59 protein-coding genes and 1 pseudogene (1 of these 60 cut by a window edge) are annotated in these 55273 nt (G+C 62.4%); 43 read left to right on the top strand and 17 right to left on the bottom strand.

The window, feature by feature from the left end:
* From OO258_RS23970 to OO258_RS23950, 5 genes are all read left to right on the top strand, one after another.
* Positions 1–728, top strand: partial view of an NAD-dependent succinate-semialdehyde dehydrogenase gene (locus OO258_RS23970; protein WP_266033455.1) — the 3' portion only. It extends 733 nt beyond the left edge of the window; only the last 728 of its 1461 coding nucleotides appear in the window; its start codon lies off the left edge, out of view; its stop codon occupies positions 726–728.
* A 117-nt stretch (positions 729–845) separates the two neighbouring features.
* Positions 846–1928, top strand: coding sequence for an ABC transporter ATP-binding protein (locus tag OO258_RS23965; protein WP_266033454.1), 1083 nt, complete (start codon positions 846–848; stop codon positions 1926–1928).
* A 178-nt stretch (positions 1929–2106) separates the two neighbouring features.
* Positions 2107–3399 (top strand): 4-aminobutyrate--2-oxoglutarate transaminase, encoded by a 1293-nt coding sequence (gene gabT, locus OO258_RS23960; protein ID WP_266033452.1) that lies wholly within the window; start codon positions 2107–2109, stop codon positions 3397–3399.
* Positions 3400–3477: 78 nt separating this feature from the next.
* Positions 3478–4158 carry a hypothetical protein gene (locus OO258_RS23955; protein ID WP_266033450.1) on the top strand — a complete coding sequence of 227 codons (681 nt, stop codon included), beginning with the start codon at positions 3478–3480 and terminating at the stop codon, positions 4156–4158.
* A 39-nt stretch (positions 4159–4197) separates the two neighbouring features.
* Positions 4198–4689: an Lrp/AsnC family transcriptional regulator gene (locus OO258_RS23950; protein ID WP_110744305.1), complete on the top strand. Its 492-nt coding sequence runs from the start codon at positions 4198–4200 to the stop codon at positions 4687–4689.
* A gap of 78 nt (positions 4690–4767) precedes the next feature.
* Here the strand turns inward: OO258_RS23950 and OO258_RS23945 are convergent, their stop codons facing one another.
* Complete coding sequence (locus OO258_RS23945; protein ID WP_266033445.1) at positions 4768–5694, bottom strand: 2-hydroxyacid dehydrogenase; 927 nt, start codon at positions 5692–5694, stop codon at positions 4768–4770.
* Between the two features lie 183 nt (positions 5695–5877).
* Here OO258_RS23945 and OO258_RS23940 point away from each other — a divergent pair, with 183 nt between their 5' ends.
* From OO258_RS23940 to OO258_RS23930, 3 genes are read left to right on the top strand one after another with little or no spacing between them, the layout of a single operon-like run.
* Complete coding sequence (locus tag OO258_RS23940; protein WP_266033443.1) at positions 5878–6582, top strand: HAD-IA family hydrolase; 705 nt, start codon at positions 5878–5880, stop codon at positions 6580–6582.
* 56 nt (positions 6583–6638) lie between these two features.
* The gene (locus tag OO258_RS23935; protein WP_266033441.1) at positions 6639–7922 is read left to right on the top strand and encodes an NAD(P)/FAD-dependent oxidoreductase; all 1284 of its coding nucleotides are present in this window, start codon (positions 6639–6641) and stop codon (positions 7920–7922) included.
* Between the two features lie 12 nt (positions 7923–7934).
* Complete coding sequence (locus tag OO258_RS23930) at positions 7935–8588, top strand: cupin domain-containing protein (protein ID WP_266033439.1); 654 nt, start codon at positions 7935–7937, stop codon at positions 8586–8588.
* A 28-nt stretch (positions 8589–8616) separates the two neighbouring features.
* On the opposite strand, the gene OO258_RS23925 is transcribed toward OO258_RS23930, so the two are convergent.
* Positions 8617–8805, bottom strand: coding sequence for a hypothetical protein (locus OO258_RS23925; RefSeq protein ID WP_003248064.1), 189 nt, complete (start codon positions 8803–8805; stop codon positions 8617–8619).
* Between the two features lie 152 nt (positions 8806–8957).
* Between OO258_RS23925 and OO258_RS23920 the strand changes: the two genes are divergently transcribed.
* The 4 genes from OO258_RS23920 to OO258_RS23905 all read left to right on the top strand — a co-directional run bounded on the left by OO258_RS23920 (position 8958) and on the right by OO258_RS23905 (position 11384).
* The gene (locus OO258_RS23920; RefSeq protein ID WP_266033437.1) at positions 8958–9416 is read left to right on the top strand and encodes a hypothetical protein; all 459 of its coding nucleotides are present in this window, start codon (positions 8958–8960) and stop codon (positions 9414–9416) included.
* A 252-nt stretch (positions 9417–9668) separates the two neighbouring features.
* Positions 9669–10049 (top strand): Mor transcription activator family protein, encoded by a 381-nt coding sequence (locus OO258_RS23915; protein WP_110744310.1) that lies wholly within the window; start codon positions 9669–9671, stop codon positions 10047–10049.
* Between the two features lie 60 nt (positions 10050–10109).
* Positions 10110–10757, top strand: a complete 648-nt coding sequence (locus OO258_RS23910) for a DUF2589 domain-containing protein (RefSeq protein WP_266033433.1) — start codon at positions 10110–10112, stop codon at positions 10755–10757.
* 72 nt (positions 10758–10829) lie between these two features.
* Positions 10830–11384 (top strand): DUF2589 domain-containing protein, encoded by a 555-nt coding sequence (locus OO258_RS23905; RefSeq protein WP_266033430.1) that lies wholly within the window; start codon positions 10830–10832, stop codon positions 11382–11384.
* 19 nt (positions 11385–11403) lie between these two features.
* Here the strand turns inward: OO258_RS23905 and OO258_RS23900 are convergent, their stop codons facing one another.
* Genes OO258_RS23900 through OO258_RS23890 form a run of 3 tightly spaced genes read right to left on the bottom strand, consistent with a single transcriptional unit; the run spans position 11404 to position 17520 of the window.
* Complete coding sequence (locus tag OO258_RS23900) at positions 11404–15078, bottom strand: translocation/assembly module TamB domain-containing protein (RefSeq protein WP_266033428.1); 3675 nt, start codon at positions 15076–15078, stop codon at positions 11404–11406.
* Positions 15075–16817, bottom strand: coding sequence for an autotransporter assembly complex protein TamA (locus OO258_RS23895; RefSeq protein WP_266033425.1), 1743 nt, complete (start codon positions 16815–16817; stop codon positions 15075–15077). Before OO258_RS23895 ends, OO258_RS23900 begins: the two co-directional genes overlap by 4 nt.
* 52 nt (positions 16818–16869) lie before the next feature.
* The gene (locus OO258_RS23890; protein ID WP_110744315.1) at positions 16870–17520 is read right to left on the bottom strand and encodes a GNAT family N-acetyltransferase; all 651 of its coding nucleotides are present in this window, start codon (positions 17518–17520) and stop codon (positions 16870–16872) included.
* A gap of 162 nt (positions 17521–17682) precedes the next feature.
* On the opposite strand from OO258_RS23890, the gene xthA reads away from it, so the two are divergent.
* Positions 17683–18495, top strand: a complete 813-nt coding sequence (gene xthA / locus OO258_RS23885) for an exodeoxyribonuclease III (protein ID WP_266033412.1) — start codon at positions 17683–17685, stop codon at positions 18493–18495.
* 36 nt (positions 18496–18531) lie between these two features.
* On the opposite strand, the gene OO258_RS23880 is transcribed toward xthA, so the two are convergent.
* Both OO258_RS23880 and OO258_RS23875 read right to left on the bottom strand, forming a co-directional pair.
* The gene (locus tag OO258_RS23880; RefSeq protein ID WP_110744317.1) at positions 18532–19284 is read right to left on the bottom strand and encodes an anti-sigma factor family protein; all 753 of its coding nucleotides are present in this window, start codon (positions 19282–19284) and stop codon (positions 18532–18534) included.
* Complete coding sequence (locus OO258_RS23875) at positions 19281–19802, bottom strand: sigma-70 family RNA polymerase sigma factor (protein WP_110744318.1); 522 nt, start codon at positions 19800–19802, stop codon at positions 19281–19283. The genes OO258_RS23880 and OO258_RS23875 overlap by 4 nt, the downstream gene beginning before the upstream one ends.
* Positions 19803–19931: 129 nt before the next feature.
* On the opposite strand from OO258_RS23875, the gene OO258_RS23870 reads away from it, so the two are divergent.
* The 4 genes from OO258_RS23870 (at position 19932) to OO258_RS23855 (ending at position 23427) form a co-directional block, all read left to right on the top strand.
* A complete protein-coding gene (locus OO258_RS23870; protein WP_266033400.1) occupies positions 19932–20978 on the top strand; it encodes a catalase family peroxidase in 1047 nt (348 codons plus the stop codon).
* Positions 20975–21508 (top strand): cytochrome b, encoded by a 534-nt coding sequence (locus OO258_RS23865; RefSeq protein ID WP_266033397.1) that lies wholly within the window; start codon positions 20975–20977, stop codon positions 21506–21508. Before OO258_RS23870 ends, OO258_RS23865 begins: the two co-directional genes overlap by 4 nt.
* An 86-nt stretch (positions 21509–21594) precedes the next feature.
* Positions 21595–22800: an MFS transporter gene (locus OO258_RS23860; protein WP_266033394.1), complete on the top strand. Its 1206-nt coding sequence runs from the start codon at positions 21595–21597 to the stop codon at positions 22798–22800.
* Between the two features lie 81 nt (positions 22801–22881).
* A complete protein-coding gene (locus OO258_RS23855) occupies positions 22882–23427 on the top strand; it encodes a cupin domain-containing protein (protein WP_003248033.1) in 546 nt (181 codons plus the stop codon).
* 110 nt (positions 23428–23537) lie between these two features.
* Here OO258_RS23855 and OO258_RS23850 read toward each other — a convergent pair whose 3' ends face one another.
* Together OO258_RS23850 and OO258_RS23845 are read right to left on the bottom strand one after the other, a co-directional pair.
* Entirely contained in the window at positions 23538–24152 is a 615-nt protein-coding gene (locus OO258_RS23850) for a 2-hydroxychromene-2-carboxylate isomerase (RefSeq protein WP_266033391.1), read from the bottom strand.
* A 29-nt stretch (positions 24153–24181) separates the two neighbouring features.
* Positions 24182–24913, bottom strand: a complete 732-nt coding sequence (locus tag OO258_RS23845) for an SDR family oxidoreductase (RefSeq protein ID WP_266033389.1) — start codon at positions 24911–24913, stop codon at positions 24182–24184.
* Positions 24914–25002: 89 nt separating this feature from the next.
* Here OO258_RS23845 and OO258_RS23840 point away from each other — a divergent pair, with 89 nt between their 5' ends.
* Both OO258_RS23840 and OO258_RS23835 read left to right on the top strand, forming a co-directional pair.
* A complete protein-coding gene (locus tag OO258_RS23840; protein WP_266033386.1) occupies positions 25003–25566 on the top strand; it encodes a TetR/AcrR family transcriptional regulator in 564 nt (187 codons plus the stop codon).
* Positions 25553–26146 (top strand): DUF4157 domain-containing protein, encoded by a 594-nt coding sequence (locus tag OO258_RS23835; RefSeq protein ID WP_266033383.1) that lies wholly within the window; start codon positions 25553–25555, stop codon positions 26144–26146. Before OO258_RS23840 ends, OO258_RS23835 begins: the two co-directional genes overlap by 14 nt.
* A gap of 57 nt (positions 26147–26203) precedes the next feature.
* Here the strand turns inward: OO258_RS23835 and OO258_RS23830 are convergent, their stop codons facing one another.
* Positions 26204–27196 (bottom strand): bile acid:sodium symporter family protein, encoded by a 993-nt coding sequence (locus OO258_RS23830; RefSeq protein ID WP_266033380.1) that lies wholly within the window; start codon positions 27194–27196, stop codon positions 26204–26206.
* Between the two features lie 120 nt (positions 27197–27316).
* Here OO258_RS23830 and ampC point away from each other — a divergent pair, with 120 nt between their 5' ends.
* Positions 27317–28459, top strand: coding sequence for a class C beta-lactamase (gene ampC, locus OO258_RS23825; protein ID WP_266033377.1), 1143 nt, complete (start codon positions 27317–27319; stop codon positions 28457–28459).
* Between the two features lie 300 nt (positions 28460–28759).
* On the top strand, positions 28760–29092 hold the full coding sequence (locus OO258_RS23820) for a hypothetical protein (RefSeq protein ID WP_003253895.1): 333 nt from the start codon (positions 28760–28762) through the stop codon (positions 29090–29092).
* Positions 29093–29138: 46 nt separating this feature from the next.
* Here the strand turns inward: OO258_RS23820 and OO258_RS23815 are convergent, their stop codons facing one another.
* The 5 genes from OO258_RS23815 to OO258_RS23795 all read right to left on the bottom strand — a co-directional run bounded on the left by OO258_RS23815 (position 29139) and on the right by OO258_RS23795 (position 32038).
* Positions 29139–29444, bottom strand: a complete 306-nt coding sequence (locus OO258_RS23815) for a hypothetical protein (RefSeq protein WP_266033374.1) — start codon at positions 29442–29444, stop codon at positions 29139–29141.
* Between the two features lie 146 nt (positions 29445–29590).
* Positions 29591–29779 carry a hypothetical protein gene (locus tag OO258_RS23810; protein ID WP_003253897.1) on the bottom strand — a complete coding sequence of 63 codons (189 nt, stop codon included), beginning with the start codon at positions 29777–29779 and terminating at the stop codon, positions 29591–29593.
* Between the two features lie 138 nt (positions 29780–29917).
* Positions 29918–30238 (bottom strand): YbjQ family protein, encoded by a 321-nt coding sequence (locus OO258_RS23805; protein WP_027916804.1) that lies wholly within the window; start codon positions 30236–30238, stop codon positions 29918–29920.
* Positions 30239–30396: 158 nt separating this feature from the next.
* Positions 30397–31281 carry an EamA family transporter gene (locus tag OO258_RS23800; protein WP_266033366.1) on the bottom strand — a complete coding sequence of 295 codons (885 nt, stop codon included), beginning with the start codon at positions 31279–31281 and terminating at the stop codon, positions 30397–30399.
* 145 nt (positions 31282–31426) lie between these two features.
* Complete coding sequence (locus OO258_RS23795) at positions 31427–32038, bottom strand: FMN-dependent NADH-azoreductase (protein WP_266033363.1); 612 nt, start codon at positions 32036–32038, stop codon at positions 31427–31429.
* A 333-nt stretch (positions 32039–32371) separates the two neighbouring features.
* Here OO258_RS23795 and OO258_RS23790 point away from each other — a divergent pair, with 333 nt between their 5' ends.
* The 10 genes from OO258_RS23790 (at position 32372) to OO258_RS23740 (ending at position 41447) form a co-directional block, all read left to right on the top strand.
* Positions 32372–33361 carry an aldo/keto reductase gene (locus OO258_RS23790; protein WP_266033360.1) on the top strand — a complete coding sequence of 330 codons (990 nt, stop codon included), beginning with the start codon at positions 32372–32374 and terminating at the stop codon, positions 33359–33361.
* Positions 33358–33948: a flavodoxin gene (locus OO258_RS23785; protein ID WP_266033357.1), complete on the top strand. Its 591-nt coding sequence runs from the start codon at positions 33358–33360 to the stop codon at positions 33946–33948. The genes OO258_RS23790 and OO258_RS23785 overlap by 4 nt, the downstream gene beginning before the upstream one ends.
* A gap of 24 nt (positions 33949–33972) precedes the next feature.
* Positions 33973–34965, top strand: a complete 993-nt coding sequence (locus OO258_RS23780) for an aldo/keto reductase (protein ID WP_266033354.1) — start codon at positions 33973–33975, stop codon at positions 34963–34965.
* A gap of 59 nt (positions 34966–35024) precedes the next feature.
* Complete coding sequence (locus OO258_RS23775; protein ID WP_266033351.1) at positions 35025–35492, top strand: cupin domain-containing protein; 468 nt, start codon at positions 35025–35027, stop codon at positions 35490–35492.
* A 229-nt stretch (positions 35493–35721) separates the two neighbouring features.
* Positions 35722–36495, top strand: a complete 774-nt coding sequence (locus tag OO258_RS23770; RefSeq protein ID WP_266033349.1) for a carboxymuconolactone decarboxylase family protein — start codon at positions 35722–35724, stop codon at positions 36493–36495.
* Positions 36496–36616: 121 nt separating this feature from the next.
* Entirely contained in the window at positions 36617–37561 is a 945-nt protein-coding gene (locus tag OO258_RS23765; protein WP_266033500.1) for an alpha/beta hydrolase, read from the top strand.
* A gap of 49 nt (positions 37562–37610) precedes the next feature.
* Positions 37611–38663, top strand: a complete 1053-nt coding sequence (locus OO258_RS23760; RefSeq protein WP_266033346.1) for an alpha/beta hydrolase — start codon at positions 37611–37613, stop codon at positions 38661–38663.
* A gap of 83 nt (positions 38664–38746) precedes the next feature.
* On the top strand, positions 38747–39640 hold the full coding sequence (locus OO258_RS23755; protein ID WP_266033343.1) for a LysR family transcriptional regulator: 894 nt from the start codon (positions 38747–38749) through the stop codon (positions 39638–39640).
* A gap of 392 nt (positions 39641–40032) precedes the next feature.
* Positions 40033–40956, top strand: a complete 924-nt coding sequence (locus OO258_RS23745) for a LysR substrate-binding domain-containing protein (protein WP_266033340.1) — start codon at positions 40033–40035, stop codon at positions 40954–40956.
* 131 nt (positions 40957–41087) lie between these two features.
* Positions 41088–41447: an MmcQ/YjbR family DNA-binding protein gene (locus OO258_RS23740; RefSeq protein ID WP_110744331.1), complete on the top strand. Its 360-nt coding sequence runs from the start codon at positions 41088–41090 to the stop codon at positions 41445–41447.
* Positions 41448–41490: 43 nt separating this feature from the next.
* Here the strand turns inward: OO258_RS23740 and OO258_RS23735 are convergent, their stop codons facing one another.
* Positions 41491–41904 carry a DUF1294 domain-containing protein gene (locus tag OO258_RS23735; RefSeq protein ID WP_266033338.1) on the bottom strand — a complete coding sequence of 138 codons (414 nt, stop codon included), beginning with the start codon at positions 41902–41904 and terminating at the stop codon, positions 41491–41493.
* The gene (locus OO258_RS23730; RefSeq protein ID WP_110744451.1) at positions 41897–42727 is read right to left on the bottom strand and encodes an undecaprenyl-diphosphate phosphatase; all 831 of its coding nucleotides are present in this window, start codon (positions 42725–42727) and stop codon (positions 41897–41899) included. Before OO258_RS23730 ends, OO258_RS23735 begins: the two co-directional genes overlap by 8 nt.
* A 300-nt stretch (positions 42728–43027) precedes the next feature.
* On the opposite strand from OO258_RS23730, the pseudogene mcpP reads away from it, so the two are divergent.
* The 12 genes and pseudogenes from mcpP to OO258_RS23675 all read left to right on the top strand — a co-directional run.
* Positions 43028–43789: pseudogene (gene mcpP, locus OO258_RS27790) on the top strand (methyl-accepting chemotaxis protein McpP); the annotation flags it as partial.
* A 138-nt stretch (positions 43790–43927) separates the two neighbouring features.
* Positions 43928–44662 carry a methyl-accepting chemotaxis protein gene (locus OO258_RS27785; RefSeq protein ID WP_416309229.1) on the top strand — a complete coding sequence of 245 codons (735 nt, stop codon included), beginning with the start codon at positions 43928–43930 and terminating at the stop codon, positions 44660–44662.
* A 105-nt stretch (positions 44663–44767) separates the two neighbouring features.
* The gene (pnuC, locus tag OO258_RS23720) at positions 44768–45334 is read left to right on the top strand and encodes a nicotinamide riboside transporter PnuC (RefSeq protein ID WP_266033330.1); all 567 of its coding nucleotides are present in this window, start codon (positions 44768–44770) and stop codon (positions 45332–45334) included.
* Positions 45331–45900, top strand: coding sequence for an AAA family ATPase (locus tag OO258_RS23715; RefSeq protein ID WP_266033328.1), 570 nt, complete (start codon positions 45331–45333; stop codon positions 45898–45900). The genes pnuC and OO258_RS23715 overlap by 4 nt, the downstream gene beginning before the upstream one ends.
* A gap of 297 nt (positions 45901–46197) precedes the next feature.
* Positions 46198–46638 carry a hypothetical protein gene (locus OO258_RS23710; RefSeq protein ID WP_110744336.1) on the top strand — a complete coding sequence of 147 codons (441 nt, stop codon included), beginning with the start codon at positions 46198–46200 and terminating at the stop codon, positions 46636–46638.
* A gap of 1 nt (position 46639) precedes the next feature.
* Entirely contained in the window at positions 46640–47218 is a 579-nt protein-coding gene (locus OO258_RS23705; RefSeq protein WP_266033322.1) for an adhesin, read from the top strand.
* A 50-nt stretch (positions 47219–47268) separates the two neighbouring features.
* Entirely contained in the window at positions 47269–48720 is a 1452-nt protein-coding gene (locus OO258_RS23700) for a heme utilization protein (protein ID WP_266033319.1), read from the top strand.
* Between the two features lie 62 nt (positions 48721–48782).
* Entirely contained in the window at positions 48783–49463 is a 681-nt protein-coding gene (locus OO258_RS23695; protein WP_266033316.1) for a C39 family peptidase, read from the top strand.
* Positions 49464–49508: 45 nt separating this feature from the next.
* Positions 49509–50261 (top strand): hypothetical protein, encoded by a 753-nt coding sequence (locus tag OO258_RS23690; RefSeq protein ID WP_266033313.1) that lies wholly within the window; start codon positions 49509–49511, stop codon positions 50259–50261.
* Between the two features lie 46 nt (positions 50262–50307).
* Complete coding sequence (locus OO258_RS23685) at positions 50308–51588, top strand: transporter (RefSeq protein WP_110744341.1); 1281 nt, start codon at positions 50308–50310, stop codon at positions 51586–51588.
* A 136-nt stretch (positions 51589–51724) separates the two neighbouring features.
* Positions 51725–53926, top strand: a complete 2202-nt coding sequence (locus OO258_RS23680) for an LTA synthase family protein (RefSeq protein WP_266033308.1) — start codon at positions 51725–51727, stop codon at positions 53924–53926.
* 95 nt (positions 53927–54021) lie between these two features.
* Positions 54022–54750: a DUF899 domain-containing protein gene (locus OO258_RS23675; protein ID WP_266033305.1), complete on the top strand. Its 729-nt coding sequence runs from the start codon at positions 54022–54024 to the stop codon at positions 54748–54750.
* The last annotated feature ends 523 nt before the right edge of the window (positions 54751–55273 follow it).

Here is a 55273-nt window from a genome sequence, read left to right as displayed (position 1 = left end):
TGAGCCAGTGCGCAGCCACCATCAAGCGCCTGAGCCTAGAATTGGGCGGCAACGCGCCCTTCATCGTGTTTGATGATGCCGACCTTGAACTGGCAATCCAGGGCGTGATGCTGAGCAAGTTCCGCAATGCCGGTCAAACCTGCGTCTGTGCCAACCGGATTCTGGTGCAGGACGGCATCTATGACCGCTTCGCCGAGCGCCTCAGCGCCGAGGTGGCCAAGCTCAAGGTCGGCGATGCCTTCACCCCAGGCGTCACTCTCGGCCCGCTGATCAACGAGGCCGCCGTGGACAAAGTGCACCGACACATTGACGACGCCCTGGCCAAAGGCGCCTCGGTGATCACGGGTGGCCTGCCTCAGCGCGATGGGCTGTTCGTGCAACCAACCGTGCTGCGTGACGCCAGTCCCGACATGCTGCTGGCCAGCGAAGAAACGTTCGGCCCGGTGGCGCCGCTGTTCCGCTTCACTGAAGAGTCCGAGGCGCTGGAAATCGCCAACGCCACGCCCTACGGCCTGGGCGCCTACTACTTTACCCAGGACATGCGCCGGGCCTGGCGCGTCGGCGAGCGCCTGGAGTTCGGCATGGTCGGCCTCAACACCGGGATCATCTCCATGGAGGTGGCGCCATTCGGCGGCATGAAACAGTCGGGCACCGGGCGCGAAGGCTCCAAATACGGGCTGGACGAGTTCCTCGAGATCAAAGCCTGGCACATGGGTGGCCTGGGCTGAGCCCGACGTAGCAGATCTGACTTTTGAACCGGAGCAAAACAGCACGAACCGGCTGAGCGGCTGTGCTCAGATGAACACAGCCCTCTAGCCCCGTTGCCCTGCGCAGGAGAATTCGCGATGCATTTCACTGATGGTTTCGAATCGGTCACCGTTCACCAGGTAAGCAAGCACTATGGCAACCTCAAGGCGCTGGATCAGGTCGATCTGAAGGTAGAGGCTGGTGAGTTCATGTCGCTGCTGGGGCCTTCCGGCTCGGGCAAGACCACACTGCTGAGCATTCTCGGCGGCTTTTTGCGGGTGAGTTCGGGCAGCATTCTGTTTGGCGAACGTGACGTCACCTTGATGCCGCCCAACAAACGCGACATCGGTGTGGTATTCCAGAACTACGCATTGTTCCCGCACATGACCGTGGGGCAAAACGTCGCGTTTGCGCTGCGCGCCCGCGGCGTCAGTGCCAACAACAGCCGCGAGCGGGTAGCCAAGGCTCTGGCCACAGTTGAACTGGCCGGCTATGAAGACCGTGCGATCAGTGCCTTGTCCGGTGGCCAACGCCAGCGTGTGGCGCTGGCCCGGGCAATCGTCTTCGAACCCAAACTGATCCTGATGGACGAGCCGCTATCTGCACTGGACAAGCAACTGCGCGAAACCATGCAGATCGAACTGCGCGCCCTGCACAAGCGCTTGGGTGCGACCATGATCTACGTCACCCACGACCAACGCGAAGCCCTGACCATGAGCGACCGCATCGCGATCATGCGCGGCGGCAAACTGGTGCAGGTGGACACCCCCCGCAGGCTTCACGATCACCCGGCCAACGATTTCGTTGCCAGCTTCATCGGTGAAAGCACGCTGGTGCCCCTGCAGCGCAGCTCGGCGGGTCTGTGCCTGGGCTCGACCACCCTGCGAACCAGCCGCGAGGTACCGGCCAGCGGTGCGCTTTTCCTGGCGCTGCAATCGGAGAAACTGCTACTCGACAACGGCACCGCAGGCCCGGAATGGAACCGCCTGCACGGCCGGGTTTCGGACATCGTGTTCCAGGGCGAGAGCCTGAAGGTGTTCGTCGACCTCGATGGCGGCCCGACGGTCAGCCTGCGCCAGCCCAGCCACCATGAAGGTAACCTGAGCCTGCCGCAGATCGGCGCACCATTGTGGATGCGCCTGCATCCACAAGACACCATCGTGGTTCCCCAGGCACGCTGAACGCGCGTGGCGTGGTCCTCGCCATCCGGCCAGGACCACTGCCCAGCGTAATATTTCGCAACCCCCCCGCAAATCAACCGATCTCGCCACCGGCCGCCCCAACTTCAGCGCTTGTCACCACGGCCAGTCTTTATCCTGAAACTCACCCTCACTCCCCTGACTTGCCTTGGAGATTACGATGAATCCTCCCCTGAGCGAAAACCAACGCCTGCTCGCCTGGCGCGACGAAAACGTGCCACGCGGTATCGCCACCGCCCACCCACTGGTAGCGGCCCGTGCCAGCGGTGCCGAGTTGTGGGATGTCGATGGGCGCCGCTACCTGGATTTCGTTGGCGGCATTGGCGTACTCAACACAGGCCACAATCACCCCAACGTTGTCGAGGCCGTGCAACGCCAGGTTCAGCAACTGTCCCATGCCAGCTTCCAGGTCGTGGCCTACGAGCCCTACATTGCCGTCGCCGCACGCCTGAACGCGTTGGTGGGCAACGGCGAGCACTACAAGACGGCGCTGTTCACCTCCGGGGCCGAAGCGGTAGAAAATGCCATCAAGATCGCCCGTGGCCACACCAACCGGCCCGCCGTCGTTTCCTTCACTGGCGGCTTCCATGGCCGGACCCTGCTGGGCGTGACGCTCACCGGCATGAGCCAGCCCTACAAACAGAACTTTGGCCCATTCCCGGCCGAGATCTACCACGCCTGCTACCCCAACCCTTATCGCGGCATCGACAGTGATGAAGCCCTGGCACGGCTCGATGAGCTATTCGCCACCGACGTCGCGCCTGACCGGGTCGCAGCCATCCTGATCGAGCCCGTGCAAGGTGACGGCGGCTTCATCGCCGCACCCAAGGCGTTTCTGCAGGGCCTGCGCGAGCGTTGTGATCGCCATGGCATCGTGTTGATCCTGGATGAGATCCAGGCCGGTTTCGGCCGCACCGGCAAGATGTTCGGCTTCCAGCATGCCGGCATCCAGCCGGACCTGGTCACGGTTGCCAAAAGCCTGGCCGGCGGCATGCCGCTGTCGGGTGTGGTTGGCCGTGCGGCGATCATGGATGCCCCGTCACCGGGCGGACTGGGCGGCACCTATGGCGGTAACGGCGTGGCCTGCGCCGCCGCACTGGCGGTTCTGGATCTGTTCGAGAGCCAGGATCTGCTGGCCCAGGGGGAAGCCTTGGCGCACCAACTGCACCAAGGGTTGCTGGCCCTGCAACAAGCTCACCCACGTATCGGCGAGGTCCGCGGCTTGGGCTTCATGCAGGCGATCGAGATGGTCGCCGGGGATGCCAGCAACAGCCCGGACGCGGCCTTGGCCCAACGGGTGATTGACGAAGCCCGCCAGGCCGGCCTGTTGGTGATCAAGTGTGGCGTGCACCGCAATGTGGTGCGCTTCCTCGCGCCACTGGTCACCACCTCGGCGCAGCTGGCCGAGGCCTTGGAGATGCTTAGCCAGGCGCTGGATGCCGCAGGTGCCTGAGTGATCGTCAAGGCCGCTGACGCGGCCCTTGGCACAGCCCTGGATGGACCCGCTGAATCACCACAGGAGCTACTTCCCATGAAAATTACGCATTACCAGGCACTGGGTTTGTCGTACGCCACCCTGGTTGACCGCGAACGGGGCATTCTCGAAGGCCTGCGCCCCCTTGCGGCGCAATCTGCGCAACCGCTCGACGACCGGCAGCTGCTGGCGGCTTATCGCAACCTGACGCTGCAACTGGCCCATCAGGTCAATAGCCCAACAGCATTGCACGGGCAACTCTACCAACGCCTGGCGCAACAATTGCGTATTGTTCCTGACTGGAATGCCAGTGTGGCCTTTGGTAGCGCTGCAGCGCAGTGGCTGATCTACGAAGACGCACCGGGCGCCGTGCAGTACCTGAGCAAGTTTTATCGCTTGATCCTTATCGCTCCACGCCACGGCATAGATATCGAAAGCCTGACCCGGCGCCTGCCGGTCGCCTTCGATGCTATCGTTGAACCGGCTGATGACGACTGGCGGCCAGCCTTGGCACACGCACTGCAAGCGATTGACGTACCACGGATTGGGATGCTGCCTGTGCGCAGCAGCGAAGCGGACGACCCATGGAACAGCTTGGTCGATTTTCCGATTTGTACGCTGCAGCGCGAACAGGCTCAGCCCTGGAACCTGACGCAGTCGGCACTCGATGCCAAACGTTGTGAATACGCAAGCCTGGCCGACATGGCCCATGCCCATCAATGGGCATTACGGGCCTGAAACAGGCAGACCGGACCGGAATCAACTGAGGAGTCAACGATGGACGCGGCAACCAAACTTGATCGCATCGACATCAACATTCTTGTCCAGTTGCAAAAGGACGGGCGCATGACCAACGTCAGCCTCGCCGAGGCTGTGGGGCTGTCACCCAGCCCCTGCCTGCAGCGCGTCAAGCGCCTGGAGGCCGCGGGTTATATCAGTGGCTACGAAGCCCACGTGAACCTGGCCAAATTCGCCAACTCGGTGACCGTGTTCACTGAAGTTACCCTGCAGGACCACAAGCGTGCGGACTTCGTGAAATTCGAATCGAGCATCCGCAATATCGATGAGGTGCTGGAATGCCATCTGATCAGTGGCGGCTATGACTACCTGGTGCGGTTCCTGTGCAGCAGCATCCAGCATTACCAAGAGCTGATGGAGTCGATACTGGAGAAGGAAATCGGCATCGAAAAATACTTCAGCTACATCGTGATCAAGTCACCCGTGGTCAAGAGCACCGTTCCGCTGCGCAGCCTGGTCAGAGCGGTGTGAGCCGGCCATTCCAAGCCTGTCTGACCGCAAAGACAATGCTGGCAAACAAACAGACAGCAGCGGGACATGGGCCTGTGCTCAGTACCCCCGCTGCCGCGGCACAACCCCCTCCATCGGTTCTCCCCGCTGGTGCCTGCGCAGGTTCTTCAGCAACACCCGAAACGCCGACTCAGGATGCGTCATCGCGCCAACATGAGGCGTCACCCATACATTCGGGTGCCCCATCAACGGGTGGCCCCGCCCCGGCGGTTCACTGGCAAGCACGTCGACGATTGCCCGCCTGACCTGACCGCTGTCCAAAGCAGCCAGCAGGTCGTCGTCCACCAGGTGGCCGCCTCGTCCAAGGTTGATCAGGCAAGCGCCACGCGGCAAGGCTGACATCAGACGAGCGTCAAGAATGCCTGCAGTATCCGGTGTGAGTGGCAACAGGCAGATCAGAATCTCACAATCGGCCAGAAACGCCTTCAACCCCGCATCGCCGGCAAAGCAACGCACGCCTTCGATCTGCTTCTCCGAACGTGACCATCCCTGCAATGCAAATCCAAACCCTTGTAACAAGCGCAATACCGCCTGCCCAAGGTTTCCGAGCCCCATGACCCCGACACACCGCTGGTGCGCCGGCACGATTGGGTGGTCCTGCCACAGGCCCTGGCGCTGCTGTTCCAGGTAAAGCGGCAGGTCACGGTGCAGCGCCAGCACGGCCATGGTGGCGTACTCGACGATCCCTTGGACGATTCCCGGGTCAAGCATTCGAACCACCTGCACGCCGGCTGGCAGCGCAGCCGTATCGAACTGATCGACCCCTGCCGAGGTGGCGAACAGTACCTCAAGGTTGGGAAAGCGCTCGGCGATGCCATCAGGCGGCTGCCACGTCGCGAGATAGCGCACATCCGAAGCCTCACCCACGTCAGGCCACAAGCGCACTTCGATATCCGGAGCCTGTTCGGCAAACAGGGCCCTCCAGGCGCGGCCGCGCGCCTGATCGACTTTGAACAGCAGGGTCATGGTGCTTCGCTCCTGGGCTACTGACGAGTGACCCAGCTTGCCAGAGGTCTACGCAACATTTGCCTGGGAGTGAGGAAAAATACGGCAGGTTATGCCTGCCGCAAGCCGTGAAAACGGAACATTGGAGCAGGCAGGTGCGCCGATACTTTGTTCACACCGTCACCCACCCTTGCGGAGCGCACCATGTCCTTCAAGCCCTTCAAAGCCTTGACCTTCGATGTTGTCGGTACCTTGATCGATTTCGAGGCAGGCATCCTCAACCATATCCGTGGCGTAGTTGCCGAAGCCGCCAAAGCCTACAGCGATGACGATATCCTCAAGGCCTACCGCGAAGCCCGCGCCGAACCGGACGCCGGCTGGTGGCCTGACGACCTGGAGCGCTGCTACCACCGTATCGCCACTAAACTGAACCTGCCCGACAGCGTCGAGAACGCGCGCGGCCTGGCCTTGTCGGTGGAAAATTTCCCGCCTTTCCCAGACTCGGTAGAAGCACTCCAGCGCTTGCGCAAGCACTTCAAACTGGTCGCCACCACGAACTCGCGCATCTGGGCACTCAACCACATGGCCCGCACCTTGGGCGAGCCCTTCGATGTGCGGGTCACCGTGGACGACGTGCGCTTCGAAAAACCTGACCCACAGTTCTTCGCCTACACCCGCGGCGTGCTGGCTAGCCAGGGCATCGTCTTCGAGCAAATTCTCCATGTTGCACAAAGCCAGTATCACGACATCGGCGTGGCCAAGCGCTTGGGCTATCAAGTGTGCTGGATCGAGCGCCGCCATGCGCAGAAAGGCACCGGCGGCACCCTGGAGTCCGAGCGTACCGAGCCGCACTACCACTTTACCTCGCTGGCACAACTGGCCGACGCCGTAGAGAAGGAATTGGGCTGAGGTCAAACGGGGCCGCATTGCGGCCCTAACGCGAAGACATTGCGGAAGATTGCCCCATGAATATCCAGTCTCTCTGGGCTGCCACAGCCGAACCCGCCGTGCCACTCCCCTCGCTGCAAGGCGAACGGCAATGCGATGTGGTGATTATCGGTGGCGGCTACACTGGCCTCAGCGCCGCCCGCCATATCGCCGACAGTGGCCGTGAACCGGTGGTACTGGAGGCCAACAGCCTGGCCTCGGGTGCCAGCGGGCGCAACGGCGGCGTGGTGTCGCCCAAATTCCGCGTCAGCTTCCAGAGCGTAATGCAGCGGTATGACCGCGACACCGCCCTGCACCTTTATCGCACGGGTTACGCGGCGGTAGACAGCGTAATCGAAACCGTCGAATCCCTGGGGTTGAGCGAAGCGCGGCTAACGCTCAATGGCCACCTGGCAGCGGCCCACAATGACAAGGCCCTGGACAACCTGCGAGCGACAGCAGCGTGGATTGAACGTGAAACGGGCAGCCGTAGTTCGGTGATGCTCAGTGCCGAGGAAGTGGCACATATGACCGGATCGCAACGCTTTACCGGCGGCATGTTGACTGCGAAAGCGGGTGGCCTGCACCCCCTCAACTTTGCCCGAGGTATGGCACGACACCTGGCTGAACGGGGCGTGAAGCTGTTCGTCAACAGCCCGGCCCAACGTGTGCAGAGCAGCCCCGGCGGCATCGTGGTGGACACCCCCCAAGGACGCATCCATGCCAAACAGCTGGTGTATGCCACCAATGCCTACTCAGACCTCACGCCTGTCAGCGCCCCCATGCACCGGCGTATCGTACCCTTTTGCAGTGCGATCATCGCCACCGAGCCCCTGCCCCCAGCGCTGCTGGCCAGCCTGCTGCCAGGCGGCCAAGTCTGCGGCGATACCAAGCGCATGCTGCGCTGGTTCCGCGTCATCGGTGACCGGCTGATCTTTGGCGGTCGCGGGGCATTCGGCACTGATGGCAACGACGCCGCCTACCAAGCCCTGCAGGCGAACATGGCGGAAGTCTTCCCACAACTGCGTGGCCAGGCCATTGCCTATCGCTGGTCGGGCCTGGTAGACATGACCCTGGACGGCCTGCCCCACGCAGGGCAACTGGACGCGCGGCGCTTCTACGCCATTGGCTACAACGGCGGCGGCGTGGCCATGTCGACTTACATGGGTGCCCGCCTGGCCGACCTGACCGCAGGTCGCCCGCTGGATTTGCGGCTGTTGGCCGGTGAGCGTCTTAACCCTATTCCACTGCATGCCTTCCGGGCGCCTGGCGTGCGCCTGGCCGCCGGTTGGCAGCAGTTTCTCGATGCCATTGGCCGTTGACCGGGAGGTTTCATGGCGCACGTCTTACATTACCGCCAAGGTGAAGCCTTGGCTGTCTCGGATGGGCCAGGGTATGAAGTCGGCTGCGGCGAAGGTGGCCATGCCTGCCGATTCGACGCATTCGATGCGGTGCTACTGGGGGTACTTGAAGCGGGTGAGCTCAACTTGAGCGGCGACGGCTTCGAGGTGCGCCTGGTGCCGGGCGATGTTTTCGTGGTGCCCAAAGGCGTGGCCTTGAGCTGGCTACCCAAAGGCGAACTGCGCTACGTATTCATGCGTTTTCCGGGGCTTCAAGGTGATGCCAGCCATCACCAGCCGTTCAAGCTCGACCTGCTGGGGCCATTAAAACCCTGCAACCCGCCAGCGGCAGAGGTGCTGCTAAGCCCCACGCCGCAGGCCTGGAGCCAGCCAGGCTTTGAGCAGGGCGCACTGCGCATCGGGGTCTGGGAATGCGAGCCCTATGAACGACGGCAGGTGCAACCCGAGTACAGCGAATTGATGCACATCATCGAAGGCCGGCTTGAGCTGACTGAAAACAATGGCTCCGTGCACACCGTTGCGGCTGGCGAGACCCTCGTGGTGCCTGCTGGCGCGACCAATGCCTGGACCAGTGAAGTGCCGGTGCGCAAGGTCTATTGCATTCTGAGCGGTTATTTGACCACCTAGGCCGGCCATGCAGGCCGGCCCGCACAGATCAGGGCTTGACCTTGCGCCGCAGGATGCCGTTGATCACCACGACCACTACGGCGATGGCGATAGCCAGCATCTGGAAGGTCTGCTCACTGATCGTGCCCTGCTTCTGCAGGTGGGACAGGCCCAGCATCAGGCCCAGTACCACCAGGATGATCAAAAGGGAATATTTGAGGCGCTGCACGTGTGTCATCGAAGGTTCCTTGCAACATCAGGGGCAAATGGCTCGCAACGAGCCGCGGCAATGATACAACGGCCCTCGCCCCCGGCGCTGGATTTCCTGCTGGGTGGGGCGGCTTCAGCCTGAAAGCATGAGGCTCCCAAAGCACCCATGCCGGAGGCACCATGTACAAACCCCTGCTGTTCGCATCGCTGTTCCTCGCCCCCTTTTCCCTCCATGCCCTGGACACTCGGCACACACCCGCCGAAGACTTGCGCGAACTTGGCCGCGAGCTGGCGGCCCATGCGGGTGCCACCCAGTGGCAGCAACTGTGGCAGCGCGTACGCCAGGCCGGTTACCTGCAGGCAAACGGGGCGCCGCTGCATTTCAGCGTGCCCACCGCCAGGCTACCGGAGCTGGCCCGCCAGACCCTGGCCCAGGCCGACCAGGTACAGGCGTTGCAGCATACCCACGCCCTGTACCGGCGCAGTTTTGCCGGGCAGGTCATCGGGCAGCGCGACGGCCGACCGCTGCATACGCTGTGCCTGCTGGTTGATTGGCGCACCTTACCCCAGAGCATGCGCGCCACGCCCCAGGCCTACCTGAGTAGCGCCAGCTTGCTGACCAGCTATCCATGCGACTGAGGGTTGCAGCACCCAACTGGTAATCAAGGGGTATGACCAGATGGGAAACCGGCAGCTAGCAGGGTGTGCCAACGCTATTTCCTACAAACCCGGATATCGCTGCCTGCAAAACCTGTTCACCGAAGCTACAACCCCCGCGCCATATGCCGCCTAGCGACGCGCGGCGGCTGTCCCACAGAATCAGCTCACACCTTCGACATAACGCCGCGGGTGATCGGGTCGCACATTCCACCCATCCCGAAGGAGCGCCATATGCAATTGCCAGACTTGAGCCAGATAGATATCAGCCAGCTGCCTCACTCATTGCAGGCCCTGATCGACTGTATCGGCATCGAAAACGCTTACCAACTGACCTGCGCCTACGGCGGTAGGCCCAAGTACATCCCCAAGTACCGCGAGCGCACCAGGCTCGCCGACGTGCTCCCGGCCGAAGCGCTCGACGCACTGATCAAGCGCTTTGCCGGGGTTGCGCTGGAGATTCCCAAGGCGGACCACTTCCTGCGTCAGCTGCGTAACCAACAGATTCAGAAAGAAAGCGCCGACGGCTTGTCCCGCAGCCTGCTGGCCAACAAGTACGGCCTGAGCTTGCGTCAGATCGGCAACATCCGGCGCCAGGAGCCGTGCGCTCGCTGACACGCCGGCAACCCGGCCGCCACAGGCGGCCTAATTCCCCACTAGAGAGAGCAACCCAACATGTCGATAGACAACAGCCTCATTGGATCGGTCATCAATGCCCTGCCGATGGACCGGATGATCGCCGGCCCACTGCAGGCCATGGTCCAGGCGCAGGTCACCGCCAGTAAGTCGTATGCCGACTTCCTGATGCAGGTCTGCGTACAGGACGGCAAGGCAGTGGCCATCCAGTTCGACTATGACGAAACCATCGTCGACGAACAGGGCGAATACAAGGGCGTGGTCAGCAAGACCATGAAAGTGCCGCTGCTGGCAGCGATCACTCACCCGAACATTTCGATCGACGAAGGTAATGTCGAGTTCGAGCTGGTCATCAACCAGATGTCCGAAGATGTTTCCAGCAAGGACATGAGCGCAGAAGCGACTGGCTCGCTGGGCTGGGGTCCGTTCAGGCTGAACGTGAAAGGCAGCGTCAGCCACAAGTCCACGCAAACCCGCAAGACCGACACCCGCGCCCGTTATGCCTTCAATACAACCTTGCGCCGCCAGGAACCACCTGAAGCGATCATGCGGGTAATTGAGTTCCTGACCGACGCCGCAACAAAGCCTACCGTCGTCAACACTGCGACACTCGAGAGCCCGGACGAGATATCCCAGAAAGACACCTTGAAAGGCCCTGACGCCGGAACAACTCCACCCGCTCCTTGAGGTGTTATGCCTTCCCGAAACTGCCCCTCTGTCCAACGACAGGGGGCCCTTCCGGCCTGAGGAATCAAATCCATGGACAAGTCCCCCGCCCCGATGACCTCCATCGACCTGCGTGAGATCACCCGCGGACTGCAAGAAGCTGCCAGCGCCACCAACAGCCTGATCGCGCAGCAATACATCAACCTGTTCGACCAGTTCTTCGAGTGCGACACCCAGGCGCTCGGCGCGCCCATGAAAGCCAAGATGGTCGAGGTGGCCATGGACGGCCAACACATCATGCGCGTGCCGCTGTTCGCCCTGGTATCGCCCAAGGGTCTGGCCCTGGAGCGCATGCAGGTCGACCTGTCGGTGCGGGTCAAAGGCACCGAAGCACAGCAGGCACTGATCAGCGCAAGCGAGAGCAAGGCCGCCAGCTTCAAGGTCACCATCGGTGGCCACGGTCGCCAGGGTGATAGCCGGGACCCTGACGAGGTACAGATCCGCATGCAGTTCCAGGCCAGTGAACCCCCCGAAGCCCTGAATCGACTGATCGAGGAGTACACCAATCTGATCATCCCGGTGCGTGCCCCAGGCGCAACGCCCTCACCGGATACCAATGAGTTCATCGAGGCTGCCACGGTGCGTTGACGGCAGCCCCGCCAGCGGCCTAGAAGTCGCGCTTGTAGAAGATGTCCAGCGAGCTGGCCAGCCCGCTGGCTGCCTCCAGATAGACCTTTTTACTCAGTTTGTAACGCAGCGCGATGGTATTGGCCGGTTCGAATACCCCCACCCCGTAACGCAGGCTCAGCTTCTCGGTGAGGTTACCGCTGGCGACCACGCTGGTGGTGGTGCCCGAGCCCTCGGTATCCAGCTGGAAGTCGTCGATACCCAGGCTCGATGCCAGGCTGCCGGTAATACCGGCACTCCCCGCCAGCCCCAAGCCCAAGGCTGCCTCGGCAAGCATGTTGTTATCTTCGCCGGAGGTGCCCAGAGGACGACCCAGTACCAGGTAAGACAACGCCTGCTCCTGGCTCATCGCCGGCTCCGAGAACACTGTGCTGGTTGGCTGCTCGGCGCTGCCGCTCAGGCGGATACCAGCAATCACATCGTCAACCTTGCGGATCGCTTCGATGTCCAGGTAGGGCTGGTCGATCGGCCCGGCGAACAGCAGCCGGGCCCGGCGGATGGTCAGGCGCTGGCCGTAGGCACGGTAGCGGCCGTCAGCCAGGCTTAACTCGCCGCGGGTGTCGAGGTTGTCACCGATATGCACATGGCCCAGCAAGTTGGCGGTAAGGCCAAAGCCACTGAACGACAGCTTGTCGCGGCCCACTTCGACGTCGATATCCATGGCCATCGCCATGGGCGGTTTGCCCTCTTCGGTCTGGTGGCCGACGATCACCGTGTCATCCGACACCTTGACGGTGGACGGAGGCAGTTCGCGCACGGTGATCTTGCCCTTGGGCACCTGCACCTTGCCGGTGACGGCCAGCTTGTCGTCGATCAGGCGCAAGGTCAGGTCCGGAGCAACTTCCAGGGTGGCATAAGGCTCGACCGTGACGGGAAGTTGCTGGCCTTGCAGGCGCACATTCATGCCCAGCGCCTGGCCCCAGGTAAGGTTGCCGCTCAACTGCCCACGCCCTGCCTCGCCACTGCGCCAGTTGCCGTCAAGTTGCACCTGCTCGCCGGCAATCTGCGCCTGCAACGACAAGTCCTCAAGGCTGGCCGGCAGCTCGGCACCGCTGACTTCACCGCCGCTCAGCCGCAGGTTGCCGTTGACCTGCGGTGCGAGCAAGCTGCCGGACAACTGGCCGCTGCCGTTGAGCTGCCCGACCAGGCGCTCGACCATCGGTACGAACGGCCTCGCCACCGACAGGTCCAGCCCGGCCAAGCGAAAATCACCCGACAACGGCTTGTTCTTGCCCAGCGGGTCGAGCCGGGTATTGACACTCAGCTCACCCAGCCGCTCACCACGGAAAGCCAGGCGAGTATCGATACGGCGTGGCGCCAGGGTGCTGTCCACGCGCAGGGTCTGGTACGGGAAATCGATCCAGCGGCCTTTGTCGCGCACGCGCAGGGTACCGCCACTGGCATCGATCACGACAGTACCCTTGGGGCCGCTGGCCGGGATGTCCAGGTTGATGTCGGCATTGAGCAGGCCTTGCCAGGCAAAGTCCTTCGGCAGCCACTGCGCCAGGCTGTCCAGCGGGAACTGCTTGAGGTGGTAACGCAGCCGCGGCTCTGGCGCAAGGCGCTGCTCATCGCCACACAGGCTGGCTTGACCGGACCGCCAGCAATGGGCACCGAAATCCAGTTGGCCGCTGGCCAGGCGCTGCAGCCGCGCGGGCGCCTGCAACTGCCAATCCTGGCCGCCGGCCTGGATGCGCCCGCTCGCCAGGCGCCCGCGCCAGTCTCCTTTGTTCAACTGGCCATCCAGGCCGAGGTCGAGTTTGAGTTGCGGACCGTCCAGCGCCAGGGTCAGGCCCTGTTGGCGAATGTCACCCTTGCCGTTGGCCTGCAAAGTGCCCAATGCCGTATCGCCCAGCCGGATCCCGCTCGCCTTGAGGTCAATCACGCCGCGCTGGGTGTTGTCCAGGCGGGCGTCCAGGTCCAGTTGTTGCAGGCGGTTTTCGGCCTGTGCCAGGCGCTGGCCCTGCAGGGTCAGCGTGCCTTGCGGGGCCTGCAAGGTGCCGGCGACATCCAGCCGGCCCTTGACCTGGCCTTGCAGCCTTGGCCACAGCTGACCCAGGCGTGGCAGGTCGAGGTCGATGCGCCCGGCCAGGCGCTGTTGCAAACTGCCACTGCCGGTGATGCGGTTGTCACCCAGCTGGATCGCCAGTGCGCCCAGGGTCCAGTTCTGCCCTGCGCCCTGGGCCTCGGCCTTGAGCACGGCGGGCTGACCGCGCAGCCGGCCTTTGAGGTCAAGCTGGGCATCCAGCGTGAGCTGCTCGCCCTTCAGCTCGCCTTTGCTACGCAGCGGCCCAGCCAGGGTACCCGGGAGCTCGGCCAGCCAATAGGCCGGGTCAAGTGCCGAAAGCTGCAGGTCGACATCCCAGGCCAGGGCGTCGGCAAAACGGACTGCAACACTGCCGGCGGCCTTGCCTTGACCGGCGGTCAGCGCCAGCTGCGGCAGCTTGACCTGGCTCAGGTCACCCTCGAATGGGCTGGCCAGGCTGAACGCCCCCGCCGGGCCGTCGAGATCACCGTCGAAGGTGCCCCGGTAATTGCCATCGCGATAATGCACCTCGGTTCTGAAACGCTTGAGGGTGACCTCGGGCGGCGTTTCCAGTGGGTACAGGCGCAGCCACGGAAAGTCCTGCCAGTCCAATTGCGCATCGGCAACCAGGCCTTGCTGCCAGTCAGCCGTAGCCTGCAGCTTGACCCGCTGGCTGTCGCTGGCTGTCAGGTCCAACGCGTCGAGCCTGGCGCCCTTGCTGTCGACCAACCCGGACAAGGCCAGGGCGATTGGTGACTGTTCAGCCGGCAGGCTGGCGGCCCCCGACAGCTGATAGCCCTTGAGCAGATCGCCCGTGGCATCGAGCGTGAGCTGGTTCAACTGCAAGGTATCAGGCAACGAACCCGCCGGTTTGAATGCTTCGGAGCGAACCTGCAAGGTCGCTGGCAGGTGCTCCGCCAAGGCCTGCAACTGCCCGGTCAACGTGGCATCGAGATAACCGCTGCTGGTACCTGCGAGCTTCAGGGTCTTTTGCAATTCGCCGTCGGCAGTCAAGGCCAGTTGCCAGGGTTTGCCCTCTACCGCAGGCAGTTGCAGCTGCGCCTGGAGCTTTACCGGCCAGTCTCCTTCGGGCTGAACATCGCCTTGCAGGTTCAGTTGCAGGTCGTCGCGCTGCACATGCAGGCTGTCGATCCGCATCCCATTGCGGGCCCAGTGCGCCGTCATTTGCACGTCAGCCAGCAAGTCGCTGCCATCCAGGCGCAACTGGCCAACCTTCACCTCACCCAGCTCGATGGCCAGCGGCAAGCGCAACGCCGGCAGTTGCAACGGGCCGCTGTCGGCAGGTTCGGTGCTCGGCGCAAAGGCCATGTCGATCCGCTGCGCCCGCAGCTGGTCGATGCACAACGTGGCACGCAGCAGGCAGGCCGGCGACCAGGCCAGGTGCGGTGCTTGCACCTCTACCTTGCTGCCCGCGTCGACCCAGCTCAGCCCGCTGGCTTGCCAGCTGCCCGCCAGACGGCCTTGGAAGCCGGTTACCTCAAGCCCGGGTACCTTGGCCAGTACCCAGCGGCTGCCGGCTTCGGTACCCAGCAGCAAGCCAAGTGCCAGGCCCAGGCCGGCGATTGCCCCCAGCAGGCCAAGCAGAATGTATTTGATCACGCGTTTCACAGCTCAGGCCCCATGGAAAAGTGCAGGCGAATGCCCCCTTCGTCATCCAGCGCCTTGGCCAGGTCCAGGCGCAGCGGCCCTACCGGCGACACCCAGCGCACACCGAAACCGACACCGGTCTTGAGGCTGGGCAGTTCCAGGTTGTTGAACGAGTTGCCCTGGTCGACGAAGGTTGCGATCCGCCACTTTTCGGTCAGCGAATACTGGTACTCGACACTGCCAGCCACTAGGTAACGGCCACCAATACGGTCGCCGTCGCTGTTCTTCGGTGAAAGCGTCTGGTAGTCGTAACCCCGCACGCTCTGGTCGCCACCGGCGAAGAAACGCAGCGACGGCGGGATGTTGTTCTTGAAGCCATTGGTCGCGCTGCCCCCAAACTGTATGCGACCGAGCAAGCGGTGGTTGTGGCCAACTGTGGTCAGGCCCTTGAGGAGTACGTTGCCGTGCAACAGGTTGGTGTCGGAAACCAGCCCTTCCTTGGCCACCTGGGCATCGAACTGCAAGCGGTAGCCATTGTGCGGGTCGATACGGTTGTCACTGCGCAGGAAGGAATAGCTCACGCCGGGCATCAGCAAGTTGCTCAAGCCAGAATCATCGCCCAGGCGATACTCCTCGCGCTGGTACTTGAGCGAAATCACCCGCTGCCAGCCGCTCGGCAGTTTGCTGTGCCATTCGGGGCCAACCGTCAGCAGTTTACTGAGGGTATCGGTGCCGGCAATTTCCTCGTTCTGGTAGCCGCCGGCGAAGCGCAGTTTGTCGGTCAGTGGCGGGTCCAGGGGGATGTCGTACCACAGGCCAACGTTCTGCCGCGGCGCAGACAACTCGGTCTCCCAGCCGTAACTGTGACCCTGCGGGTTGACCCAGTGGCGGGTCCAGTTGGCCTTGCCGCGCGGCCCGACGTCGGTCGAGTAGCCCAGGCCCAGGCCCATCGTGCGGGGTTTGCGGGTTTCCAGCCGGACAGCTACGGGGACGTCTTCGCCGACGGCGGCGGTTGGCGCGGCATCCACGCGCACACCGTCGAAGTAGCCACTCGACTGCAGGTCATTGTTCAGTTCGGCGATCAGCTCCGAGTCATAAGGGGTACCCGGTTTGAACGACACCATGCGTTGCAGCAGGTCGTCGTCCAGCGGCGTGTCGCCCCCGAAGGTGACCGCCCCCAGGCGATAGCGCGGGCCGCTCTGGTAGACCAGTTCGATATCAGCCACACCGGCCTGCGGGTCCACCGCCAGGCGCTGGCGACTGAAGCGGCCGCTGAAGAAACCGTAGCGCGAGGCCTGGTTCTGGATCAGCCGCTTGGCATCTTCGTAATGCCCGTGGTTGAGTTGTTCGCCTGCACGCAGCGCCTTGCTGTCGGGCACGCGAAAGGCCTTCATCTCGCTGGCCGGGCCTTCTATGCGCACCGTCACATTGCGCAGGCGAATCGGCTCGCCGGGGTTGATGGTGATGATCAGTTGGGGGGAATGGTCGGCATCGCTGGCGGGCTTGACCTCGGCATCGATCTGCGCCAGATAGTAGCCAAGTGCTTGCGCGGCTTTGCGCGCCTGCTCCTCTGCCCCGCGGCTGAAGCGCAAAAGTGCTTCTTCATCACGGTCGCCCAGCGTGCCTATATAGCCTTCGACATTGGCCTTGAGCGCCTTGTTGGCCGGTTTTACCTTCACCAGCAACTCGCTCTGACCCCATGCTGCGAAACTGGCGGCCCAGAAAACCAGGCCCCAGGTCAATCTTCCTGAATACGTCATGCGGCGAATGCTACCAGAGCCAGACGCTCAAGGGAGCCGTCTGGCGGCCTGTTCAGGCAAAAGCGGAATTTGAAGAGACCGGATTGGGATGGAAGAACACCCTTTCCCGGATAGGCCCTACAGCAACTTCGCCAATTTCCTCATAGCCCTGGCGCTGGTAAAAGGCCAGGTAGTGCTCATTGCCAGTGTCCAGCACCACACCTTGGGTGCCTGGGTCGTCCGCACACCAGTCGTGCACAGCTTGTAACAATTGCTCGCCGTAGTGTTTGCCTTGAAATTGCGGGTGCACCCCCAGCAACGGCAGCACATGCACCTGGTCATTGGGCAGGCAGGTGGCCAGGGCGGCCTGGTAGTCCATGTAGCGCCGCGTGCAGCGCAACCCGGTACCGAGGATCATGCGCAGGCGCCAGGCCCAACTGTCAGCCACACCGAGCCGACGCATGGGCGGCACGATCAAGGCCAGGGCGATCAGGCGGTCGTCGACCAGCAAGCCGATGGCGGGCAATTGCAGGTAGAAATGCTGCCGTACCCATTCACGCACCATCACTCGCAAGCGCCGCTCATAGCCGGGGCGCTGTGCCTCGAAGATGTAGGCGAAGGTAGGCTCATGGCGGTAGGCATTGTACAGCAGCGAACGCGCCTCACGGCTGTAACCGTCATCAAGCAGGCAAACACGGGCCGGGGCGGCTGTGGTTTCGGGCATTGCGGGCAGACCTCCTGGAATGGGCGTACTGAGCCTTGGAGGTTACCCACCGCGCTTCGTTCACCTCCCACAGCACGTTAGCAGCAGGCTCGCAAACCCGCCATGCTGGTGATGAAGGGCGATGTCGGCTAGCATCGCGCCTTTTACCGGGATCATCTTTCCATGAAGATCGTCTGTTTCAACATCAACGGCCTGCGCGCTCGCCCGCACCAGTTGGCGGCGCTGATCGACAAGCACCAGCCAGACGTGATCGGCCTTCAGGAAACCAAGGTCAGCGACGATCAGTTCCCGCTGGCAGACGTGCAGGCACTGGGTTACCACGTGCACTACCACGGCCAGAAGGGGCATTACGGTGTGGCCCTGCTGTCACGCCAGGCGCCGCTGAGCCTGCACAAGGGGTTTGCCAGTGATGAAGAAGACGCTCAGCGCCGCTTCATCTGGGGCACGTTCGCCGACGCCGCTGGTAACCCGATCACCATCATGAACGGCTATTTCCCCCAGGGCGAAAACCGCGATCACCCGACCAAGTTCCCGGCCAAGCAGCGCTTCTACGGGGACCTACAGGCACTGCTCGAGGGCGAGTTTCACAAGGACCAACCCGTGCTGGTGATGGGCGACATGAATATCTCGCCCCAGGATTGCGACATCGGCATCGGCCCGGACAATGCCAAGCGCTGGCTGAAAACCGGCAAGTGCAGTTTCCTGCCGGAAGAACGTGAGTGGATGGAGCGTTTGAAAGGTTGGGGCCTGGTGGACAGCTTCCGTCACCTGTACCCGGACGTGACCGACCGCTTCAGCTGGTTCGACTACCGCAGCCGTGGCTTCGAAGACGAACCCAAGCGCGGCCTGCGCATCGACCTGATCATGGCCTCGCAGCACCTGGTGCCGCGGATCAAGGACGCAGGTGTTGACTATGAACTGCGTGGCATGGAAAAGCCTTCGGACCATGCGCCGATCTGGCTGGAATTGAGCTGATCGACAGGGCCCACGGTGCACGCCTTGGGCCCCCACTCACAAGCCCAACCGCAACGCCTCCCCCACCCCGGCCCCACGCACATCGTCCGCCGCGCTGACCAGGGCAAAGTTGTACGCCCCATGCGACCAGTAACGCGCCTCCAGCTGGCCATCGACCCGCTGCCCGTTCGGCATGCGCTGGTACTGCTCACTCGGTGTGCGCAGGAACAGGCTGATGCGCTGGCCCTTGCCATCTTCAAATACCAGCAACGCCGCCGGCCCTTGCTCGTTGCTGAGCAGGCGTGCCCCCACTGGTTTGAAGCCATAGCCGCCCAAGTCCGGTAACTGACCGACGCGGTTGAAGTGTCGGCCCAGCCAGTCGCGTAACTGCCCTGGGTCGCTGGCCTGGATATCCAGCGCCTGGCTGGCAGCAAACAGGCGGTGCGCCTGCACGGCATCGGCCATGGGCAGGTCGACACGCGCCAAGGTTGCGTCACGCACTTGCCAGCCGCCCAAGCCTCCCACGCCCAGCGCCAGCACCACAGCTGCCGCGGCGGCCCAGCGTCGCTGCCGCCGCTGGCGCAGTTGCCGGCGCAACTGGCCCAGTTCCAGCCGCGCGGCGCCGGGCATTTCGCCAAACCCGGCCAGTGCCGCACGCAAACGCCGCGCATCGGCACGCCAGCCCTCGACCCGGGCCGCTGCCTGCGGATTGGCCGCCAGCCAGGCCTGTACCTCGGCACGGCGCTCAGGCTGCAGGCGCTCGTCGACGTAAGCGTGCAATTCATCTTCGCTGGGAATCAGGCGCGTCATTTCAGTCTCCGCAAGGCCGGTGGCTGGGGGGTGCCCTCGGTCAGTTCACGCAAGGCATTGCGCGCGCGCGACAAGCGCGACATCACAGTGCCGATGGGGATGCCCATGGCCTGGGCCGCCTCCTTGTAGCTCAAGCCTTCGATGCTGACCAGCAGCAGCAAGGCACGCTGCTCGGCGGTCAGCCGGGCAAACGCCTGCAAGTCTGCCTGAGCGAGAACGATGGCTTCGAGGTTGTCACCGATCGGCTCGTCGTCACGCTCGGCCCGGCCGAACCAGGACAGCCAACGCGCATGCAGGCGATCTCGGCGCTTACCGTCGAGGAACAACCGATAAAGGATGGTGAACAACCAGGCGCGCAGCGCGTCGGCGTCACGTTGCTGGTCGCGCCGGCTCAGCGCCCGCTCCACCGTAGCCTGCACCAGGTCGTCGGCGCTACCCGGCTCGCGCGTCAGCCACACGGCAAAGCGGCGCAGGCGCGCAAGCAGCTCGCGCCACTGGTGGTCGTCCAGGTCATGCATGGCTAGGTCCCGGCCTCTGGGGTTGTCAGTGTAATGGGCAGACGCCTGTGAACATATTCTATTCCCGGTGAGGGAATAAGTTTTTCCCTGCTGCGTCGTACTGGCACCTTCACTGAACGGGACACCACCATGAACTCTCCCTTGCACGGCCCGGCCAAGGCCTTGCGCCTGGCCGCCATCGGCGCCGTGATGCTGGCGGCTGGTGCAGGCTTTGCCTATGCCGCAGGCTGGCTCGGCCAACCGCAGCTGACGCCACAACGCATCATCGATACCTTCGAAGCCCAGGCCGGGCACTACCCAGGCTACCGTAAGAACCATGCCAAAGGGCTGTGCGTCAGCGGCTACTTTCAACCCAGCGGCCAGGCCGCCAGCCTGTCCACGGCGCGTGTTTTCAGCCAGCAACAGGTGCCGGTTGTCGGCCGTTTCGCCATCGGTGGCGCCAACCCGTTCGCCCCGGACACCGGCATACCGGTACGCAGCCTGGCGATTCAACTGAGCACCGACGATGGCCAGGTGTGGCGCACCGGCATGAACAACCCGCCGGTACTCGCGGTGAGCACGCCACAGGGGTTCTATGAGCAGGTGCTGGCAAGCGCCCCAGTACCGGCCACCGGCAAACCGGACCCAGCCAAGCTGCAGGCGTTTTTCGCCGCGCACCCCGAGAGCGCAGCGTTTCGCCAATGGGCGGCAAGTTACAAGCCCAGCGACAGCTTTGCCAGCACGCAGTACCACAGCATCAATGCCTTCCGCCTGATCGACGCCACCGGGGCGGCTCACCCGGTACGTTGGCAGCTCGAGCCACAAACCGCATTTGCTGCGTTGCCTGCAAAGGTGGACGACAAACAGTTCCTCCAGCACGACCTGCAACAGCGACTGGCCCAAGGCCCGCTGCGCTGGACCCTGCGCCTGGTACTGGCCGAACCGGGGGATGCGGTGGATGACCCTGCCCGCCCTTGGCCAGCCGAGCGGCGTCGCGTAGACGCTGGCACCCTGGTGCTGCAGCAGGTCGATGCCCCCGAGCAAGGGGCCTGCCGCGATCTGAACTTCGACCCACTGATCCTGCCACGGGGTATCGAAGCATCTGGCGACCCAATCCTCGCCGCCCGTTCTGCTGCCTATTCGGAATCGTTCAACCGCCGCAGCCGTGAATCGCTCGGAACCGGAGCCCGCCCATGAAACCCGACGCCTTCCACCCCTTCGCCCGCCTGCTGCACTGGCTGATGGCTGTGCTGATCCTGGCCATGCTGTTCATCGGCGTGAGCATGGTTGTCGACTTGTCGACTCGCCACCCTTTACTGATAAGCCTGCACAAGGCCACCGGCCTGGCCTTGATGGTGCTGGTTCTGCTGCGCATCGGCGTGCGCGTGGCCGTGCCCCACCCGCCTTTGCCAGACGATCTGCCAGCAGTGCAGCGCTGGGCTGCCGGGGCCTCTCACTTGCTGCTCTACGGCCTGATGTTGGCCATGCCGCTGCTGGGCTGGGCGATGCTGTCGGCTGGCGACTACCCACGCCCGCTGGGCTTGCCCGCCATCGCCCCACACAACTTGCAGCTGTACGCCGTGCTGCGTGAGGCCCACGGCTGGGCCGGCTACCTGCTGTTCGCCACCGTATTGGTGCACGTGGGCGCGGCGTTGATGCACGCATGGGTGCGCCGCGACGGCGTGTTGCGTAGCATGTGGCCAGGCCCCCTGCGCCGCAATGAATGAGCTGACGTAGCCCAGGGCGCTCGACACACATCAATGCTTGCTTAACCAAATCGACGCCTTATTGCCGTACTGCCATGGACTGCCCAATGAATGTCGCAAAGGATCCTGCAACCCTTCTACCTGCCAGCACCCTGGACTTGCGCCCGCTGCTAGTGGCCAACATGGCCTGCACCATGTCGATGATGGCCTTCGTCGCTTTGATCGGCCCTATCGCCCGCCAGCTCGGCATGGCCACCTGGCAAGCAGGTGCCGCCGTTACCGTGGCTGGCGTGGTCTGGGTGCTGCTGGCCCGGCCCTGGGGCCGCGCAGCGGACCGCCTCGGCCGGCGGCGAATCCTGTTGCTGGGCAGCGCCGGCTTTACCCTGGCCTACTGGCTGATGTGTCTGTTCGTGGAAGGCGCACTGCGCTGGCTGCCGGGCGCGACCCTGGCGTTCATCGGCCTGATGGTCGCGCGCGGTTGCATCGGCGCCTTCTACGCTGCCATTCCGGTGGGCTGCAATGCGCTGATCGCCGATCATGTCGAACCACAACGCCGGGCCCGGGCCATGGCCTCGCTGGGCGCGGCCAACGCCGTTGGCCTGGTCGTCGGCCCGGCGCTGGCGGCGCTGCTGGCGCGGCATAGCCTGAGCCTGCCCTTCCATATCATGTCGCTGCTGCCCGCCATTGCCTTCCTGGTGCTGCTGTTCACCCTGAAGCCACAGGCGCTGCACCACAGTCACGCACCCAGCCCGGTGCGGCTGAACGACCCGCGCCTGCGCCGGCCCCTGCTGGTGGCGTTCAGCGCCATGCTCAGCGTGACCGTCTCGCAGATCATCGTCGGTTTCTTTGCCCTGGACCGCTTGCAACTCGGCCCGGCCGAGGCGGCCCAGGCTGCCGGTATCGCCCTGACCACAGTCGGCGTTGCGCTGATACTCGCACAGGTGATACTGCGGCAACTGGAATGGCCACCCCTGAGGATGATCCGGGTAGGTGCAACGGTGTCGGCCCTGGGCTTTGCCTGCGGCTCGCTGGCCACCACGGCACCTTGGCTGTGGAGCTGTTATTTTATGGCGGCGGCGGGCATGGGCTTTGTCTTTCCTGCCTTTTCGGCCTTGGCAGCCAATGCCATGGAGGCTTCCGAGCAAGGCGCCACCGCCGGCTCCATTGGTGCTGCCCAAGGCATGGGCGCAGTCATCGGGCCATTGGCCGGCACCCTGATCTACGCCCTGGATCCGCGCTTGCCATTCCTCGCCGTGGCAGCGCTGTTGCTGCTGGTCGGGCTGTGGCCAATCCCGCGTGAACAGAGGGGTTGAGAAGCACAGCGCGCAAGCGCGCAGAGTGTGTTTTAATGCGCATCGCTCATTATTTTTAACACCTCTGATTACAAGGCGGCTATGGACACGGGGACGCGACTCAAACTGGTGCGTGAACGCAACAACCTCTCCCAACGGGAACTGGCCCGCCGCAGTGGGCTGACCAACTCGACGATCTCGCAGATCGAGCAGAACCGCGTCAGCCCTTCGGTCAGCTCCCTGAAAAAACTGCTCGAAGGCATTCCCATGAGCCTGGCGGAGTTTTTCAGCTTCGACGAGCCGGTGCGCGAAGAGCGCTACGTGTTCCGTGGCGGCGAACAGCCAGACCTGGGCCGCAACGGCCTGCGCATGCTGCTGGTTGGCGCCAGTGTCGAAGGGCGGCAGATGCGCATGCTGCGCGAACTGTATGCACCTGGTGCCGACTCGGGCGAGCCGATCGTGCATGCCGAGGGCGAAGAATGTGGCCTGGTGACCCGGGGCACGGTCGAGTTGTGGGTCGATGGCCAGGTCAGCGTGCTCAACTCGGGCGATGGCTACTACATCCCCACTACCCTGCCGCACAGTTTCAAGAACATCGGGCCGGACGAGGCCGAGATCATCAGCGCCAATACCCCGGCGAACTTCTGATCAGCGAGGCAGCCGTGCCCGTTGCAAGAGCAGCGTCATGCTGCTCCTGCAGGTACGTTGACCCTGTTCACCGGCAATACCCGCACTCGCTGTCGGTGCGCACGCGACATTCAGCCGGAGAGGCTGCGCGCGCCCTGAAGCAGCGCAGCCTCGACAAAGTCGAGGCGATCCTGGCCGAAGAACATCTCGTCGCCGACAAAGCAGGTGGGCGCGCCAAATACCCCTCGCGCCACAGCCGCGTCGGTCGCCTGCCTGAGCGCGGCTTTTACTTCGTCATCCGCCGCCAGCACGTGAAATGCCTGCGGGTCAAAGCCACCCAGGCCCAGTGTTTCGTCAAGTACGCCCGCGTCGCTCAGGTTGCGCTGCTGCGCAAACAGCCCCGTGAACAACACGTTCAGCAATGCCTCCAGACGCTCGGGTGAACGCATCTGCGTGCCCATCACGCCGCGCATCAGGGTCAAGGTATTGACCGGGAACCCCGGTGGCAGCCCATACGGCACGCCGTAGCGTGCAGCAAAGCGCGCCAGGTCGGTGAACAAATAGCGCCCTTTGGCCGGGATCATCGCCGGCGAAGCGTTACCCGTAGCCTGGAACACACCGCCCAGCAGCATTGGCCTGTAGTGCAACGTGGCACCCAGGCGGGCGCACAGCGCGGGCAGCTGGGTCCAGGCCAGGTAACTGGCCGGGCTGCCCAGGTCAAAATGGAAATCGACAATCTTGTGCATGATCATGGTCCTTGCGGGGGCGATAGGGTTTACCAGCGTTCCATCCACGGGCGCAGGTCCAGTTCGAAGGTCCAGCTGTCGCGCGGCTGGGCGTGCAGGAACCAGTAGCTGTCGGCAATGTGTGCCGGATCAAGAATCCCATCCTGGTCCTTGAGGGCATAGCGCTCCGGGAAGCTGTCGCGGATGAAGGCGGTGTCGATGGCACCATCCACCACCACATGGGCGACATGGATGTTGCGCGGCCCCAACTCCCGCGCCATGCTCTGGGCCAGGGCGCGCAGCCCATGCTTGGCTCCGGCGAAGGCGGCAAAACCAGCCGCCCCCCGGGTACCAGCCGTGGCGCCGGTAAACAGCAGCGTGCCGCGCTCGCGCTGAACCATGCGCCGGGCCACCGCCTGCGCAGTGAGGAAGCCGGCGAAGCAGGCCATTTCCCAGATCTTGAAGTACTTGCGTGGGGTTTCCTCAAGAATGCCGCATGGCACATTGGCGCCGATATTGAAGACAAAAGCTTCGATTGGGCCGATATCGCGCTCGATGGTTTCGACAAGCTCGGCCACCTCTTCTTCCTTGCGAGCATCCGAAGCAAAACCATGGGCCTGGCCGCCAGCGGCGCGTATCTCTTCCAGCAACGGCTGCAGCTTTTCAGCCTGGCGCCGGGTTACGCAGGCGATATAGCCCTCACGCGCAAAACGCTTGGCAATCTCGCCGCCAGTGGCATCGCCCGCGCCAATCACCAGCACTACTTTTTGTTGTTCTGCCATGCCTGACTCCATTGGTGAACGATCGTTTAGTTAACGAACGCTATGTTATGATCGCGGTCACCGTCAAGCCCGCGCCCAGAGGCCAGTGAATGCGCTACTCCACCGAACACAAGCAGCAAACCCGCGAGCGGTTGCTGGCCAGCAGCGGTGCGCTGGCCAAGCGCGGGGGCTTCGCCAGCACCGGCGTGGCAGGGCTGATGAAAGCGATCGGCCTGACCGGCGGTGCTTTCTACAACCACTTCCCCTCCAAGGACGACCTGTTCACCGAGGTAGTACGCCAGGAGCTGTGCAACAGCCCGCTGGCGCGTCTCGCCAACGAGGGTGCCAGCCGCGAGCGCCTGGCCCGCTGCCTGCAGCAGTACCTGAGCCTGGCCCACCTGCACAACGCCGAGGGTGGCTGCCCGCTGCCACCACTGGGGGTTGAAATTGCGCGTGCCGACGCACCAGTGCGTGAAGTGGCCGAGCACTGGTTGCTGCAACTGCACCAGGCCTGGAGCACCACCCTGGAGGATGAACAACTGGCCTGGGTGCTGATCACCCAGTGTGTCGGTGCATTGCTGGTCGGGCGCATGCTGGCCAGCGAAAGCGTGCAGGCACAGCTGCTCGGCGCTAGTCGCGGGTTTGTCGAGCGAGCGCTGCATGAAGCGGATTAGTGCTCTGCTGGGGTTGCTGGTGGTGCTGCCGGCACTTGCCGAACAAGCATGCCCGCCTGGGCAGTACCAAGTGTGTCTGATGGGCTGTTTTTGCGCCCCGATCGACCCTGGCCAGGCCGGGCAGATCCTCAAGGATGTCGAGGTCATGGCCTCTTCCAGCCTGAGCTACGCCCTGCGTCAGGCCCGCGACGAAGCCACGGCCAACGGCGTGCAGCCGATCCCGTTGCACATCCGCGCGCAGCTGGAACCCTGGTATGACTTTGCCGTACTCGATACGGCACGCTTTCGGGTGGGTGACGAGCAGCAGATGAGCGCCGCCAATGCACTGCTGCAAAACCCTGATGTGAATGCGGTGACATTGATCGACACCATCATCTTCCGCCGCGCCAGCGACGCCGAGGACAACGTGGCCTTGTGGGCGCACGAGCTCAAGCATGTCCAGCAGTATCAACAACTGGGGGTCGAGGAATTTGCCCGGCGCTATACCCGCAATTACGACGAGCTGGAGGGGCCGGCTTACAAAATCGAGGCCGAAGTGGCCAAGGTGTTGCGCGAGCGTGGTTCGGGGCAGGCCAGGTAATCTCGGCCATGGCGCGGCCCCTGTGTCGGAGCGGCCGCGCCAGAGGCCGCGTGGGCGTCAAGAGGCGGGCGAAGCCTCTTCGCTCACCTGCTCGCGGCTGGCATAACGCTGCGCCAGCACCGCGCAGACCATGAGCTGGATCTGGTGGAACAACATCAACGGCAGGATCATTGCGCCAATGCCACTGCCCACGAACAGTACCTGGGCCATTGGCACGCCCGTGGCCAGGCTCTTCTTGGAGCCGGCGAACAGGATGGTGATGCGGTCCTCAAGGTCGAAGCCCAGCGCTTTGCCCAGCAGGCGGGTCCCCCACAGCACCACCGCCAGCAGGATGCCGCACACCACGAACAACCCGGCCAGGTGCTGCGGCGAAACCGTGTGCCACAGCCCGGTAACCACTGCCTCGCTGAAGGCGGTATACACCACGAGCAAGATCGAACCCTGGTCGACCACCTTGAGCCAGCGGGCATTGCGCTTGACCCAGGCACCGATCCAGCGACGTGCGATCTGCCCTGCCACGAACGGTACCAGCAGTTGCAAGGTGATCTTCAGTACTGCATCCAGGCCCGAGCCTGTATCACCACTGGCCCCCAGCAACATCATCACCAGCAGGGGGGTGAGGAAAATGCCCAGCAGGCTGGACGCCGCCGCACTGCAGATGGCTGCCGGCACGTTGCCGCGCGCCAGTGAGGTGAAAGCAATGGCCGACTGCACGGTGGCCGGCAAGGCACACAAGTACAGCACGCCGAGGTACAACTCGTTGCCCACCAGTGGCACGAACAACGGTTTGAACGCCATGCCCAGCAACGGGAACAGCACGAAGGTGCAAGAAAACACCAGCAGGTGCAGGCGCCAGTGACCGGCGCCGGCAATGATTGCCTCACGCGACAGCTTGGCACCGTGCAGGAAGAACAGCAGGCCGATGGCGAGGTTGGTCAACCAACCGAAATACACCGCGCCGTCGCCCGAGCAAGGCAGCACGGTCGCAATCAAGACCACCCCGAGCAAGGCCAGGGTGAAATTGTCGAATAACATGCGCAAATACTTCATCACAGTTTCCGTCTTGTCATTGTCCAGGCGCAGACGATAAGGTTTTCGGCTTTTCGGCGCTAACGCCGGAACCCCCACGGGTATCGCTCAACGGACACGTTCCACACAAGGACCCCACCCATGCTCCGCCCTCGCCTGGCTGCAGTTGCAGCCGCCATCACGCTCACATTGGGCCATGCCAACGCCCGTGCCGACGACCAATTGCAAGCCAAGGTCGACCAGATCATCCGCCCGCTGATGCAGGAGCAGGGCATCACCGGCATGGCCGTGGCCATCTATGCCCACGATCACGCGCACTACTTCAGCTATGGCGTGGCCAGCAAGGCCGACAACGTGCCGGTAAGCCGTGACACGCTGTTCGAGATCGGTTCGCTGAGCAAGACTTACACCGCCACGCTAGCCGCACTGGCCAGCGCCGAAGGCAAGCTGGACCTTGCAGCCCCGGCCAAGCGCTATCACCCGGCACTGGCCGGCACGCCAATCGGCGATGCGACCGTACTGGAACTGGGCGCCTACAGCGCTGACTGCCTGCCGCTGCAGTTCCCGGATGAGGTACAGACCCCGCAGCAAGTGGTCGATTTCTTCCGCCACTGGCAACCGCGCGCCAAACCCGGCACCCAGCGCTGCTACTCCAACCCCAGCCTAGGGCTGTTCGGTGACTTGGCAGCCCGCGCTCAGCACCAACCGTTCTCCACGCTGATGGCTGAGCAGCTGCTGGCGCAAATGGGCCTTGAAAACACCTACCTGCAGGTCCCGGCCAGTGCCCAGGGGCTGTATGCCCAGGGCTACGACGCCGCCGACAAGCCTGTGCGTGTCGGCCCAGGCCCTTATGCCGACGAGGCCTACGGCATCAAGACCAGCGCCAGCGACCTGCTGCGCTACGTGCGCCTGCACATGCAACCGCAGGGCCTGCCACCGACACTGGTGAAAGCCACGGCCATCACCCAGCAAGGCTATTTCCAGGTCGGCGCCATGACTCAAGGCCTGGGCTGGGAGCGCTACCCCTACCCGGTCGCGCTGAACACGCTGGTCGATGGCAACAGCGCGCGCCTGATCCGTGAGCCGCAGGCAACCACCCGCCTGCAACCTGCCCTGCCGCCGCAGGCAGCAGCCTGGTACAACAAGACCGGATCAACCAATGGCTTTGGCGTCTACGCCGCATTCGTGCCCGCCGAACAGCTGGCGGTAGTGCTGCTGGCCAATCGAAACTACCCCAACGAAGCCCGGGTGCGCGCGGCCTTCGACATCCTCTCCGGCCTGTAGTGCTCAGCCTGATTGTCGAACAAAACGACATGATGTAGTGCATTAAAATATTCACTACAAAATGGTTGACGCCATTCATCGCCCTTGTGCATGATGAAGCCGTCTCCCCGATCGGGAGCGGTGGCAAGGGTGTTCCAGACGGCCTGCGCGGTAACGCAGGCCGTCCGTGGAGAGGGAAACTGTCCAAAAGGCAGCGTGAGAAAGCCCCTGTTGCGATGCTGCTGTAGCAGCCTTGGTAGTGCGCTACACCGTGGTGGCGCCAACTGTGAAAATCACCTAAGAATGGGTAATGGGGGCTTTATGATGAACTTGAACAACAATCCGACTATCGACCAATTGGCCCAGCTGTTCGCCGTACGCAAGGACAGCCTTGACGACCACCTGCTGTGGGTCAGCCAAACCGGGGAAGTGCGTCTCGATCGCCTGCCACCGAACACCGTCGAAGATGAATTTGAAGAGCACCTGCCTAGCATGCGTGCACGCTTCAAGGTCTACCGCCGTGGCCAGGGCTACGTCGGCAAGAAGGCAGCAGCCGACACCGAATTCGTTGGCCGCGTGCTGCAGACCCTGCAACAAGAATGGCCCGCTGCCCGTGAGCAGCAGGCAGTCAAGGTGATCGAACCGCTGAATTGAGGGTTCGCACCCTTCCCAGAGCCCGGCCCGCATAGGCCGGGCTTTTTCATGCCTGGCGCCGCTGCGGGCGGTTTTCCGGCAGGGGCAATGCGCCCGTTGCCATCGCCCGGGCGCGGTCGACACCCCAGACCAAGGCGCGAGTCATGGTCTCGCCAGGCCGTGCAGGGTAATACTCTTCCAGCAATGCCCGCCCATCCCCGGCATACAACCCCAGGAATAGCTCCGTTGCCCCCAGGCGCGACAAGCGCACCTGCACATCGAGTGTGGTGCCATCGCTGAGTGCTTCATCGTGGCTGCGGCTGTGCAGCTGGGCATCAGCCCACTGCCAATAGGTCTCTTCCCTGACTCGCATGAGCGTTCAATCCTCCGTCGCTGGAATGCCGCATCAGAAAAGCACAGCCGTGACCATCCGGCGAGCGCTACCCGGCATTACCATGAGGCGGATCAACGAATGGCAACAAAAACCCCGCCATTGGGCGGGGTCAGGTTGGGGCGGGATTACTTCTTCAACGGTACCCGCGGCATGAAGCGGCCTTTTTTGCTGCGCTGCAGGTGTGCAGGCTGGAGCTGTTCGGAATCATCCAGCGTCATGTGGGCGAAACCCAGGCGGAATGCCGCCTGGCCGCAACGCACCTGGCTGTTGATCGGGAACGCGTCGTTCAGGTCTTCGAAAAAGGATTCGCTCATGCCCTGTCTCCCTCCAGTGGCGGTCGCGCCGACAACCAGAAAAGTTGCCCAGTGAACGCGGCCTGTGAAAATGAGACTAGCTGGTCATTTGCGGACTGCCTGGACGATGATCCTGCAGCCGACCAGTGGCAGATGGCTCTATTTCAAGCGTACTGCCGTACCAGTGGCAAAAACCACGACCATGCCGCCCTGTACCGACGGCATGCTTATCTCGAAATCCACACCCACTACCGCATCGGCTTGCAACTGCCGTGCCCGCGCCTTGAGTTCTTCGGTTGCCTGCTCGCGGGCTTCGCGCAATGCGCTTTCCAGGGTTTGCGAACGGCCGCCGAAAACATCCCGAAACCGTGTGAAGAAATCGCGCACGAAGTTGATGCCCTGCACCGATTCGGAGCTGACCACACCCAGGTATTCGGCAATAGGGCGGCCTTCGAGCTGGCTGGTGGTGGAAATGATCATGGGTAGGCTCCGTTGCCTGGCAAAAGAGGCTGATTCTAACAGAGCGCATGACTCAGGCAGTGATGCCTCCAACTGTGGGGCGGGCATGCCCGCGAAGCCAACACCGCGTTGTTCGGCACGGGTTCGCCCGCCCTCACGGCCGTTGGATATCCTGCAACTCAGGCGCTGGCCGCCCGCAACCGCTGGCCAATGCGCGCCCCGAACACGTTCACCAGCAACCCGGCCATCACCAGCAAGGCCCCCCAGCCCTGGGTCGCTGTCAGGCGTTCGCCCAGTAGCAAAGCCGACGAGCTCAAGCCAATCACCGGCACCAGCAGCGAGAATGGCGCCACCTTGCCCGCCGGGTGGCGCGACAGCAGCTTGCTCCACAGGCTGTAGCCCAGCATGGTGGCGACGAAGGCCAGGTACGCCAGGGCCAGCACTGAACTCCAGCTGATATTGGCCAGGGCGTGGCCAATCCGCTCGGGCCCTTCCAGCCACCAGGACAACACCAGGAACGGCAGTGGCGGAATCAGCCCGCCCCAGATCACCAGCGCCACCAGGTCGACCGAGCCGAAGCGCCGGGTAATGATGTTGCCCAGCCCCCACATGGCGCCGCCACACAGTGTCAGCAACAGCGCCAGCATCGGTACATGGCCACCGTCTTCACTGCCGATCAGCGCCAAGCCACTGGCCGCCACCAACAGCCCAAGCACGCTGGCCAGGCGCAACCGCTCACCAAGGAACAACGCGGCAAAGCCGAGGGTGAAGAAGGCCTGCGACTGCAGGATCAGCGAAGCCAACCCCGGCGGCATGCCGCTGTACATGGCTTGGAACAGGAACGCGAACTGCCCCAGCGAGATGGTCGCACCGTAGGCGATCAGCCAGCGCCAGGGCAGCTTGGGCCGCTTGACCAGCAGGATGGCCGGAAACGCCACCAACAAGAAACGCAATGCCCCCAGCAGCATCGGCGGCAACCCATCGAGGCCAACCTTGATGACTACAAAGTTGACTCCCCAGGCGACAATCACCACCAGGGCGATAAGCAGGTCCTTGAGCGGCATTGCGACTTCCTTCTTCAGGCGTTTCTGGACATATTTCGTTACAGCATAAGGCTATTCCTTTATTGAGGACCAGCACAGTTATGGCCAAGGGTTGCGCAACAGTGACTGTGCCGCCCTACCCCGCCGCCTAACCGCATCGCCAGCTTCAGGCCGCCGCAAACAGCTCGTTGGCAATCTGCGCCTGTGCAGCATCAATCGCCTGGGTGCGCTGCTCCGGGCCGTACGCCAGACCATGGGCGCGGACGATTTCCAGCTCGGTTACGCCAATGAAACCCAGGAACACTTTCAGGAAGTCTTCATGCCCGGCGCCTGTTGGCTGGCCGGCGTGCAGGCCACCAGCGGTGGAAACCAGCACCACTTTCTTGTTGCCGCACAGGCCTTCCGGGCCGGCTTCGGTGTAGCGGAAGGTCTTGCCGGCGACGGCCACGCGGTCGATCCAGGCCTTGAGCTGGGTCGGCACGGTGAAGTTGTACATTGGCGCACCGATCACCACCGCATCAGCCGCCAGGAACTCTTCCAAGGTCTCGGCGCTCAGCTTGGCTTCAAAGGCCTGAGCGGCGTCACGCATGTCTTCCGGCGTACCTGCAGCTACCAGGGTGGCGGCAGAGAAGTGGGCGATGGCGTCGGCGGCCAGGTCACGGTACGCCACCTCGACGCTTGGGTCGGCGGTTTTCCAGGCTTCAACCACTTCACGGCTCAGCTGGCGGGAGGCGGAATTGTCGCCCAGGATGCTCGAATCGATGTGCAACAGTTTCATAGGACTCTCCTGTGATTGAAGACCGCATCTGTGGGCGATCACGTTGCAGAGAATCCTACCGGGATGATTAATAACTGATAAGGCAGTAAAAATGCGTTAGTTTGTCCCACAGATAGAACAGTGAGACATTCCCATGCAAGACCCCAGCGCTTTGAGGGGAATGCCAGTTCAACGCATGAAAAGGGTCCAAATGCTCTGCGCTTCTCCTTGCTAGAGGCCGCTCAGGCAAGGGACTGATGAAAAAATCTCATGAACCCATGCCAATTTAACCGTCTAGTCCCCACTCGTTAGCTCGCTTACTGTTCTCCCAACACCAAATGTCGGGAGAACCAAATGCACAAGCGCACACTCGGAAACAGCTCACTCGAAGTGTCAGCCCTGGGTTTCGGTTGCATGGGACTGAGCCATGGCTACGGCCCGGCGACTGACACAACACAAGCCATTGCACTGATCCGATCGGCGGTTGACCGAGGCGTCACGCTCTTCGATACCGCCGAGGTTTACGGCCCTTACCTGAACGAACAAGTGGTAGGCGAGGCGCTCGCCCCGGTGCGCGATCAAGTGGTCATCGCCACCAAGTTCGGCTTCACCTTCGGCGACGACAACAAACAGCAAATTCTCAACAGCCGCCCTGAGCATATCCGGTTCGCAGTCGAGGGGTCGCTGCGTCGACTGAAGACCGATTACATCGATCTGCTTTACCAGCACCGCGTTGATCCGGATGTGCCGATCGAGGACGTCGCCGGGGTGGTGAAGGACTTGATTGGCGAAGGCAAGGTGAAGCACTTCGGCCTGTCGGAGGCCGGTGCGCAGACCATCCGCCGTGCGCACGCGGTACAGCCGGTCACAGCGTTGCAAAGCGAATACTCGCTGTGGTGGCGCGAGCCTGAGCAGGAAGTCCTGCCGACGCTTTGGGAGTTGGGCATCGGCCTCGTGCCGTTCAGCCCATTGGGCAAAGGTTTTCTCACCGGCACGGTGTCGGCGCAGGCTACTTACGGCAGCGACGATTTCCGCAGCATCGTCCCGCGCTTCAGCCAGTCGGCGCTGCAAGCCAATCAGGGCCTGGTGGTGTTGATCCGTCAGATCGCCGCACAGAAACACGCCACCCCCGCCCAGATCGCGCTGGCATGGCTGCTCGCGCAGGCGCCGTGGATTGTGCCGATTCCGGGGACGACCAAACTGCATCGACTGGAAGAAAACCTCGGCGGCGCAGACATCACGCTCGACGCCCTCGAATTGAAGGCAATTGATACAGCGTTGGCGCAGATACGCATCGAAGGCGAGCGTTATCCCGAGGCCCTCAAAGCGCGGGTCGGTCGATGAGCAACGATCACGATCCGCTGCGGCGCACGGTGATCGCCGCACTGGCGAGCGCCCCGCTGCTGTCTCTCGCCGACACGCAAGGCGCCAGTGAAGCACCGCGCTCAGGCTCGCACATTCTGGTCGCATACTTCTCGCGCTCGGGCAACACCCGCGTGGTCGCCGGGCTGATCCAGCGTGGGCTGGGTGCCGATCTCTTCGAGATTCGCCCGGCCCATGCCTACCCCGAGGACTATCTGCAAACCGTCGAGCAGGCGCGTCAGGAGCGTGACAGCGGCTTCGAGCCCAAGCTGCAAAACAAGGTTCACGCCCTCAGCGACTACGACACGATCTATCTTGGTTTTCCGATCTGGGGGGAAACCGCACCGCCGATTGTGCGTGCTTTTCTCAGCGCCCACGACCTGACCGGCAAAACCCTTATCCCCTTCAATACCCACGGTGGTTATGGCTTGGGCAACAGCCGCAGCGTGCTGGTCGAGCACGCGCCGAAGGCAAAGGTTCTGCAAGGCTTTGTGATGGAGAGTGAGCAGGAGCGCAAGACCATGGAGCGCGTGAACGGCTGGCTTAGCGATCATCCCCTCACGCGTTAATCGAATTCTGTACGGAGTGACATCATGAAAGTCCGCACGTTGGGCAATGGCCTGGAAGTGTCCGCACTGGGCCTTGGCTGCATGAGCATGACCTCGGCCTATGGGCCGGCTGCCGACAAAGCCGGCATGATCAAGCTGATTCGTTCGGCCCACGAGCAAGGCATCACTTTGTTCGACACCGCCGAAGCGTATGGCCCGTTCGCCAATGAAGAACTGCTGGGCGAGGCCTTGCAGCCGATCCGTGAGCAGGTCGTCATCGCCACCAAGTTCGGCTTCGATATCGACCTGATCACCGGCGCACGCGGCGGTGGAACCAACAGCCGCCCGGAACATATACGCGCCGTGGCCGAGGCGTCGTTGAAGCGTCTGCGCGCCGATTGCATCGACCTGTTCTATCAGCACCGCGTTGATCCGCAGGTGCCCATCGAAGACGTCGCCGGCACGGTCAAGGATCTGATCGCTGAGGGCAAGGTCAAGCATTTCGGCCTATCTGAGGCGGGTGTGCAAACCATCCGCCGGGCGCACGCGGTGCAAGCGGTCACGGCAGTGCAGAGCGAATATTCGCTGTTCTGGCGAGGCCCGGAGTTGGAGCTGCTGGCAGTGCTGGAAGAACTGGGAATCGGTTTCGTACCGTTCAGCCCCCTCGGAGCCGGTTTCCTCACCGGTCAGATCGATGAGCACACGCAGTTCGACGCCAGCGATTTCCGCAACTTCGTCCCGCGATTTTCCCCTGAAGCGCGCAAGGCCAATCTGGCATTGGTCGCGGAGGTGAAAGCCGTCGCGCAACGCAAACACGCCACGCCGGCGCAGGTGGCGCTGGCCTGGTTGCTCGCACAGAAACCGTGGATTGTGCCGATCCCAGGCACGACCAAACCCCATCGACTGGAAGAGAACCTGGGCGCAGTCGAACTGCAATTGACCGGTGACGATTTGCACGAGATCAACCAACAGATGGCGCAGATTCAGGTGCACGGTGAACGCCTGCCGGAATCGGCACTGAAGATGACCGGACTCTAAATCTGCCAAAGCGCGCACGCTTTGCGTCGCAACTTTCACGTTTGACCGGAGTTGACCCGATGAACCGATTGATCGCACCACTCGTTGCTGTGTCATTCATGGCCGCCGAATCCCAGGCCGCCAGCGAAATACGCGTTACACCGAACGGCTCGCAGCCCTCGGTCAAGGGCGCGGCGCAAAACTTTACCGGCGCGGTGCGCGTTGATGGCCTGTTCAACGGTGAGGCGCCGGCGCGCATCGGCGGCGGCACTGTGACCTTCGAGCCCGGCGCACGCACGGCTTGGCACACCCACCCACTGGGGCAAACGCTGATCGTCACCGCAGGCGTTGGCTACGTGCAGCAAGAGGGCGGCCCCCGACAGGAAATACGGCCGGGCGACACTGTCTGGATTCCGCCGCACATCCGTCACTGGCATGGCGCCACGGCCAGTAACGGCATGACCCACATCGCCATCGCTGAAGCCGAAAATGGCAAGACCGTCGACTGGGCGGAACAGGTCTCGGAGGCGCAATACGCCGGCCAATGAAGTTACGGAATGTGTCGAAGTTACTCGCCCGACTCCTTTTTCCCAAACCGTCATCCGCCCTACAGGCCCCGCATCAGCGGGGTCGCGCCGGATTTTCAGCGGTTATGGCAATGCCGACTCATGAGTTCTGCTCAGAAGTCCATGCGCAATTTCGGGGTTAATCGACACAACCATCCTCCGTACGATCCAGCGACACCCCGGTGACCCGCACTGGATGGAGCCTTTCACGATGACCATTGACGCACGCAACAACGCTACCCTCCCCACACTCATGGCGCTTTGTCTGGGCATCGGGGCGATGTTCGGCGTTACCACTCAAGCCACCGAGGCATCGCCGACCATGGCCAGCAAGCCCGCCAGCGCAGCCACCTTGTCGCGCCAACAACAAACGATCCCTCTGATCGCCGCGTTCATGGCGACCAGCGACATGCCCAACCTCAACACCGCGCTCAATCAAGGGCTCGATGCCGGCCTGACCATCAGCGAAACCCGGGAAATTCTGGTGCAGCTCTACGCCTATGTGGGCTTCCCGCGCAGCCTTAACGCCTTGAATGAACTGATGGCCGTGGTGCAGGCGCGCAAACAGCGCGGTATCGAAGACGCGCCGGGGCAGGAGCCGAGCCGGGCGATTCCGATCGGGGATGAGCTGCTGGCCGCCGGCACCGCAAATCAAACCCGGATCTCCGGCGCCCCGGTCACAGGCCCGGTGTTCGAGTTCGCTCCGGTAATCAACCGGTTCCTGCAAACCCACCTGTTCGGCGATATCTTCGAGCGCGACAACCTCGACTGGCAAAGCCGCGAACTGGCGACCGTCGGGGCGCTGGCGGCAACGCCAGGAGTCGAGCCGCAATTGCGCTCGCACATGGCGGCGAGCTTGCGCGTCGGTCTGAGCACGGCACAGTTGCTCGAGGTCACGGAGCTGCTGAAAAAGCACGGCGATGTGCATACGGCTGAACGTGCCAATAACGCATTGGCCCAGGCCCTCGCGGCTTCGGGGAAGTGACATGAATTCTGCAAAGTACCTGCTGAGCATCACGCTGTTGAGCCTGTTGGCGGCCTGCGCAAACCACCCCGATGGCTCGCTGCTCATTCAACAACAAGGCAGCTTCGCCGCCGGCGGAACGGTGACCACTGCACCGGGCACTTTCAACCCGCACCAACCGATGACGCCCAACGGCCAGACCTACCACGGTGACCACGTCTATGCCTTCTATCAAATCCCGGTGGATGCGCGAAAACTGCCCATCGTCATGTGGCACGGTGCGGGTCAGTTTTCCAAGACCTGGGAAACCACCGCCGATGGTCGCGAGGGCTTTCAGAACATCTTCCTGCGCCGCCATTACGGCGTCTATCTGATTGATCAGCCCCGGCGTGGCGATGCCGGGCGCAGCATGGTCGAGACCACAATCAAGCCTGTGCCTGACGAACAACTGTGGTTCAACCAGTTCCGCATCGGCCTGTGGCCCAACTACTTCAACGGCGTGCAAGTGGCACAGGATGAACAGACCCGCGAGCAGTTTTTCCGGGCGATGACGCCGAATACCGGGCCGTTCGACATGGGCGTGGTCTCTGATGGCGTGTCAGCACTGTTCGACAAAATCGGCCCGGGGATTTTATTCACCCATTCGCAAGGTGGCGGGCCGGGCTGGTTGACGGCGATCAAGAACGACAAAGTAAAAGCCATTGTGGCGTTCGAGCCAGGCAGCAGCTTCGTATTCGCTCAAGGTGAGGTCCCTCCGCCAATTCCCAGCGCGTTCGACACAGTACAAGGCGCGGCCGTGCCGATGGAGCAATTCATGGCCCTCACGCGCATTCCGATTCTGATCCTTTACGGCGACAACATCCCGGAGCAGGCGGTCGACCTGCCCGCTCAGGACAGTTGGCGCGCACGCTTGAAAATGGCCCGGCTCTGGCGTGACGCGGTCAATCGCCACGGCGGTGATGTGCAACTGATCCACCTGCCGGAGATCGGCATTCATGGCAATACCCACTTCCCCATGTCGGATCTGAACAACGTGCAGATCGCTGACCTGGTCGCGCAATTCCTCCAAGAAAACCAGCTGGACTGACCCAAATACTTTTGCAACTGCCGCCCTTTTGATTGCTCAGGAGCTTCAGGTGAAAAACACACTCAAGGCCACGTTTATGTCGGCATTGGTTGGCCTCTCAGCGGGCGAAGCCTTGGCCGCCGATTACAAAAAGAACCCGTTCACCCTCGCCTACGACGGCGCGATCAGCAAGAACGAACCGGGCAAGGTCAACATCCATCCGGTCAGCTACAAGCTCAACGGTCTGGCTATCGCCGCCAACGTATACACCCCGGCTAACTATGACGCGAAAAAGACCTACCCGACCGTGGTCGTTGCACACCCCAATGGTGGCGTGAAAGAACAAGTCGCCGGCCTGTACGCCCAACGCCTGGCCGAACAGGGCTACATCACCATCACGGCCGATGCGGCGTATCAGGGTGCCAGCGGTGGTCAGCCGCGCAGCATCGATAAACCGGCCTATCGCATCGAAGATATTCATGGCATGGCCGACTTCATCAGCCAGTTTGCCGGCGTCGATGACAAGCGCATGGGCCTGCTCGGCATTTGTGGTGGCGGTGGCTATTCGTTGGCGGCAGCGCAAACCGACAAACGCTTCAAATCGTTGGCAACACTGAGCATGTTCAACTCAGGCAGGGTACGTCGCAACGGCTACAACGACTCGCAAATGGACAGCATTCAGCAACGCCTGCAACAGGCGTCAGCAGCCCGCGCGCAAGAGGCGGCCGGCGGCGCGGTGCTGTACTCCGGCGATGCCAACCTCACCGACGAGCAGATTGCCAAAATGCCCTTCGAGCTGTATCGCCAAGGTTATGAGTACTACTGGAAGACCCACGCGCACCCGAACTCGACCTTCAAATACACCACCAGCAGCCTGATCGACTTGATGCGTTTCGACGCCACTGACCATATCGAGTTGATCAACCAACCGTTGCTGATGATCGCCGGCAGCAAGGCCGACAGCCTGTACATGACACAGGACGCTCTCCCCAAAGCCACCGGCACCTCCGACAAGGAAGTGTTTATCCTCGACGGCGCGACGCACATCGAAACCTACTGGGTGCCGCGTTATGTCGACGCCGCAATTGGCAAACTGACCGCGTTTTACGCCCGCACCTTGTAACCAGCTCTATTGAGGGGTCGCGCATTCGTGTGCAACCTGCTTTCATGGATTAATCCCGCGCCCCTCATGAGAGGTTCTCATCAATGTCCCGCGCCAATCTGAACGACCTACAAGCCTTCGTGGTCATCACCCGCGAAGGCAGTTTCACCCGCGCGGCCGCACAGCTTGGCGTTTCGCAGTCGGCGCTGAGCCACACCATGCGCGCACTGGAAAGCCGATTGGGCGTGCGCCTGCTGACACGTACCACCCGCAGCGTTTCGCCGACCGAGGCGGGTCAGCGGCTGTATCAATCGATGGCGCCGCGGTTCGATGAGATCGAATTCGAACTGGCCGCAGTCAGCGAGTTTCGTGACACCCCGGCAGGCAATGTGCGGATTCAAGCCTCTGAGCATGCCGCCAACAACATTCTGTGGCCCAAGCTTTTAAAAGTGCTTCCCGACTACCCGGACATCAAAGTCGAAATCACTGTCGACTACGCCCTGTCCGACATCGTCGCGCAACGCTATGACGCCGGTGTACGCCTGGGAGATCAGGTGGCCAAGGACATGATCGCCGTTCCTATCGGCCCCCCCTTGCGCATCGCGGTCGTGGGCTCACCCGAGTATTTCAAGCAGCGGCCGGTGCCGAAAGAGCCTGGTGATCTGGCTGCGCAAAATTGCATCAATCTGCGCCTGCCCACCCATGGCAGCCTGATGCAATGGGACTTTGAAAAGGATGGTCACGAACTGAAGGCCCGTGTCGAAGGGCAATGGACATTCAACAGCAGCCTGCCGATCCTGCGTGCGGCCGTTGCGGGATGTGGCTTGGGTTTCCTGCCGGAGGACATGGTAGCGAAGGAGCTAGCTGACGGTCGCCTTGTGCGGGTGTTGGAAGATTGGTGCCAACCGTTTGCCGGTTACCATCTCTACTACCCCAATCGCCGTGAACATTCATCGGCGTTTGGCGTTGTTGTTGAAGCGTTACTCTACAAGCACTGAGCCAACGATCTTCAAGGCGCCTGGATTTTACCCGCTTTACCTACCCGCAAATATGCAGACGCTACAGAATTGGTATTCGCTGGGCGATCCGGCGAATGGAAGACGTGTTGCATGAGATCGACTCGGTGCCCCCGTTTGCTCGACCGACGCTCCGCGCGCCGATCCCCGAAGGCACGGCCACCACGACTTTCCGGGGCTTGCTGGGGAAGCACCTATTGGCGTCGGGCATACTGGGAAACCTCGGTACCTACCTGCGCGACAGGGCCTGTCGCTGCGTAGAGGTACGCTTGTCGATGCCAGCATCATCCAGATGCCCGGTTCGACCACCCAGCGAAATCGGGCATAATTGGCGCACTCCATGCCTTTATCCTACTTCATAAGGTCGTTCGAAAGTGCCTATTGGTGATCCCCGAAATTTGAGCGATCTTTTTTATTTCGCAAAGGTCGTGGAGGCCGGCGGCTTCGCTGCAGCAGGTCGCCTGCTTGGCATTCCGAAATCCAGGCTATCCCGACGTATTGCAGAATTGGAGCAACGGATAAACGCTCGCCTCCTTCAACGAACCACACGCAAACTGCAGCTCACCGCCCTGGGTGAGCGCTACCTTCGCCACTGCCAGGCAATGCTGCTGGAAGCGGAGCAAGCCGATGAGGTGATTGCTAGCGCAACCAGTGAGCCCAGAGGCCCCCTCAGGGTCAGCAGCCCGGTCGGGCTAGCAAATCAATTTCTCAACCCGTTGGTTCGTGATTTCCTGGCGCAGTACCCTCACGTCCAGCTCGACCTGCTGCTGGTCAATAGGCGTGTTGATTTGATCAATGAAGGCATTGATGTAGCGCTTCGCGTTCGCGAAGTAGAGGATGAAGAGCCAAACCTTGTCACTAAGCGCTTGCGCGAGGCCCGGACAGAGGTTGTTGCTTCCCCGGACTTTCTCGCCGCTCACCCGATATCCCACCCTGGAGAACTCATGGGTCTTCACTTTCTGGGGGCTCTAGACTCTGATCGGCTAGCCAGATTGCGATTGTTCAACGAAGCGGGTGAGCGTTTCGAGATCGCCATGGCTGCCCGTCTGGGTGTGGAAGACTTCATCATGCGCAAAGAAGCAGCGTTGGCGGGCCTGGGCTTCACCGTTTTGCCATTAATGCATTGTGAACGCGAGCTTGCCACTGGCGAGCTTGTTCGCATGCTCCCTAATTGGCGGTGTGCCCCTGCGTGGCTCCAGGCAGTCTATCCCCACAGGCGTGGTGTGTTGCCGGCTGTCAGGGCTTGGCTGGATCACTTGGCCCACGCGTTTGATCGTTGTGGTGACCAGCCGCTGTAAGTAGCGCCCTTCCCGTCAGCAATCCAATGTTCATTGGTGATTTCGTAGTACGTAACACAACTGTACTGGTCGGCCTGGCGTTCACTGCGCTGCCCAGCTGGCGGGCTCGTTTGAAGCGTGTGGAGAACGGTATGTCTGAAAGGAAGATGAGCGAGGCTCAGGTGGCGGCGTTTTGCCTGGGCCTGCCGGGGGCGCGAGAAGACTACAAATGGGGCGGCATCCGGGTGTTCTCGGTAGCCGGCAACAAGATGTTCGCGGTGCTCGACCTGGCGGGTGCGGGGTTGTCGTTCAAGGTGGCCGATGAACTGTTTCTCGGCTATTGCGACCGCCCAGGGGTGCGGCCGGCGCCATATCTGGCGCGGGCGCGGTGGATCAGCATGGCGCTGCCCTACCCCATGGGCCGTGATGAGCTGTGCGATTTGCTGCAGCGTTCACACCAGCTGGTGGTGCGGCGGCTGCCCAAGCGCGCGCAGGTGGGGTTGTTGATATGACGCCACCTGGACAAGCCTACGAAGACGCCGGGGCAGCCACGCCTCAACCAACAGGCAGATAGCGCCCATCAAAAAACAGCCAGTCCGCCCAGAACACCTGATGCACCAGCACGATCACCCAGAACACCAGCTGGTACGAAACCTTGCGCGTCTTGTGCCGGAACAGTTGCTGTGCCAGCAACGCCCCGGGCCATCCGCCCAGCAGTTCACTGGCATGCAGCACTTTCTCGGGTGTCCGCCAGGCCTGGGTACGCGCCTGCTGCTTGTCCTGCCAATACAGCAACAGGCTGATCAGGCTCATGGCCGGGTACAGGGCCAGCGGCCACCAGGCCTGGTCATTCCAGGCCATGCGCGCCGCCCCCAGGCCCGGTAACAGGCACAACACAACCAACACCAGCAGCTTCAGGCGCGCATTCTGCACCCCAGCAACCCTTTGCCCCCGCAGCGCCTCAGCCATGTGCGGTCGACCAATCAACCCAACCAAACTGCCAGGTCGCCAGGATCAACAGGCCGAACACGATGCGATACCACGCAAACGCCGCATAGCTGTGGTTGGCAATGAACTTGAGCAGCGCCCGTACCGCGATCATGGCGAAGATGAACGAGGTCACAAAACCAATCGCGAACACTGGCAGGTCAGCGGGCTGGAACAAGTCACGGTACTTGTAGCCTGAATAGACCGCTGCACCGACCATGGTCGGCATCGCCAGAAAGAACGAAAACTCGGTCGCCGCCTTGCGCGACAGGCCAAACAGCAGGCCGCCGATGATGGTCGAACCGGAACGCGAAGTGCCCGGGATCATCGCCAGGCACTGGATGAAACCGATCTTCAGGGCATGGCTCCAGCGCATCTCGTCCACGTGGTCAACCTGCACGCGATGGTCGCGGCGCTCGGCCCAGAGCATGATCACACCGCCCACTACCAACGCAGCCGCGACGGTGATCGGGTTGAACAGGTACTCATGAATCAGGTCGGCGAACAGCACACCCAGCACCACGGCCGGCATGAACGCCAACAGCAGGTTGCCGGTGAAACGCCGCGCTGAGGGCTGGCTGGTCAGGCCGAAAACCACTTCGAGAATCTTGCTGCGGAACTCCCATACCACCGCCAGGATCGCCGCCAGCTGAATGATGATGTTGAAAGCCATGGCCCGTTCGCCGCCAAAACCGATCAGGTCAGCGACGATGATCTGGTGGCCTGTACTGGAGATCGGCAGAAACTCCGTCAACCCTTCCACCACGCCCAAGATGATTGCCTGGAAGGCAGTCCAAAAATCCATCATTCCCCCGATGGAGCGCTGCGCGTCGCAGGCCCCTTGTTCTTGATTTGCTTGTGATTGCCGCACGCGGCCCGGCTGTTTTACAGCGACTGTTGGGACCAATGCCAGTGGAAAAGTTCACGCCCGCTAAAGGTTTCATCCAGCGCGGCCGAAATGCTAACAGAGCGCCTTTGCAATCGGCTTGTTCGACCCTGCTGCAGACTGCCACGAAGATAGCACTTAGCCATTAGTCTGGTGGGCCCTGGGTGCAAAGCATGCTTGGATGCATCTGAATAACAAGAACAATGCGGGAGCTCCTGGATGAAGACTCTGAGATCAATGTCGATCAGCCGTCGCCTGTGGCTGATCCTCGTGGTGGCAGTAGCCATGCTGGTGGTGTTGGGGCTGCTGATGCTGCGCCAGATCCACGGTGACCTGTACCAGGCCAAGGCGGAAAAAACCCGCCACGTGGTACAGACCGCTGCGGGTGTGTTGGCCTACTACCAGGGCCTGGAGGCGGCCGGCACGCTCAGCCGCGAAGCCGCCCAGCAGCAGGCGCTGCAGGTAGTGCGCGCGCTGCGCTACGACCACGACGACTACTTCTGGATCAACGACCTGGGGCCGAGGATGATCATGCATCCGGCCAACCCCAAGCTTGACGGCCAGGACCTGTCGGCCATCCGCGACCCGGACGGCTTTGCCGTTTTCAACGAAATGGTCGCCCTGGCCCGCCAGCAGGATGCCGGCCCGGTCAATTATCGCTGGCCCAAGCCCGGCGCCAGCGAACCGGTGGCGAAGACCTCCTATATACAGCTGTTCAAACCGTGGGGCTGGATCATCGGTTCGGGCGTATACGTCGATGATGTGCAGGCAGAATTCGCCCGCCAGCTGCGTGATGTCTCGCTGGTGGGCGTGGGCATTGCCCTGCTGATGGCGCTGGTGGTCATGCTGATTGCTCGCAGCATCGCCCGCCCCTTGCAGGAGGCGGTGCAAGCCATGGGCAACATCGCCAGTGGCGAAAGCGACCTGACCCGGCGCCTGGACACCCATGGCCATGACGAAATCAGCCAACTGGGCGAACACTTCAACCGCTTCAACGGCAAGCTTCAAGGCGTAGTCGGCCAGTTGCAGGGGGCCGCCCACGCGCTGGCCCAGTCTGCCGGGCATGTCGGCGACAACGCCGGTGCCGCCCAACAGCACAGCGCCCGGCAATCACTGCAGATGGACCAGGTGGCCACGGCAGTCAATGAAGTGACCTATGCGGTGCAGGACGTGGCCAAGACGGCCGAACAGGCTGCCGGTGAAATGCGCACCGCACAGCAGCAGGTAACGCACGGCCAGCAGGCCATCCACGGCAGCCTGGCGCAGATCGACCGCCTTTCGCTGACCATCGACCAGGCCGTGCAGGTGATCCGCGACCTGGCCGGGCACAGCACGCGCATCGGCGGTGTGCTTGACGTGATTCGCTCGATTGCCGAACAGACCAACCTGCTGGCATTGAATGCGGCCATCGAAGCCGCTCGGGCCGGCGAGCAAGGCCGTGGCTTTGCCGTGGTTGCCGATGAGGTGCGCCTGCTGGCCCAGCGCACGGCGCAGTCCACGGCTGAGATCCATACCATGATCGAGCACCTGCAGAGCCAGTCGGACGCCGCTGTCCGGGCAATCGATACCAGCAGCGAGGCGTCGCGCCAGACCGTCGAGCAAGCCCGCGAGGCCGGCGCCAGCCTGGACGCCATCAACCAGGTGTTGAACAACCTCACCGCCCTGAATGCCTCCATCGCCAGCGCTACCTTGCAACAATCGCATGTGGTCGAGGAGATCAACCGTAATGTGCTGGATACCGCCGGGCTATCCCAGCAGACCGCCGATGCGGCGCGCCAATCGAGCGATGCCGGTGTAGCGCTGGGGCAGTTGAGCGAGGCGTTGGAGCAGTTGCTGCGCCAGTTCCGCGTGTAGCACCAGCACGTTCTCTGCATGCATTGAGAATCGCTGGCGCGCTACACCTTCACACCACGAACAGCTACAATCGCGGCCCTCCCCCGCAGCCGCCAAGGATCGCCGATGTCCGGCCTTGAACTCATCGCCGCCGTCCTCGGCGTCACCGCTGTCTGGCTCACGGTCAAGCAGAACGCTTGGTGCTGGCCAATCGGCCTGGTCATGGTGCTGATTTACGGCTGGCTGTTCTACGAAGTCAAACTGTACTCGGGCATGTTGCTGCAACTGGCCTACGCCATCCTGCAACTCTACGGCTGGTGGCAATGGAAGCGCCCAGGCCACGCGCAAGACGCCCGTCAGGTCACCCGCCTGCAACGCCCGGCACTCTTCGGTGGCCTTGCTGCCGGGCTTGTGCTGAGCGTCGCACTGGGTACGGCCATGGCCAACTGGACCGATGCCGCCCTGCCTTGGCTGGATGCCAGCCTGACCGGCTTCAGCCTGGTGGCGCAATGGTGGATGGCGCAAAAACGCCTGCAATGCTGGCCGCTGTGGGTGGCAGTCGACGTCATCTATGTGGGCCAGTACCTGCACCAGCAGTTGTACTTCACTGCCGGCTTCTTTGCCGTGCTCACCCTGATCGCGGTGCGCGGCTGGCTGGAATGGCGCCGTGACCCGGCGCTGGTGCAGGCATGAGCATGCAACAGGCGATGAAAGTACTGGTGCTGTGCGGCCCGGAATCCAGCGGCAAAAGCTGGCTCAGCGGCGTGATCCAGGCGCATTTCGGTGGCGTGGTGGTGGCCGAGTACGTGCGCCATTTCATCGACCAGGAAGGCCGCGACACCTGTTATGCCGATATCCCAGCCATCGCACGCGGCCAGCTGGCGTGGGAAGACCACGCCCGGGAGCAGGCCCCGCCGTTGCTGATTCTGGACACCCATCTGCTGAGCAATATGCTGTGGAGCAAAGCGCTGTTCGACGACTGCCCAGCCTGGATGGAGCAGGCATTGCTGGCACGGCGCTATGACTTGCACCTGTTGCTTAGCCCGCAAGGGGTGGAGTGGGTCGCCGATGGGCAGCGCTGCCAACCCGAGCCGGGCGACCGTCAGCGCTTTTTCGATGACAGCCTGCGCTGGCTCGAACAAAATGACCAAGCCTACAAAATCATTGATGGCAATTGGCCGCAGCGCCAGTTGCTGGCCCTGCAAACAGTGGCTAAGCTCATTGATAGCACTCCGCCACCCTATCGCCAAGCGTGTTAAGCCGCTGACACACTCCGCTGGGGCAAAGCCCCCGAAAATGCGGGCCCGCCCCCCGATCCGGGGGCAGTGTCAAGCTGATGAAACACCCCTGCAAAAACCTTTCCAGTCAAGGCCACTGCTGGTTTCGCCGGCGACGCCTGCCGCTATCTGTTTCACGGCTGAGACAAAATGCGCCGCGATTTGTCAGCCTCTGGCGCTAACCCATTGATCTGAAAACGATTCCCGAAAGCGGCACACCTTCTGCTCTCTTGTTCGCATCGCTGAACAGGCCCAGCGCTCAAAGAAGGAATTGCCGTCGTGAGGAAAACAGACAATCGCCTTTATCACGTCTTGCTGATTGGGTGTGTACTGGGGTCGCTGAGCCTGACGGCGCAGGCCGACAAGGGGATCATCATCATCACCCGCGATGTCCAGGTGCGAAACGCGACGATTCCGCCGCTGATACCTGACCCCAACCCCACCACCGTCAATGCCAACCCATCTGCCTACGTGCTCAAGCAGACCAACGAGCTGAGTGACGGCGACTTCGCCAGCATCAGCAGTGGCGCCGGCATCAGCAACCTGATCACCCAGCAGACCAACAACCTCGGTGGAAACCTCGGCAACCAGAACCAACTACCCAACCTGTCAGGTGGCCGTGGCACGGGTGGCTCGGGTAACGGTATCGCCAACATGGTCAACTCAAGTGTGCAGCGCGGCCTGGCGCCGCTGCAGATCCTGACTGGCGGGGGCAAGTGAGATGAAGCTCACGCTGCTGATGCTGGCCACCCTGTGCACTGCACCGGTCTTCGCGCAATCCCTCGTTCCCGTCATCAACAACGCCGATATCGACAGTTCCGGCAGCCGCTATCAGGGCAACCTCTCTGTCAACCAGGCCGCTGGCGACAAACAGCAGCAGGCCAATGCGCGTGCCATCGCTGTCGGCCCCGAAGCCAGCGCCAGCACGCAGATCCGCCAACGCCTGAATACCCCGGCCGACCCTGCAATGGACGCCCACGCGACCATTCGGGGCAACGCCTTCAGCAACGGCAGTGGTGCCCTGGGCGTGAACCAGAGCGCCGGCGCCAATACCCAGCAAGCCAACGCCCTCAGCATCAGCGTTGGCGCGCAACCGCAAAGCATCGACGACAGCGTACTCATGCAACAGAACGTGGCGCTGATCAACAACTCCGGAGCAACTGACATTCCAGCCGGCTATCGCCAGGTCACCACCAGTGACCAGGCCTTCACCGGTAGCCGTGGGGTGATCCAGTTGAACCAGAGTGCCGGGGTGGGAAACCGCATGGCCAACACCTTGAGCATCCGGGTCGCGGATTGACCCTTTCAGTCAAGAACGACACTTAACCTAATAGCGTACGGAGAATCACCATGAAACCCTCGATGGCAATCAAGCCTCTGGTTTTCGCAATTGCTGCGGTCATGGCTGTTGCTGTACAAGCTGGGCAAAACGATCGGCGCAATGACCACCATAACGGCCACCATAACAATGGTCAGCACACGCCTCCACCCACCAAGATCCCTGTGTATGCAACGGCCAACGCCTGGGATACCCAGTCCAGTACCGATAACCGCATCAGCAACCAAGGCACCATCAACGAAGCCGAGATGAGCGACTCGGGCACTGGCTCCAGCGGCAACGTCGGCATCAACGTGGCGGCCGGTAACGGCAACCAGCAGGACAATGCGGCTGCCATCGCCAATGCCGGCTCCGAATCGAGCCTGGACAACAGCTTCGTGTTCGGTATGGCCAGCGCTACTGCCGACGTGCAGCAGACCAGCAGCGACAACCGCGTAGACAACTACTCGACGCAGTCTTCTGCTTTGATGAGTGGCTCGGCCAGCGGGGCTGAGGGCAACATCGGCATCAACATTGCCGGTGGCGACCTCAACCAGCAGAAAAACACCATGGCCATCGCCAACACGGGCGCCCCGCTGGGTAATGCGACCGCCACCGCCTCGGCAAACCAGGACGGCCCTGGCCTGACCGTGAACAACAGCGCCGACCGCACCTACCGGGTGGATACGATTACCATCACCAAGTCGGCCAGCGGCTCGAGCTCGCGTGACGGCACCTTCAACTCGACCGACGACCGCAGCTCGTCTTCGAGCTTCAGCGTGGCCGGTTCGCAAAGCGCCAGCAACAGCGGCTCCAGTGGCTGGAACTCGGCCGGGTCGAAATCCAGCAACGCCAGTGGCTCCAGCAGCATGACTGCCAGCGGCTCCAATGGCTGGAGCGCCAGCGGCTCGGCCAGTGGCAGCGCCAGCTCGTCGAGCAGTGCCAGCCTCAACGCCAGCCTGGCCGCTGCAGCTGATGCCACCCGCACTGTCACCACGGACGACGGTCGTCGCGAACGCACCCGTAGCAGCAGCTTCGATGGCTCGCTGAACGCTTCGCTGGATGTCTCGGTCGACAAGTCGCGCGAAAGTGCATACGACTCGTCGTTCGAGAAGGCCTTCGACTCCAACTACGACAAGTCGCGCGAATCGTCGTATGACAAGTCTCGCGATTCTTCGTACACGAAGTCCCACGAGTCCTCGTACGAGAACGCTTCGGCGTCCGAATACGCCAAGTCTGGCGAGAAATCGCATCAGTCGTCCAACGACGTCTCGAAGAGCTACAGCGAAAGCAGTGCTTACGACTTGAGCAATACCGTGTCCTTCCAAGTGCTGACCCCGACCGGCTGGGCCAACCCAGTTACCAACACTGCAACCCTTAGCGGTTCGGTGAACGGTGGCAGCGGCAACCTGGGCGTGAACGTGGCTGCCGGTGTGGGCAACCAGCAAAGCAACTCGCTGGCCATCTCCAACACCTCGTTCTGATCGCTGCGCTTGAGGCCCCCTTCGGGGGGCCTTTCTTCCACAGAACAAGAAGGCATCCGATCATGCGCATTATTGCCCTGGCGTTTTTGCTGTGCCTGGCCAGCGTGAGCGAAGCTGCACAAATGCCGCTGTCCGTCCTGCCGGGCGGCGCTGTCGTGTTCAAGCCTATCCAGAGCCTACGCGAACGCAAGTTCGCCGACCTGGTGCAACAGAAGACCGACTTCAGCTGCGGCGCCGCCGCGCTGGCGACCATCCTGCGCCAGGCCTACTGGCTGGACGTCGACGAACACCAGATCATCGAAGGCATGCTCGCCCACGCCGACCAGGACCTGGTGCGTACCCAGGGCTTCTCGATGCTCGACATGAAACGCTACGTCGAAAGCCTGGGCATGCGTGCCCGCGGCTACCGGGTAGCCCCCGACACGTTGCACAGCGTGCGCATTCCGGTCGTGGTGCTGATGGACGTGCGTGGCTACAAACACTTCGTGGTCATGCAAAAAGTCGACAGGGGCTGGGTATATGTGGGTGATCCCGTGCTGGGGCACCGGCGCTACAAGGTCGACGATTTTCTCAAGGGCTGGAACGGCATCATCTTCGCCGTGATCGGCCAGGGTTACGACAAGAACAACATCCTGCTCGACCCGCCCCTGCCACTGACCGCCAAGGGCCGGGTGAACAACTTCACCCCCGTGCAGGACGCAGAGTTGCTGGACTTCGGCTTCATCAAAAGCGACTTCTTCTAACGACTGTTCTAATGACAAGGAGCATGAGGCTCCAGGGAGCATTTCATGAAGACTTCATTGTGGTTGGCCATCGCCTGCCTGGCAGCCAGCTTGCCCAGTCACGCAGAGGTGTTGAAACCCATCGAACTGAAGGACCAGGAGCTGGCGAACCTGCGGGGCCGCTATGTGATGCCCGGACGAATCGTGAGCTTCGGCATCGTCATGTCCAGCACCTGGCAAAATACAAAAGGGGATGTGATCGGGGCAACGTCAACGCTGCAAGTTCAGCAATCGACCATCAAACCCCAGTTCTATGTATCGATGATTGATAAAAAAGGCGCAGGTACGTCGCCGAGCAGCGCTTCTACTGCCGGGACTGGCGTGGTAACGGGCGGCAAAGGCCTGACCACCACCGAAGGTGTGACCCAGGTGGTCCGTGCCGCCGGTGACAACAACGCCGCTTACAACAACGTCGATATCAACGTGACCAAAGCGAACCAGGCCCCCGCCGTCCAACAGCAAGGCCAGGTACTGGCCGCCGGGCAGACCCTGGTCGGGGAAAATGGCGCCGGCGCGCTCAGTGTGTCCTCCAGTGGTGTGGGCGTGCAGGTCAACATCAATGCCAGCAACAACCAGGGCAGCAGCGTGCAACGCCTGGCCCAAGGTGGCCTGCTGCAGAACTCGACGCTGCTTGGCAACGGCAACCTGGTCAACAACGTCACCACCCTGAACGTTGTCATGCGCGAGAGCGTGCCGACAGCGGCTTCGCTGAACGGTAGCCTCGACCAGCTCAAAGGTCTTCGCACCTTCGGATACTGATCTACGCTCAGTCTCATCAAAAGTAGTTGGAAGGGACGGCAACTCCATGTACCGATCTTTTACGCTCAGAGCTTTTGTGTGCTTGACTACCTTGGCCCCCGCCACCGCACTTTACGCAGCCGCCGACCCACAAGTCGAAGCGCTGAAACAGGAACTGATTGAACTCAAACGCCGCTATGAGGCGCAGCAACAGGCGCTGATGGTGCTGGAGCAACGTGTGCGCCAGGTCGAGGAGGCCCCAGCTGCCGCGCAACCCAGACGCCTGGTCAAGTCTCCCGCCGAGGGCGTGAAAGGTGCACAGACCGTTGCCTCTGGCGCACCGGGCACCACAGGCAGCTCCTACGGCCAAGCGCTGACGGCCGATTCCGAGCCGGCGCAAAGCGTTTCCAACCTGTATGACGAAGCCAGCGGATTCTTTGGCGGGGGCAAGTTCAGCTTCGAAACCGGCGTCACCTATACCCATTACGATACCCGTGCGCTGACCCTCAACGGCTTTTTGGCCCTGGACTCGATCTTTCTCGGCAGCATCAACCTCGACCGCATCAAGGCCGATAACTGGACCCTGGACATGACCGCGCGCTACAACCTGGCGCAGCGCTGGCAGTTCGACATCAACGTGCCCGTGGTGTACCGCGAGTCGACTTACTCGTCGGGTGGCGCAGGTGGCGCCGGGGCCAGCACGTCTGACGCGTCGGTGACCCGCGACCCCGAGATTGGCGATGTCAACGTCGGCGTGGCCTACAAGTTCCTCGACGAGGACGAAACCTGGCCCGACGCAGTCGCAACCCTGCGCATCAAGGCGCCGACAGGCAAGGACCCGTACGGCATCAAGCTGCGCGAGGTCGATGGCAACAGCAACCTGTCGGTACCGGAAAGCCTGCCGACCGGCAATGGCGTGTGGTCGATTACCCCGGGCATATCGCTGGTGAAAACCTTCGACCCGGCCGTGCTGTTCGGCAGCCTGTCCTACACCTACAACATGGAGGACTCGTTCAGCGACATCAGCCCGCAGGTCAACAGCAAGGTCCCGGGTGACGTCAAGCTCGGCGACTCCTGGCAGATCGGCGGCGGTATCGCCTTTGCCCTCAACGAGAAGATGAGCATGTCGTTCTCGGTGTCGGACCAGTTCGCCCGCAAGAGCAAGATCAAACCGGACGGCGGCGACTGGCAGTCGATCTCCAACAGTGACTATAACGCCGCCAACTTCAACATCGGCTTGACCTTCGCCGCCACCGACAACCTGACCATCGTGCCCAACCTGTCCATTGGTCTGACCGATGATGCCCCGGACTTTTCCTTCAGCCTGAAATTCCCCTACTACTTCTGACAGTTACAACTGGCCGGGCCCCGCCAGGCGGGCCCGGCAAATGGTTACCAGCCTTGTAGCCGACCGCGTTACCTGCCCTGGCCTGTTATCATCATGCACAGATGTATGACGATTTAATGGCAAAAGGGATGTTTTTGTGAAGAACCTGTCCGACCACCCACGTATCCGGCTTGCCGCCCTGGCAGGCCTGGTGCTGGTGATCCCACTGGGTACGCGCGCCATGCTGGGTTGGTCCAACCCGCTCGGTTACCTGTCCGACCTCGCACTCGGCAGCCTGCTGCTGTTGCTGCTGCACCGCCGGCCATGGTGGCTGGCCCTCCCCATACTGCTGGCCTGGGCGGCTCTTTGGGTCGCCTCTGCCGAACTTGTAAGCGCGGTGGGCCGCCTGCCCACCAGCGCCGACCTGACCTACTTGCTCGACCCGCAGTTCATGGAAAATTCGACCGGCGGCGGTATGGCCCATGCCTGGCTGCCCTGGGTCATGGGCGGCGGCCTGCTGGCCTGGCTGGCCAGCGCCTGGCGCAGCCGCGCAGCGCTCAGCCAACCTCTGCCGCGCAAGGCCTGGGCCATACCGGTACTGCTGTTCGCCGCCCATTGGGGCAGCCAACACGTGCTGCCTTCGGACGCCGACCAGTGGCGGCAATACAACCTCACTCACCAGCTGATGTCTGCCGGTGTCGGCGACCTGCAACGCCAGGTCGAAGGCTGGATGGGCCAGACACAGCCCTTCACCCCGCTGCCCAGCGCCGGCCTGACCCAATCCGACCTGCATGGCCAACGCCTGCTTGCCGGCCCGGGTAGCGCGCGCAACTTGCTGGTCATCACCATGGAAGGTATCCCCGGCGCCTACCTGCGGCCCAACCGCCAGGCGCTGCACAGCCGTTTCGACGAAGACCTCATGCCCAAGCTCAGCAAGTGGGCCGAGCGCGGCATGAACACCCCTGACTACGTATTACACACTCATCAAACCATCCGCGGCCTGTACGCGATGTTGTGCGGTGACTACGACAAACTGGCCAACGGCACGCCCAAGGGCGTGGAGCTGCTGACCCAGAACGAACGCAACCAGGCCTGCCTGCCGGCGCAACTGCGCCAGGCCGGCTTTACCACCCACTACCTACAGGGCGCAGGCCTGCGCTTCATGGCCAAGGACCGCATCATGCCGCACATCGGCTTCGACTCGGTGCACGGGCTGGAGTGGTTCCGCAACAAGAATTACCTGGATTTTCCCTGGGGCAAGGATGACCGCGCGTTCTTCGAAGGTGCCTTGGGCTACGTCGGCCAGTTGCAGAAGCAGGACAAGCCTTGGATGCTGACTTTGCTTACCGTGGGCACTCACCAGCCGTATTCGGCCCCGGCCGAATACCTTGAACGCTACGACACCCCGAAACAGGCGGCGGTGGCCTACCTGGATGATGCCGTCGGGGCATTTCTCGACGGCCTGGAACGTCAGGGCGTGCTCAAGGACACCCTGGTTGTGCTGACTTCCGACGAGTCCCACGGCATCGATGGTGTGCGCCTGGCTTCGTCGTGGGGCTTCAACCTTACCCTGGCACCGGAGCAGGCCCAGTTGCCGCACATCAAGCGTGGCACATACGGCCATGTCGACCTGGCGACATCGCTGCTCGACTACTTCTCACTGCCCATCCCCATCGCGCTGGGCGGTCGCTCGCTGTACCGCGACTATGACACTGGCCGTGAGATGATCGCCTACACCAACGGCATGCTGCGCTACCACAATGGCCAGGGCGTGTTCACCGAGTGCGACTTCCAGCAGCGCTGCAGGCGTTACGCCAGCGAAGGCTTCATCGCCGACCAGGCCCGCTACCTGGGGCCCGGCGACAGCTTGCTCGGTCAGCAGGTTGGCGCCTTGGCCGGGGTACTGGATCAGTCCCTGATGCAAACCCCGCTCAACCTGCGTTACCAGTTCGGCGGCCCTGCGCCGATCAAGTTGCGCAAGCGCATTCAGGATGACTGGGCCGACAACCTGATTGGCGCCCAGTACCTGGAAATGCCCGAGGGCTCGCATACTCGCGTGCGGGTCAAGGTACGCTCGCTGGACCCCAAGCGTGCAGCCTACATCCAGCTCAAGGCCAAGCAGCTGGAGCAGGATGTGCCACTGGGCCTGCCGGAAGAAGTCAAAGTCACCGCCGACCAGCCGCTGGAAATGGAGTTCGGCTTCGACAACCCGACCGAGCGCAAGGCTTTCTCCTTCCACTTGCTGGGCTATGGCGGCGGCAAGGTGGAAATCAGCGACTTCAGCGTGATCACTGCATTGCCCGGCGAGGATGAGGCGGCCGATGAACGGACCGAGGGGCATATCGCCCATTCGGGCTGAGGGGCTTCCGCTCATCGCCCGGCCACCGGTGCCTGTCGATTCACCGAGCACGTGCTCGACTAGTGTGTGAATCCCACAGCGTGGAGAGAAGCACCATGAGCACCAGCGAAAGCAGGCACCCGGTGGTTTCCCGCAGCCAGTGGCTGGCGGCCCGCCGGCAACTGTGGCTGCACGAAAAAGCCTTCACCCACCACCGCGACGCGCTGTCCGCAGCGCGTCGCGCACTGCCTTGGGTCAAAGTCGAGCACGACTATCGCTTCCACGGGCCAGACGGCGAGTTGAGCCTGGGCGAGTTGTTCGCAGGCCGGAGCCAATTGCTCCTATACCACTTCATGTTCGCCGAAGGCTGGAGCGAGGGTTGCCCCGGCTGCTCGTTCCTGGCCGACCACTTTGACGGCGCCAACCTGCACCTGACCCACCACGACGTGTCGCTGGTGGCCGTGTCACGCGCGCCCTATGCCGAATTCCAGGCATTCCGCCAGCGCATGGGCTGGCAGTTCCGCTGGTATTCGTCGCATGGCAGCGGCTTCAACGAGGACTTTGGCGTAAGTGTTGGCAATGCAGGCGAGCGCCAGTACAACTATGAGCCTTATGACGGCAATGAAAGCGAGCTGCCCGGCTTGAGTGCGTTCTACCGCGACACGGACGGCAGCGTGTACCACACCTACTCGACCTATGCCCGCGGGCTGGACATCCTGGTCAATACCTACAACTTCCTCGACATTGCGCCACTGGGACGTAATGAAAGCGGGACCATGGACTGGGTGCGCCACCATGACCGCTATGCAGGGCAGCCGGACAAGCCCCACTGCTGTCACAGCTGATGCAGGCAACACACACCTGCAGGAACGGGTTTACCCGCGAACACCGGCAACGCCGGTGCCCTCCACCGCGTTGGTTTCTTCGCGGACATGCCCGCTTGTGTCTTGATAGGGCATTAGAATCTGGAGTGAGAGCGGTGAATGGGTTGAGATCGAACAGCAAACCGCAATGCTGAACGACGAACGGGTTGCCCAGCTGTGGAAGCGGGCTTGCCCCCGAAACCCACGCCGTGGTGGATGGCACGGGCTTCGCCCGTGTTCGCGGGACAAGCCCGCTCCCACAGGGATCGCGCTAGTTTCTAGAAATTAAGCAAGCCAGTTGTTTCCTCAGGTACTGCATCAGCCTCAAGCCTGCGGGGGTACCTGTGGGAGCGGGCTTGTCCCGCGAAGAATCCAACACGGTGCATGGCACCGGCTCCGCCGGTGTTCGCGGGTAAACCCGCTCCCACAGGGATCGCGCTGGATTCTAGAAATTGAGCAAGCCAGTTGTTTCCCCAGGTACTGCATCAGCCTCAAGCCTGCGGGG

Source organism: Pseudomonas sp. DCB_BI (assembly GCF_026240995.1).
Taxonomy (GTDB): Bacteria; Pseudomonadota; Gammaproteobacteria; order Pseudomonadales; family Pseudomonadaceae; genus Aquipseudomonas.
Note: the sequence above shows the minus strand (reverse complement) of the source record. Positions and strands in the feature narration are given on the sequence as shown.

What these genes read in the sequence shown, in the direction of transcription:
- OO258_RS23965 (WP_266033454.1), top strand. Translation starts at nt 846, where the DNA reads ATGCATTTCACTGATGGTTTCGAATCGGTCACCGTTCACCAGGTAAGC.
- gabT (WP_266033452.1), top strand. Translation starts at nt 2,107, where the DNA reads ATGAATCCTCCCCTGAGCGAAAACCAACGCCTGCTCGCCTGGCGCGAC.
- OO258_RS23955 (WP_266033450.1), top strand. Translation starts at nt 3,478, where the DNA reads ATGAAAATTACGCATTACCAGGCACTGGGTTTGTCGTACGCCACCCTG.
- OO258_RS23950 (WP_110744305.1), top strand. Translation starts at nt 4,198, where the DNA reads ATGGACGCGGCAACCAAACTTGATCGCATCGACATCAACATTCTTGTC.
- OO258_RS23945 (WP_266033445.1), bottom strand. Translation starts at nt 5,694, where the DNA reads ATGACCCTGCTGTTCAAAGTCGATCAGGCGCGCGGCCGCGCCTGGAGG.
- OO258_RS23940 (WP_266033443.1), top strand. Translation starts at nt 5,878, where the DNA reads ATGTCCTTCAAGCCCTTCAAAGCCTTGACCTTCGATGTTGTCGGTACC.
- OO258_RS23935 (WP_266033441.1), top strand. Translation starts at nt 6,639, where the DNA reads ATGAATATCCAGTCTCTCTGGGCTGCCACAGCCGAACCCGCCGTGCCA.
- OO258_RS23930 (WP_266033439.1), top strand. Translation starts at nt 7,935, where the DNA reads ATGGCGCACGTCTTACATTACCGCCAAGGTGAAGCCTTGGCTGTCTCG.
- OO258_RS23925 (WP_003248064.1), bottom strand. Translation starts at nt 8,805, where the DNA reads ATGACACACGTGCAGCGCCTCAAATATTCCCTTTTGATCATCCTGGTG.
- OO258_RS23920 (WP_266033437.1), top strand. Translation starts at nt 8,958, where the DNA reads ATGTACAAACCCCTGCTGTTCGCATCGCTGTTCCTCGCCCCCTTTTCC.
- OO258_RS23915 (WP_110744310.1), top strand. Translation starts at nt 9,669, where the DNA reads ATGCAATTGCCAGACTTGAGCCAGATAGATATCAGCCAGCTGCCTCAC.
- OO258_RS23910 (WP_266033433.1), top strand. Translation starts at nt 10,110, where the DNA reads ATGTCGATAGACAACAGCCTCATTGGATCGGTCATCAATGCCCTGCCG.
- OO258_RS23905 (WP_266033430.1), top strand. Translation starts at nt 10,830, where the DNA reads ATGGACAAGTCCCCCGCCCCGATGACCTCCATCGACCTGCGTGAGATC.
- OO258_RS23895 (WP_266033425.1), bottom strand. Translation starts at nt 16,817, where the DNA reads ATGACGTATTCAGGAAGATTGACCTGGGGCCTGGTTTTCTGGGCCGCC.
- OO258_RS23890 (WP_110744315.1), bottom strand. Translation starts at nt 17,520, where the DNA reads ATGCCCGAAACCACAGCCGCCCCGGCCCGTGTTTGCCTGCTTGATGAC.
- xthA (WP_266033412.1), top strand. Translation starts at nt 17,683, where the DNA reads ATGAAGATCGTCTGTTTCAACATCAACGGCCTGCGCGCTCGCCCGCAC.
- OO258_RS23880 (WP_110744317.1), bottom strand. Translation starts at nt 19,284, where the DNA reads ATGACGCGCCTGATTCCCAGCGAAGATGAATTGCACGCTTACGTCGAC.
- OO258_RS23875 (WP_110744318.1), bottom strand. Translation starts at nt 19,802, where the DNA reads ATGCATGACCTGGACGACCACCAGTGGCGCGAGCTGCTTGCGCGCCTG.
- OO258_RS23870 (WP_266033400.1), top strand. Translation starts at nt 19,932, where the DNA reads ATGAACTCTCCCTTGCACGGCCCGGCCAAGGCCTTGCGCCTGGCCGCC.
- OO258_RS23865 (WP_266033397.1), top strand. Translation starts at nt 20,975, where the DNA reads ATGAAACCCGACGCCTTCCACCCCTTCGCCCGCCTGCTGCACTGGCTG.
- OO258_RS23860 (WP_266033394.1), top strand. Translation starts at nt 21,595, where the DNA reads ATGAATGTCGCAAAGGATCCTGCAACCCTTCTACCTGCCAGCACCCTG.
- OO258_RS23855 (WP_003248033.1), top strand. Translation starts at nt 22,882, where the DNA reads ATGGACACGGGGACGCGACTCAAACTGGTGCGTGAACGCAACAACCTC.
- OO258_RS23850 (WP_266033391.1), bottom strand. Translation starts at nt 24,152, where the DNA reads ATGCACAAGATTGTCGATTTCCATTTTGACCTGGGCAGCCCGGCCAGT.
- OO258_RS23845 (WP_266033389.1), bottom strand. Translation starts at nt 24,913, where the DNA reads ATGGCAGAACAACAAAAAGTAGTGCTGGTGATTGGCGCGGGCGATGCC.
- OO258_RS23840 (WP_266033386.1), top strand. Translation starts at nt 25,003, where the DNA reads ATGCGCTACTCCACCGAACACAAGCAGCAAACCCGCGAGCGGTTGCTG.
- OO258_RS23835 (WP_266033383.1), top strand. Translation starts at nt 25,553, where the DNA reads ATGAAGCGGATTAGTGCTCTGCTGGGGTTGCTGGTGGTGCTGCCGGCA.
- OO258_RS23830 (WP_266033380.1), bottom strand. Translation starts at nt 27,196, where the DNA reads ATGAAGTATTTGCGCATGTTATTCGACAATTTCACCCTGGCCTTGCTC.
- ampC (WP_266033377.1), top strand. Translation starts at nt 27,317, where the DNA reads ATGCTCCGCCCTCGCCTGGCTGCAGTTGCAGCCGCCATCACGCTCACA.
- OO258_RS23820 (WP_003253895.1), top strand. Translation starts at nt 28,760, where the DNA reads ATGATGAACTTGAACAACAATCCGACTATCGACCAATTGGCCCAGCTG.
- OO258_RS23815 (WP_266033374.1), bottom strand. Translation starts at nt 29,444, where the DNA reads ATGCGAGTCAGGGAAGAGACCTATTGGCAGTGGGCTGATGCCCAGCTG.
- OO258_RS23810 (WP_003253897.1), bottom strand. Translation starts at nt 29,779, where the DNA reads ATGAGCGAATCCTTTTTCGAAGACCTGAACGACGCGTTCCCGATCAAC.
- OO258_RS23805 (WP_027916804.1), bottom strand. Translation starts at nt 30,238, where the DNA reads ATGATCATTTCCACCACCAGCCAGCTCGAAGGCCGCCCTATTGCCGAA.
- OO258_RS23800 (WP_266033366.1), bottom strand. Translation starts at nt 31,281, where the DNA reads ATGCCGCTCAAGGACCTGCTTATCGCCCTGGTGGTGATTGTCGCCTGG.
- OO258_RS23795 (WP_266033363.1), bottom strand. Translation starts at nt 32,038, where the DNA reads ATGAAACTGTTGCACATCGATTCGAGCATCCTGGGCGACAATTCCGCC.
- OO258_RS23790 (WP_266033360.1), top strand. Translation starts at nt 32,372, where the DNA reads ATGCACAAGCGCACACTCGGAAACAGCTCACTCGAAGTGTCAGCCCTG.
- OO258_RS23785 (WP_266033357.1), top strand. Translation starts at nt 33,358, where the DNA reads ATGAGCAACGATCACGATCCGCTGCGGCGCACGGTGATCGCCGCACTG.
- OO258_RS23780 (WP_266033354.1), top strand. Translation starts at nt 33,973, where the DNA reads ATGAAAGTCCGCACGTTGGGCAATGGCCTGGAAGTGTCCGCACTGGGC.
- OO258_RS23775 (WP_266033351.1), top strand. Translation starts at nt 35,025, where the DNA reads ATGAACCGATTGATCGCACCACTCGTTGCTGTGTCATTCATGGCCGCC.
- OO258_RS23770 (WP_266033349.1), top strand. Translation starts at nt 35,722, where the DNA reads ATGACCATTGACGCACGCAACAACGCTACCCTCCCCACACTCATGGCG.
- OO258_RS23755 (WP_266033343.1), top strand. Translation starts at nt 38,747, where the DNA reads ATGTCCCGCGCCAATCTGAACGACCTACAAGCCTTCGTGGTCATCACC.
- OO258_RS23740 (WP_110744331.1), top strand. Translation starts at nt 41,088, where the DNA reads ATGTCTGAAAGGAAGATGAGCGAGGCTCAGGTGGCGGCGTTTTGCCTG.
- OO258_RS23735 (WP_266033338.1), bottom strand. Translation starts at nt 41,904, where the DNA reads ATGGCTGAGGCGCTGCGGGGGCAAAGGGTTGCTGGGGTGCAGAATGCG.
- OO258_RS23730 (WP_110744451.1), bottom strand. Translation starts at nt 42,727, where the DNA reads ATGGATTTTTGGACTGCCTTCCAGGCAATCATCTTGGGCGTGGTGGAA.
- OO258_RS27785 (WP_416309229.1), top strand. Translation starts at nt 43,928, where the DNA reads ATGGACCAGGTGGCCACGGCAGTCAATGAAGTGACCTATGCGGTGCAG.
- pnuC (WP_266033330.1), top strand. Translation starts at nt 44,768, where the DNA reads ATGTCCGGCCTTGAACTCATCGCCGCCGTCCTCGGCGTCACCGCTGTC.
- OO258_RS23715 (WP_266033328.1), top strand. Translation starts at nt 45,331, where the DNA reads ATGAGCATGCAACAGGCGATGAAAGTACTGGTGCTGTGCGGCCCGGAA.
- OO258_RS23705 (WP_266033322.1), top strand. Translation starts at nt 46,640, where the DNA reads ATGAAGCTCACGCTGCTGATGCTGGCCACCCTGTGCACTGCACCGGTC.
- OO258_RS23700 (WP_266033319.1), top strand. Translation starts at nt 47,269, where the DNA reads ATGAAACCCTCGATGGCAATCAAGCCTCTGGTTTTCGCAATTGCTGCG.
- OO258_RS23695 (WP_266033316.1), top strand. Translation starts at nt 48,783, where the DNA reads ATGCGCATTATTGCCCTGGCGTTTTTGCTGTGCCTGGCCAGCGTGAGC.
- OO258_RS23690 (WP_266033313.1), top strand. Translation starts at nt 49,509, where the DNA reads ATGAAGACTTCATTGTGGTTGGCCATCGCCTGCCTGGCAGCCAGCTTG.
- OO258_RS23685 (WP_110744341.1), top strand. Translation starts at nt 50,308, where the DNA reads ATGTACCGATCTTTTACGCTCAGAGCTTTTGTGTGCTTGACTACCTTG.
- OO258_RS23675 (WP_266033305.1), top strand. Translation starts at nt 54,022, where the DNA reads ATGAGCACCAGCGAAAGCAGGCACCCGGTGGTTTCCCGCAGCCAGTGG.